48 protein-coding genes, 3 tRNA genes, 1 other RNA gene and 2 pseudogenes (2 of these 54 cut by a window edge) are annotated in these 57671 nt (G+C 55.2%); 27 read left to right on the forward strand and 27 right to left on the reverse strand.

The features are described from left to right. The 10 genes from C2U37_RS17335 to C2U37_RS17380 form a co-directional block, all read right to left on the reverse strand. A protein-coding gene (locus tag C2U37_RS17335) for a hypothetical protein (RefSeq protein ID WP_052814856.1) crosses the window boundary here: on the reverse strand, positions 1-148 show its 5' portion. It extends 413 nt beyond the left edge of the window; only the first 148 of its 561 coding nucleotides appear in the window; the start codon lies at positions 146-148; its stop codon lies off the left edge, out of view. A 47-nt stretch (positions 149-195) separates the two neighbouring features. Continuing rightward, the gene (locus C2U37_RS17340) at positions 196-1620 is read right to left on the reverse strand and encodes an FAD-dependent oxidoreductase (RefSeq protein ID WP_052814857.1); all 1425 of its coding nucleotides are present in this window, start codon (positions 1618-1620) and stop codon (positions 196-198) included. A gap of 75 nt (positions 1621-1695) precedes the next feature. Next, entirely contained in the window at positions 1696-2535 is an 840-nt protein-coding gene (locus tag C2U37_RS17345; RefSeq protein ID WP_052814858.1) for an FTR1 family iron permease, read from the reverse strand. Then, a complete protein-coding gene (locus tag C2U37_RS17350; RefSeq protein ID WP_174722080.1) occupies positions 2535-5516 on the reverse strand; it encodes a YncE family protein in 2982 nt (993 codons plus the stop codon). The genes C2U37_RS17345 and C2U37_RS17350 overlap by 1 nt, the downstream gene beginning before the upstream one ends. A gap of 4 nt (positions 5517-5520) precedes the next feature. After that, positions 5521-5970, reverse strand: coding sequence for a hypothetical protein (locus tag C2U37_RS17355; RefSeq protein WP_104452776.1), 450 nt, complete (start codon positions 5968-5970; stop codon positions 5521-5523). A 118-nt stretch (positions 5971-6088) separates the two neighbouring features. Further along, complete coding sequence (locus C2U37_RS17360; RefSeq protein ID WP_010674393.1) at positions 6089-6574, reverse strand: YqhA family protein; 486 nt, start codon at positions 6572-6574, stop codon at positions 6089-6091. An 82-nt stretch (positions 6575-6656) separates the two neighbouring features. Beyond that, on the reverse strand, positions 6657-7358 hold the full coding sequence (locus C2U37_RS17365) for a peptidase (protein WP_010674394.1): 702 nt from the start codon (positions 7356-7358) through the stop codon (positions 6657-6659). 31 nt (positions 7359-7389) lie between these two features. Then, the gene (locus tag C2U37_RS17370; protein WP_010674395.1) at positions 7390-8190 is read right to left on the reverse strand and encodes a transglutaminase family protein; all 801 of its coding nucleotides are present in this window, start codon (positions 8188-8190) and stop codon (positions 7390-7392) included. Continuing rightward, positions 8187-9113 (reverse strand): alpha-E domain-containing protein, encoded by a 927-nt coding sequence (locus tag C2U37_RS17375; RefSeq protein WP_010674396.1) that lies wholly within the window; start codon positions 9111-9113, stop codon positions 8187-8189. The genes C2U37_RS17370 and C2U37_RS17375 overlap by 4 nt, the downstream gene beginning before the upstream one ends. Beyond that, complete coding sequence (locus C2U37_RS17380) at positions 9107-10543, reverse strand: circularly permuted type 2 ATP-grasp protein (RefSeq protein ID WP_010674397.1); 1437 nt, start codon at positions 10541-10543, stop codon at positions 9107-9109. Before C2U37_RS17380 ends, C2U37_RS17375 begins: the two co-directional genes overlap by 7 nt. A 387-nt stretch (positions 10544-10930) precedes the next feature. Between C2U37_RS17380 and C2U37_RS17385 the strand changes: the two genes are divergently transcribed. Continuing rightward, positions 10931-11278: a hypothetical protein gene (locus C2U37_RS17385; RefSeq protein WP_103261863.1), complete on the forward strand. Its 348-nt coding sequence runs from the start codon at positions 10931-10933 to the stop codon at positions 11276-11278. Positions 11279-11282: 4 nt separating this feature from the next. Then, on the forward strand, positions 11283-12779 hold the full coding sequence (locus tag C2U37_RS17390; RefSeq protein ID WP_103261864.1) for a DUF4041 domain-containing protein: 1497 nt from the start codon (positions 11283-11285) through the stop codon (positions 12777-12779). A 278-nt stretch (positions 12780-13057) separates the two neighbouring features. Here the strand turns inward: C2U37_RS17390 and C2U37_RS24710 are convergent, their stop codons facing one another. From C2U37_RS24710 to C2U37_RS17405, 4 genes and pseudogenes are all read right to left on the reverse strand, one after another. Further along, entirely contained in the window at positions 13058-13207 is a 150-nt protein-coding gene (locus C2U37_RS24710; RefSeq protein WP_154670444.1) for a hypothetical protein, read from the reverse strand. 447 nt (positions 13208-13654) lie between these two features. After that, positions 13655-14695: pseudogene (locus C2U37_RS17395) on the reverse strand (IS481-like element ISAs19 family transposase). A 160-nt stretch (positions 14696-14855) separates the two neighbouring features. Next, positions 14856-14931, reverse strand: a tRNA-Asn gene (locus tag C2U37_RS17400). A 2-nt stretch (positions 14932-14933) separates the two neighbouring features. Beyond that, positions 14934-15009: transfer RNA gene (locus tag C2U37_RS17405), tRNA-Asn, on the reverse strand. A gap of 49 nt (positions 15010-15058) precedes the next feature. Here C2U37_RS17405 and C2U37_RS17410 point away from each other — a divergent pair. The 12 genes from C2U37_RS17410 to C2U37_RS24715 all read left to right on the forward strand — a co-directional run bounded on the left by C2U37_RS17410 (position 15059) and on the right by C2U37_RS24715 (position 28381). Continuing rightward, the gene (locus C2U37_RS17410) at positions 15059-15442 is read left to right on the forward strand and encodes a hypothetical protein (protein ID WP_103261865.1); all 384 of its coding nucleotides are present in this window, start codon (positions 15059-15061) and stop codon (positions 15440-15442) included. Between the two features lie 242 nt (positions 15443-15684). Further along, positions 15685-17421: a C4-dicarboxylic acid transporter DauA gene (dauA, locus tag C2U37_RS17415; protein WP_103261866.1), complete on the forward strand. Its 1737-nt coding sequence runs from the start codon at positions 15685-15687 to the stop codon at positions 17419-17421. 270 nt (positions 17422-17691) lie between these two features. Then, positions 17692-17779, forward strand: a tRNA-Ser gene (locus C2U37_RS17420). A gap of 83 nt (positions 17780-17862) precedes the next feature. Then, positions 17863-19170 (forward strand): tyrosine-type recombinase/integrase, encoded by a 1308-nt coding sequence (locus C2U37_RS17425; protein WP_223920732.1) that lies wholly within the window; start codon positions 17863-17865, stop codon positions 19168-19170. A gap of 712 nt (positions 19171-19882) precedes the next feature. Then, positions 19883-20410 carry a phage integrase SAM-like domain-containing protein gene (locus C2U37_RS17430; protein ID WP_233768416.1) on the forward strand — a complete coding sequence of 176 codons (528 nt, stop codon included), beginning with the start codon at positions 19883-19885 and terminating at the stop codon, positions 20408-20410. Between the two features lie 153 nt (positions 20411-20563). Continuing rightward, positions 20564-22105 carry an IS21 family transposase gene (istA, locus tag C2U37_RS17435; RefSeq protein ID WP_024944013.1) on the forward strand — a complete coding sequence of 514 codons (1542 nt, stop codon included), beginning with the start codon at positions 20564-20566 and terminating at the stop codon, positions 22103-22105. A 14-nt stretch (positions 22106-22119) separates the two neighbouring features. Then, positions 22120-22875 (forward strand): IS21-like element ISAs29 family helper ATPase IstB, encoded by a 756-nt coding sequence (gene istB / locus C2U37_RS17440; protein WP_059296348.1) that lies wholly within the window; start codon positions 22120-22122, stop codon positions 22873-22875. 84 nt (positions 22876-22959) lie between these two features. After that, entirely contained in the window at positions 22960-23697 is a 738-nt protein-coding gene (locus tag C2U37_RS17445; RefSeq protein WP_233768417.1) for a site-specific integrase, read from the forward strand. A gap of 137 nt (positions 23698-23834) precedes the next feature. Further along, on the forward strand, positions 23835-24797 hold the full coding sequence (locus tag C2U37_RS17450) for a site-specific integrase (RefSeq protein WP_052816466.1): 963 nt from the start codon (positions 23835-23837) through the stop codon (positions 24795-24797). A gap of 536 nt (positions 24798-25333) precedes the next feature. Then, on the forward strand, positions 25334-25591 hold the full coding sequence (locus C2U37_RS17455; RefSeq protein ID WP_016351021.1) for a hypothetical protein: 258 nt from the start codon (positions 25334-25336) through the stop codon (positions 25589-25591). A gap of 220 nt (positions 25592-25811) precedes the next feature. Then, positions 25812-26822, forward strand: coding sequence for an AAA family ATPase (locus tag C2U37_RS17460; RefSeq protein ID WP_233768418.1), 1011 nt, complete (start codon positions 25812-25814; stop codon positions 26820-26822). Between the two features lie 911 nt (positions 26823-27733). Further along, entirely contained in the window at positions 27734-28381 is a 648-nt protein-coding gene (locus C2U37_RS24715; RefSeq protein ID WP_158656269.1) for a hypothetical protein, read from the forward strand. A gap of 162 nt (positions 28382-28543) precedes the next feature. Here C2U37_RS24715 and C2U37_RS17470 read toward each other — a convergent pair. After that, positions 28544-28768, reverse strand: a pseudogene (locus C2U37_RS17470) (transposase); the annotation flags it as partial. Between the two features lie 56 nt (positions 28769-28824). Here C2U37_RS17470 and C2U37_RS17475 point away from each other — a divergent pair. The 4 genes from C2U37_RS17475 to C2U37_RS17485 all read left to right on the forward strand — a co-directional run bounded on the left by C2U37_RS17475 (position 28825) and on the right by C2U37_RS17485 (position 30396). Further along, on the forward strand, positions 28825-29139 hold the full coding sequence (locus C2U37_RS17475) for a transposase (protein ID WP_039026396.1): 315 nt from the start codon (positions 28825-28827) through the stop codon (positions 29137-29139). Positions 29140-29294: 155 nt separating this feature from the next. Further along, entirely contained in the window at positions 29295-29723 is a 429-nt protein-coding gene (locus C2U37_RS24910) for a DDE-type integrase/transposase/recombinase (RefSeq protein WP_199770463.1), read from the forward strand. An 11-nt stretch (positions 29724-29734) separates the two neighbouring features. Then, positions 29735-29956 (forward strand): integrase core domain-containing protein, encoded by a 222-nt coding sequence (locus C2U37_RS24915; protein WP_199770464.1) that lies wholly within the window; start codon positions 29735-29737, stop codon positions 29954-29956. A 2-nt stretch (positions 29957-29958) separates the two neighbouring features. Next, a complete protein-coding gene (locus C2U37_RS17485) occupies positions 29959-30396 on the forward strand; it encodes a GGDEF domain-containing protein (RefSeq protein ID WP_104452778.1) in 438 nt (145 codons plus the stop codon). Between the two features lie 93 nt (positions 30397-30489). Here the strand turns inward: C2U37_RS17485 and C2U37_RS17490 are convergent, their stop codons facing one another. From C2U37_RS17490 to C2U37_RS17540, 11 genes are all read right to left on the reverse strand, one after another. Continuing rightward, positions 30490-31719, reverse strand: a complete 1230-nt coding sequence (locus tag C2U37_RS17490; protein WP_104452779.1) for a sensor domain-containing diguanylate cyclase — start codon at positions 31717-31719, stop codon at positions 30490-30492. Between the two features lie 243 nt (positions 31720-31962). Next, positions 31963-32916, reverse strand: a complete 954-nt coding sequence (locus tag C2U37_RS17495) for an IS1595-like element ISKpn3 family transposase (protein ID WP_104452780.1) — start codon at positions 32914-32916, stop codon at positions 31963-31965. 235 nt (positions 32917-33151) lie between these two features. Further along, the gene (locus C2U37_RS17500) at positions 33152-33943 is read right to left on the reverse strand and encodes a M48 family metallopeptidase (protein WP_005344801.1); all 792 of its coding nucleotides are present in this window, start codon (positions 33941-33943) and stop codon (positions 33152-33154) included. Positions 33944-33947: 4 nt separating this feature from the next. Then, on the reverse strand, positions 33948-37238 hold the full coding sequence (locus C2U37_RS17505) for a type I restriction endonuclease subunit R (protein ID WP_233768419.1): 3291 nt from the start codon (positions 37236-37238) through the stop codon (positions 33948-33950). Next, positions 37235-38968: an ATP-binding protein gene (locus C2U37_RS17510; protein ID WP_104452781.1), complete on the reverse strand. Its 1734-nt coding sequence runs from the start codon at positions 38966-38968 to the stop codon at positions 37235-37237. Before C2U37_RS17510 ends, C2U37_RS17505 begins: the two co-directional genes overlap by 4 nt. Further along, positions 38965-40215, reverse strand: a complete 1251-nt coding sequence (locus C2U37_RS17515) for an SIR2 family protein (protein ID WP_104452782.1) — start codon at positions 40213-40215, stop codon at positions 38965-38967. Before C2U37_RS17515 ends, C2U37_RS17510 begins: the two co-directional genes overlap by 4 nt. Positions 40216-40228: 13 nt before the next feature. Then, positions 40229-40582 carry a restriction endonuclease subunit S gene (locus C2U37_RS17520; protein WP_199770465.1) on the reverse strand — a complete coding sequence of 118 codons (354 nt, stop codon included), beginning with the start codon at positions 40580-40582 and terminating at the stop codon, positions 40229-40231. A 12-nt stretch (positions 40583-40594) separates the two neighbouring features. Next, complete coding sequence (locus C2U37_RS17525) at positions 40595-42208, reverse strand: IS1634-like element ISAs25 family transposase (protein ID WP_049636888.1); 1614 nt, start codon at positions 42206-42208, stop codon at positions 40595-40597. 30 nt (positions 42209-42238) lie between these two features. Continuing rightward, positions 42239-43189: a restriction endonuclease subunit S gene (locus C2U37_RS17530; protein ID WP_199770466.1), complete on the reverse strand. Its 951-nt coding sequence runs from the start codon at positions 43187-43189 to the stop codon at positions 42239-42241. Next, positions 43179-44702, reverse strand: coding sequence for a type I restriction-modification system subunit M (locus C2U37_RS17535; protein WP_104452783.1), 1524 nt, complete (start codon positions 44700-44702; stop codon positions 43179-43181). The genes C2U37_RS17530 and C2U37_RS17535 overlap by 11 nt, the downstream gene beginning before the upstream one ends. Positions 44703-44752: 50 nt before the next feature. Continuing rightward, positions 44753-45343 carry a restriction endonuclease subunit S gene (locus C2U37_RS17540; RefSeq protein ID WP_233768420.1) on the reverse strand — a complete coding sequence of 197 codons (591 nt, stop codon included), beginning with the start codon at positions 45341-45343 and terminating at the stop codon, positions 44753-44755. A gap of 531 nt (positions 45344-45874) precedes the next feature. Between C2U37_RS17540 and C2U37_RS17545 the strand changes: the two genes are divergently transcribed. Continuing rightward, a non-coding RNA gene (locus tag C2U37_RS17545) (RtT sRNA) lies at positions 45875-46003 on the forward strand. Positions 46004-46094: 91 nt separating this feature from the next. On the opposite strand, the gene alr is transcribed toward C2U37_RS17545, so the two are convergent. Next, positions 46095-47207 (reverse strand): alanine racemase, encoded by a 1113-nt coding sequence (alr, locus tag C2U37_RS17550; protein WP_171865750.1) that lies wholly within the window; start codon positions 47205-47207, stop codon positions 46095-46097. 661 nt (positions 47208-47868) lie between these two features. Here alr and C2U37_RS17555 point away from each other — a divergent pair. The 8 genes from C2U37_RS17555 to C2U37_RS17595 form a co-directional block, all read left to right on the forward strand. Then, positions 47869-48849: an IS5-like element IS5 family transposase gene (locus tag C2U37_RS17555; RefSeq protein WP_233735834.1), complete on the forward strand. Its 981-nt coding sequence runs from the start codon at positions 47869-47871 to the stop codon at positions 48847-48849. A gap of 656 nt (positions 48850-49505) precedes the next feature. Continuing rightward, positions 49506-50108, forward strand: a complete 603-nt coding sequence (gene recR / locus C2U37_RS17560) for a recombination mediator RecR (RefSeq protein WP_039038914.1) — start codon at positions 49506-49508, stop codon at positions 50106-50108. 497 nt (positions 50109-50605) lie between these two features. Further along, entirely contained in the window at positions 50606-52519 is a 1914-nt protein-coding gene (gene htpG / locus C2U37_RS17570) for a molecular chaperone HtpG (RefSeq protein WP_042017279.1), read from the forward strand. Positions 52520-52757: 238 nt separating this feature from the next. After that, on the forward strand, positions 52758-53402 hold the full coding sequence (adk, locus tag C2U37_RS17575; protein WP_010674422.1) for an adenylate kinase: 645 nt from the start codon (positions 52758-52760) through the stop codon (positions 53400-53402). A 119-nt stretch (positions 53403-53521) separates the two neighbouring features. Then, positions 53522-54496, forward strand: coding sequence for a ferrochelatase (gene hemH, locus C2U37_RS17580; protein ID WP_042017278.1), 975 nt, complete (start codon positions 53522-53524; stop codon positions 54494-54496). Positions 54497-54560: 64 nt separating this feature from the next. After that, positions 54561-54953, forward strand: a complete 393-nt coding sequence (locus C2U37_RS17585) for an MAPEG family protein (protein WP_042017277.1) — start codon at positions 54561-54563, stop codon at positions 54951-54953. A 175-nt stretch (positions 54954-55128) separates the two neighbouring features. Next, on the forward strand, positions 55129-56433 hold the full coding sequence (locus C2U37_RS17590) for an inosine/guanosine kinase (RefSeq protein ID WP_010674425.1): 1305 nt from the start codon (positions 55129-55131) through the stop codon (positions 56431-56433). Between the two features lie 162 nt (positions 56434-56595). Further along, on the forward strand, positions 56596-57671 hold the 5' portion of the coding sequence (locus tag C2U37_RS17595; RefSeq protein WP_042017275.1) for a methyl-accepting chemotaxis protein. 553 nt of this gene lie beyond the right edge of the window; only the first 1076 of its 1629 coding nucleotides appear in the window; the start codon lies at positions 56596-56598; its stop codon lies off the right edge, out of view.

Genomic DNA, 57671 nt, shown 5'->3' on the forward strand with positions numbered 1-57671 from the left:
CATCCTTGCCGTCAGTGGCGGCGCCCAGCAGTGCCTCGCGGGCATCGATCAGCGGCTCCTTGCCGGCTGCGGCGTAGGAGTAAGCCTGCGCCTGCCCGCTCAGGGTCAGCAGCAGGGTGAGGGCAAGTAAACCCGGGCGGATGGTCATCGTGTTCTCCTTACTTATGCCAAGAGGTTATGCCCATGGCGCGGCACTCAGGCCACGCTCTGGGTTTCAATGACGGTATTTTCGTTGCGATGATTGAAGATGGCGTGACGTCTGTCCACCCCGTCGATCACCATGTCTGCGGCCATCATCCCCATCTCCATGGCGGTGTCGGTGAAGATGTAGCGGAATGTCCCCTGACGGCCGGTCATGATGAGGTTGCCTATCGGCATCAGCGCCTTGATGGCTTCGTTGCGGCGGGCCTGATAACCCAGATCCATCAGCGGATAGGCGTATTCACTGCGCGCTTCGAATGTCTCATCGCCGAGCTTCTGGGTATCGACGCCGAGGCTGTCGAGATCGGCGGTGACCCGGCCGCGCAGATCAGAGAGCGGTGCCTGCCAGGTGGCATCCCCCGGATTGCAGGGGATCTCCAGCATCACCGAGGTCTGGCCTTGGGGCGCCATAAAGGGGCTGCGCCGGCGCGGCTCCTGCAGACGGGTCGCCAGAATATGGGGGTCGGAGAGGTACTGCCAGGTGTTGTCCGACAGGTTCTCCTGTTTGAGGGGCATATTGACGAAGCGAAGCGACCGGTAGTGCAGATCACACGGCAAGCCCAGATGCTGGCAGGTGAGCGGCAGCGGCAGGGTGGAGATCACCTGATCAAAGCGCTCGCTCTGCTCCACGTCATCTTGTTTCCAATAAACCCGTTCGATGCGGCCATCAGCCTGCTCGAGACGGGTGATGGTGGCGCCGGTTTTCAGCTCAACCCCTTCGGCCACCAACCGCTCCCCCAAGGTGGTGAAGATCTGGCCGAAGCCGTACTTGGGATAGCGGTATTTGCGGGCATAGGTGCGCACCGACATGCTGCCGTTGCGCCTTGGCAGCAGGCGGCGTGCCACGTCTTTGAGATCGATCAGGCTGATGCGCTGGCCGGCCCAGTCGGCGGAGAGCTTGTCCGGGTTGATGCCCCACAGCTTGCCGGTGTAGCCCTCGAAGAACTGGCGGTAGAGGGTGCGACCGAAGTGGCTCTGGATCCACTCGGCAAAGCTCGCCTTGGCAAAATCGGTAGGCTTCTTGGCAAAGGGCAACAGCAGCAGATCCTTCACCGCACCGGCCATCAGGGCCAGCGGCGCCGTCTTGAGCAAATTGGGCAGGTTCAAAGGGTAGTCATAGGTGCACCCGCCAAAGCGGATGACGCTCTTTCGCTCGGCGTGGAGCAGGTCGTCCCCCATCAGCTCATCGATAAAGGCGAGCAGCTCGGGGTTCTTGGTGATGAAGCGGTGGCCGCCGTAGTCGAAGCGATACTCCCCGTCGCGCCCCTTGAAGGTCTGGGTGGCGCACATGCCGCCCACCACGCTCTCCTGCTCGAACAGGGTGACCGCAAAACCGGCCTGGCGCAGGCGCCAGGCGGCCATCAAACCGGCAGGGCCGGCACCCAGCACCGCAATATGCTTCTTGTTGTTGTCGTTCATGAGTGTTCCGAAACGGCGTGATAGCTGGGGGAGCCCGCCTGTGCGCGGCTCCCGAACAGAGTGTGATCCCCGGGCTCAGCCCTTGGTCGGGGCAGCGCTCCCCTGGGGGCGATAGCTGCGATGCCAGAGGGTGACAAAGATCATGAGGTAGCTGGCCCAGGTCAGCAACTGCAGGCCGGCCGGTGAGGCGTTGTAGCCAAACAGGGCGCGCAGGAAGGTGCCGAATACCCCCTGATCGTCGAGGATGTGGCTGATGTTGAAGACCGGCGTTGCCCAGAAGGTGATGACGTCCGCTGCCTGCAACATGTTGACGGCGGACGAGAGCAAGCCTGCGGCGATGATGATGATGAGCAGGCCGGTCCAGCGGAAGAAGGGGGCCAGCGCCACCTTGCGGGTGGAGCGCAGCAGCCCCCACACCAGCACCACAGAGACCAGCAGTCCGGCCAGCGCCCCCATCAGCCCCTGGTGCAGATCCACCCCTTGCCCGGAGTAGACCAGGGCCGAGAAGAAGAGCACGGTTTCAAAGCCTTCGCGCATCACAGCCAGGAAGGCGAGCAGCACCAGACCAAACAGGTTGCCACCGTCGATGGCGGCATCGATGCGCGCCGTCATGGCCCCCACCTGGGATTTGGCCTGTTTTTGCATCCAGATAGCCATATAGGTGAGCACCAGGGTGGCGAACATCAGGATCCCCGCCATCAGCAAATGGTTATAGCGCTCGCTCTCGAACTGGCTCACCACCACCTGGAACAGGAAGGCGACGACGAGGGAGGCGATAAGACCCAGCCCCACCCCCAGATAGATGAACTTGTTGTAGCGGCTTGCCCCCAGCTTGGCGAGGTAGGAGAGGCAGATGCCGACCAGCAGGAAGGCTTCCAGCCCCTCGCGCAGGGTAATGAGAAAACTTGCGAACATCAGGATTGAGGCTCCGTATCGGGCGTAACGGGGAGGGGCTGCAGGGTCAGTTGCAGCCGATTGAGTAGCACTATGGGGGGCTCCGGCAAGCTCGGCTCGGCGGCGCGCACCGCATCATTGACCCACTTGGGGTAGGTGCGGAAATTGAGTCTGATATCGGCCTTGAAGGGCCCCTGAGCGTCCGCCGGCAGCGGCCAGGTTTCATCGCGCGAGCCATCGGCCGGGATGCGGGTGTCTTCAAGGAGCTTGGCATAGCGCCAGAACTTGAGCCCCACCGGCTTGCCCTCGGCATCGCCGAACACTTTTCTGAACAGCCGCGCATCCTCAGGGACGGCGCCGTTCACCGGCTGGCCGCTTTCAAGCACCAGCTTGCCGCTGGCGTCGGTAACGGTCAGCTCCAGCCAGAGTTCACGGAAATCGGCGACCCCGGTGGGCAGGGCGTGGCCGGCGCCGGTGTTGGCGACTCTCACCACCAGTGCGGGTTGGCCGCTCTGGTTTTCAATGCGGGCCGAGAGGGTGGCGCTGGAGCGCAAGAGCGCCAGGCTCTCCTGCTCAAGGGTTGCACTCCTCAGCCCCACCAGCTGATGCTGGGCGCCGGTAAAGTTGTGGCGATAGAGCCGCTCTTTCACGGTGCCGTTTTCGGTGGACTGGCCCGCCACCGGCGCGCCGCCGTTGCCAGGTGTAGGGTTCATGTGGCAGTCGATGCAGGTGCGCCGTTTGGCAGGATCTTCGGCTTTGGCGAAGCTGGATTTTTCCCACTCATCCCAGGTGTTGACGATATTGGCGCCGGTGCCGGGGGCGAACTCGTTGTGGCACGACTTGCACAGGGCCGCGTCCCGGTAGAAATCCTTCTGGTAGGAGGCCTTGTGCATGGCGGGGCGGGCGTTGATCTGCCGCTCTGCCAGCCAGTGCTGGAGGCTGCCCCCCGGGGTATCCTCGAACACATAGCTCTCGCGGTCTTTCAAATTGACCGTAAAGGCGCTGTTGCCGCCGGCATCCTCGAGCTTGGTGATGCGATGACAGAGCACACAGCCAGTCCCTTCCTCCACCACGGGCTCGCCTTTCTGGTGGGCCGCAATGAGCGAAGCACCGCCCTGCTCGAACATGTGAGAGCCCTTGGGCAGATCAGTCTGGCCGTTCATCACCTGCTGGGGCATGTGACAGCCCTGGCACCACTGGCCGAAGGCCTCCCCTTCGGTTTCGCGGGCCAGCGCCTGCACCACCTTGTAGTAGGGGTGGGAGTTGCCCATCAGCCGGTGGTTGCTCTCGCTCCAGTCCTTGAACGCCTGTTGGTGGCAGTTCTGGCAGGAGGCGGAGTTGAGCCACTCCTTCGGATGAGTGGTCGGCGCCTTGGCAGGATCCCTGCGCGGGGCATCGAGCCTAAGCCAGTTGGCCAGATAGGGGAGGTTGCCATCACTGGTGACGAAAGCGTGCAGATCCTCCATCATCGCCTGCACCTCGGGCTGGGGCCTCGCGGGGTCGACCGCATCGGCCCCATCGCGGGTGTCATGGCCCATGCCGCCCTGGGTCTGCTGGGTCATGCGCAGGTATTCGCCGATAAAGTCCCCCGCCACCATGTTGGCGAGGTTGGCGTGGCCGTTGATGGCGTTGTCGCCGCTCTTCTGGCGATGGGCCGCCATCAGATAGCGGTTGGTGAAGTTGAACCCGTCCAGATGGCAGGAGTTGCAGCTCATCCAGTTGTCCCCCGCCATGGGGAAGCGGCTGTTGGCGGCAGTGTTGCCCAGGTTGAACAATCGTTCACCGCGCTGAAGCGGCTCGGGGCGGGGATCCGTCTCTACCAGTTTGGCGAAGTGGGGCACATCCACCGTGACCCGGGCAAACGGGCCGCTGCCGCCGGTGTTGAGACGGGTGAGATCCTGCCCCATGACGTTGTGCACCAGGATGTGGTCGCCATCGATCAGCAGATCGCGCGGATTCTGGCCCGGCAGGTGACGCAAGAGCTGGGTCGCCTTGGCGCCCCCCTGAAACTTCTTGCGGCGGTGGCGGTTGCTGTTCTGCTTGCCGCTGCGCGACAGGTCGAACACCAGCAAGTCTTCGGAACCCGCCAGGGTCAGGTAGACCCGCTTGCCATCGGCGGCGAAGCGCGCCGCGAACGGGTTGGAGACGATCTGGCTGCGGTTGCCGACGCTGGGCAGGTTGATCTGCAAGAAGAGCTGTTTTCTTTCATCGACCCGCTCCTTCTCTTCATCGAGATCGATGATGGAGACGGCCGGGAAGACGGTGCTCTGAAACTGGAAGGGGTGATCGAAACTCCAGAGCACGTGGGGCAGCCAGGCTTCGCTGCCATCGGGGGAGAGGGCGATGCCGTCCAGCAGGCGCGGCAAGCCCTGGGAGTCGCTCGCTTTTCCAGTAGGGGGCGCGCTGTGGGTTTCCGCCAGGGTGATGAGCTTGGGCTTGGGCAGAGTAGCCCCCTTAGCGTCTTTCTCAAGCTTGGCGAGATCATAGATGGCGAGCTGGCCGGTCATGGCGTGGGTGAGCAGCAGGCGATCATTGTCGGTCAGGGCCAGCCCACGGGGAGTCTCGGCGGTTTTTGCATCCAGTTGGAGGTTGCCCGCCCTGTCATAAGCCTGAAGGCGCCCTCCCTCGAACAGCGTGACCCAGAACCACTGCCGCTTGGGATCGAAGATGACGCCATAGGGCCTATGGCCGGTGGGGATCGCCTTTTCCAGCTCGAATTCATCATCCAAGAGCAGCAGGCGATCGCCGCTGTAATCGGTGACCAGCAGGGTGCCGTCATCGGCGCGGGCCAGCTGGCGCAGATCGCCACCTAGTTGTGCCTCCTTGAGTCGCTTGCCGCTATCGCGCTCAAGCAGGGTGATCGAGCCGGCACTCTGGTTGGCGGTGACGAGGCGCGGGGCGCTCCCCTCGTCATAGGCAATCATGGCGGCGCCCATCTCCCGGGCCGAGGCGGTCCCCAGCAACAGGGTGGCCAACATCAGGGATAACAACAGCTTCAACATAAGATCAGGTGCGCCATTTCAAGATGGTCCAGCGCCAAGCGTGGCGCAGCACCAGGGGCGTCAACGCGAGGGCGCTCAGCCAGTGGGCCCAGCAGGCAAGGTTGCCGAGGCTATCCCCCGGGGTGCCGTGCAGCACCAGCACCAGTCCGCTTGCCAGACAGACCAGCAGCAAGGCTTCGATGATGCGTCCCGTGGTACGCAGAAAAGGCTTGCGGCTCTTGCGCAGCAGGCTGCGATGGGAGAGCCAGAAGGCGCCAAACAGCAAGGGGAACAGGGTGAGCGAGAGGGCGACGTGCAAAAACAGGTTCCAGCGCGCCAGGGACCAGGTCGGCGTCAGGGGTTCCCACAGCAGCAGACCGGAGAAAAACATCAGATAAAGGGCACCCTCGGCCGCCTGATGGTGATAGGCCAGCCACTGCCAGCATTGTCGTGGTGAGAGGGAAAGACTCGTCATGGGTGCTCCAGCTCCCGGGCGGTTCAGCCCGGGGCGAGCAAGTTTACAATGCAGTAAGGGTAATGAAAAGAGTTATCAATTCGGCTCTTGATGAATAGACCCTGAATGGCATCGGGTCCTATTTGTGCTCCGCCAGCCGCTCGGTCACCGCATAGATAAGTGCCGCGGTGGAGAAGGCGAGGAAGACGATGACCGACCACTTCATCTCGATCTCGTTGCCGGTGCCGTCGTCGAGGAAGGCTTTGAGCACCTCGATGCCGGCGATGGTCACCAGGGAGTTGATGACGATGAGTTTGAGGGATGCGAAGTTGATCTTGCTGAGCCAGTTGTCGCCAAGGGCTGCTCGCTGCTCCGGGGTCTTGATGAACTGCACGTAGCCGCAGATGGCCACCAGGATCAGCATCTGGGCCACCAGCACGAAGTCCACCAGGGTGAGTACCCCCGTGATGAGATCCAGATAGTGGATGTCGATGATGTCGCGGCACAGCACATAGAGCTGCATGGCGAACTTCACCATCAGGAGGGCGACACAGATAAGGATGCAGACATAGAAGGGGAACATCATCAACCGGCTGCCGTTGAGCATGACGTTGAAGCGGCGCATGGGAAACTCCATCGAAAAGGAAGGCAGCCAGAATATCCGGAAAGAAAGGAGCGGGAAAGCGCCTTGGCGCCTCCCGCCCGGCCTAGAGGGGGAAGGTGGGAAGGCCCTGGAACAACTGCTGCAACCCCTCGCCCCAGGCCTTTCGCAGCGCCACGAAATGGGGATTCTGTTCGGTGATGCGGTGCTGGTTCGTCGCCGAGAAGCTGCCCTCGTGATAGACCAGGGCATCCAGAGGCAAGCCCACCGACAGATTGCTGCGCAGGGTCGAGTCGATGGAGATGAGGGCGCACTGCAGGGCGGTCTGAAGCGGCGTCTCATGGTGAATGATGCGATCGATGATGGGTTTGCCGTACTTGCTCTCACCAATCTGGAAGTAGGGGGTATCAGCGCTCGCCTCGATGAAGTTGCCCTCCGGATAGATGTGGAACAGGCGGTGGCGCTCCCCCCGGATCTGCCCCCCCAGCAGGATGTTGCAGCCGAAGTTGATATGGCCCTGCTGCTGACCCCCATCCCGGCTGATGACGGTGCGTATGGTCTGGCCGATGAGGGCGGCAGCCTCGTAGAGGCTGGGGAGGGCAAGGAGCTCCTGCCCCTCCGTCAGCAGGCTGATGACGCTCTGGGTGGTGGCCAGATTGCCCGCGCTTTGCAGCACTATCACCCTGTCCTCCCGGGTGAAGAGGTGCAATTTGCGGAAGGTGGCGATGTGATCCACCCCCGCATTGGTGCGCGAATCGGACGCAAACACCATGCCGTCTTGCAGGCACATGGCGACGCAATAGGTCATGACCGCACTCCCGCCAGGACTCTCCCGGTCTTCATTGCTGCTGTCCATCCAGGCGGGTCACCTGCGCCTGGCTCTGCAACTGTTCGCACCCGCCGCCATAGCGCACGCCGCGCACCGGACAGGCATCCAGATAATCCATGCCGACTGCGAGCTTGAGGTGCTCGCTGGTGGAGCTGGTGAGGTTGGTGACGTCGAACGTGTGCCAGCGCTCCTCGATCCACACCTCGGCCCAGGCGTGCATCGCCACGTGGCTGTTGTCCTGGCTGTAGAGGTAACCGCTCACGTACCGGGCCGGCAGGCCGGCGTGGCGGCAGCAGGTCAGGAAGACATGGGTGTGGTCCTGACAGACGCCGCTGCCCGAAGCAAGTGCCTCGTCGGCGCTGAAGGTGGCATCCGTGCTGCCTGGCTGATAGGGCATCAGCACCAGGATGCGTGCCATCAGGCTCTGCAAGTCGGCCAGGGTTGGCTCCTCTGGCAGGCAGGCCTTCGCGAGATCCTGCAGGGCCGGGGTCGGGCGGGTGAGGGGGGTGGGCCTCAGGTAGCTCAGGGGAGAGATGAGGGAGGACTCCTCATCTTCCGGGGCGTCGTCGCAGATCTCCACCTCCCCGTGGGCGCGGATCAGGATCCCCTCGTGGGGGGACTCCAGGCTCAGCACGTGCAGTATGTTGCCGTAACCGTCCGTGGTGCAGGTGGCCTCCCCCGGCAGCTCCAGCTCCCAGGAGAGGATCTGCTGGCGGGCAGTGCTGTGGGGGGTCAGGCGCAGGTACTGGGTACTGCGGCGCACCACGTCGGCATAGTGGTAGCGGGTCTGGTGATCGATGATGAGTCTCATAATACCTCCAGGTAGGCGGCGTGGATGCTCTGGCCGATGGCGCCGATGTCGCTGAGGAAATCACTCAGGTACTCCTGCATGCCGAGGGCAAAGACATCGTCGATGGCGCCATAGGTCAGATGGGCGTTGAGTATGGTGGTCAGGCGCCGGGGCGTCTGACCGGCGTTGCCCTCGATCTGGGCCAGGATCAGCTCCATCTCGTCGAGGCAGGCCCGCAGGGAGCGCGGCACTTCATTGCGCAGGATCAGCAGCTCGGCGATGGAGGCATGGGAGAGCGTCTTGTAAAGGGTCTGGTGGGCCTCGTAAGCGCCCACTGACCGCAACAGGGCGTTCCAGCGGTAGAACTCGCGCACGCTGTCCTCGTCCTCCCGGATCACCTGATACTTCACGGTCAGGATGCGCGCCGTGTTGTCGGCCCGCTCGATGAAGGTGCCAAGGCGCAGGAACCAGAGCACGTCACCGCGCATGATGGTGCCATAGGTGGCGCCGCGAAACTGGTGGGAGCGCTCCTTGATCCAGTCGAAGAACTCCTGGGCCTGGCCGCTGGAGAGGCCCGCCTGGCGGCGCCGGCGGATCTCTATCCAGGCGGCGTTGATGCTCTCCCACACCTCACCGGGGATCTTGCCCCGCACGGCGTGGGCGTTGTCCCTGGCCATGCGCAGACAACTGAAGATGCTGCTCGGGTTCTCCTCGTCGAAGCAGAAAAATTGCAGCAGGTTCTCCATGTTCACCTGGCCGTAGCGGGCCAGGAAGGGCTCGTGAGTGCCGCTGATGGTGAGGGGCGCCACCAGCTCGCTGTGATCGGCGTCGATGGAGGGCATCAGCGACATGGTCTGGGTGACGTCCAGCATGCGCGCCGTGTTCTCCGCCCGCTCCAGGTGGCGGGACATCCAGTAAAGTTCGCTTGCGGTGCGGCTCAGCATGGGCTGCCCTCCATGACCCAGGTGTCCTTGGTGCCACCGCCCTGGGAGGAGTTGACCACCAGGGAGCCTTCGGTGAGGGCGACCCGGGTCAGGCCGCCCGGTACCAGGCGCAGCTCCTGCCCCGTGAGAACGAAGGGGCGCAGATCGATGTGGCGGGGGGCGATGCCGGCGTCGACGAAGGTCGGGCAGGTGGAGAGGGAGAGGGTCGGCTGGGCGATGTAGTTGTCCGGCCGCGCCTTGAGCAGCTCGCGAAAACGGGCCAGCTCCTCGCGACTGGCGCAGGGGCCGATAAGCATGCCGTAGCCGCCGGCGCCATGGACCTCCTTGACCACCAGCTCCTCCAGATTGGCCAGCACGTGGGAGAGGGCAGCCGGCTCGCGGCACTGCCAGGTGGGCACGTTGTTGAGAATGGGATCTTCCCCCAGATAGAAGCGGATCATCTCCGGCACATAGGGGTAGATGGACTTGTCATCCGCCACCCCGGTGCCGATGGCATTGGCCAGCACCACGCCGCCGGCGCGGTAGACCGAGAGCAGCCCGGGCACGCCGATGAGGGAGTCCGGGTTGAAGGCGAGGGGATCGAGGAAGTCGTCGTCGATGCGGCGATAGATGACATCCACCCGTTTCAGCCCCGTGGTGGTGCGCATCAGCACCTGACCATCCTTGACCACCAGATCCGCGCTCTCCACCAGCTCCACCCCCATCTGCTGGGCGAGGAAGCTGTGCTCGAAGTAGGCGCTGTTGAAGCGCCCCGGGGTCATCACCACCACGCAGGGGTTGTCCACCGGGCTGCTCTCGCGCAGGGTCTGCAGCAACAGGGCCGGGTAGCGCTCCACCGGGGCGATGGGCTGGTTGTGAAACAGCTCCGGGAAGAGGCGCATCATCATCTTGCGGTTCTCCAGCATGTAGGAGACCCCGGAGGGGGTGCGCAGGTTGTCCTCCAGCACATAGTACTCACCGTCGTGGTTGCGGATGATGTCGACCCCAGTGATGTGGACATAGGTGTCCCGGTGCAGATCGACCCCCTGCATGCAGGGCTGGTACTGGGCATTGGTGAGGATCTGGGCGGCCGGGATCACCCCCGCCTTCAGGATGCGCTGATCGTGATAGATGTCGTGCAGAAAGGCATTGAGGGCGGTGACGCGCTGGCGGATCCCCTTGTCCAGATGTTGCCACTCCCGGGCGGGAATGATGCGGGGAATGCTGTCGAACGGGATGAGGCGCTCGGCGCCGTCCCCATCCCCGTAGACGTTGAAGGTGATGCCGACCCGGCGAAACAGCAGGTCGGCCTCTTCACGCTTGCGCTCTATGCTCTTCTCGTCGGTCTGGTGCAGCCACGAGAGGTAGGCGTGGTAATGATCGCGAAACTGGTTGTCGGTGAGCAGCATCTCGTCGTAACAACCGGGTCCGGGGGGCTTGATGGGCAGCATAGGCAACTCCTTGTGACGTCCCTGCGTACATCACAAAGTGCAAGGGCTGTGCCAGCCAATTGAGTCGCTATCGAGGCCAGTGTCAGTAATTTTTCATTGAAAAATCATATGGATGACTTTTATGTCATCACGGGGCAAGGCAGGGCGCACCAGAGTGGTACCCCAGAGAGGGTATGGCTGCGCCATCTTGTGGCAACAGGCCATGAGGGCAAGGGACGGGCGCAGCGGGATGCGGGGGCGGGAGGCGCGCCCCCTTGCCCCGAGCTGGGGCAGGGGAAACGAAAAAGCCCAGTCCCGAGACTGTTATATCGATCATGGATTTCAAATAGGCTTCTATGTTTTCATATGACTAAGGCTATATAAACAAAATGTTGTAAGGAGGATGGTTTGGCAAGGCGGGGTAGTCTTTTAGGTTTATCTATCAAAGTTGTTAAAGCTATTGACAGGGCTGGTAAACAGGCTGCTAGGGATTCAGCGCGTAGACAGAAAGCAGCTGAACGCGAAAATGCTAGAGCAGAAAGAGAATATCAAAAATTTTTAAGAGAACAGGAGCGAGATGCAATTCGTGCAGAAAAAGAAAGATCTGCACTGGCAAAACAAGCTGAAAAGCTGAGTATTGTTCAGGCAAAGGAAAGATTAAAAGATGAGCTTGCTGATGCCCAAGAAGAATATGAAGACAGATGTTTGGAGAGAGCGACTCTACGCCAGCAATTTATCAGTTTACAACTAAGGTAGAAAAATGGAATACATGCTTTTAGCCGTCATCATTGGTGCAATTGCAACAATATTGATAGGCTATTTTATTATCAAGGGAAAAAGTAATAAGGAACTGGCTAAGTATAAGGCCAACATTGATGCTAAACTTGGCGAGCATACAAGCCTTGAGCAGGAGTTGTCTCAGTTAAAAGATAGCCTTTCATCGCTTAAAAGTGATTTATATAACGATGCGCAAGAATTAGAGCGGGTCAGAATTGAGACGAAAGATCTACAGGCACTTAAGGCAGATGAAGCTCGGCTTTTAGAACGAATCTGCGAAGCAACTGAAACAAATAACAAGCAAAATGAAGAAAAAGACAGGCTGGCATTAGAAATAACAAAGCTCAATGTTGACGTTAAAAATTTGATGGGAATGCTTGATCTATACTCTCGGTTGGACGAGTTCACATCTGTTGGGCATTTTGAAACTCCAGAGTATCTCTATGAAACATCAGCCAGATTCTCAGAAGAAATAAAATATGTCCGAAGCCAACAAAAAGACTTAATTAGAGATAAAAATGCGATAACGTATCCTATCGCTCTGACTATAGCAAATGACAAGTCATTAAATAAAAAGATTCTTGATGGTCAAGTAAAGTTAATGCTAACAGCATTTAATATTGAATGTGATCTCTTGATCGGTAAAGTGAGCCCTAGTAACTTTGCTCGAACCTTGGAGAGAATAGAGAACCTGGCTAATACACTTGAAAAATCAGCGGCAACATTGAAATGTGGTTTTAATATCAGCTATGTAGAATTGAAGTTCGAAGAGTGCAAACTTCAGTATCAATATGCCTTGAAAAAGCAAGAAGAGGCGGATGAGCAAAGAATCATAAAAGAACAAATCCGCGAAGAACAGCGAGCTATTAAAGAGTATGAGCGGGCTATTGCTGAGGCTGAAAAGGAAGAACGTATATATAGGGAGCTATTGAACAAGGCGCGAGAAGAGTTGTTGAAAGCATCTGAGAGCGAAAGGGCATTTGCAGAGCAGAGAATAGCTGAGCTTGAACAGCAACTACTTGAGGCTGAGATGAAAGAGGCTCGGGCAAAGAGCATGGCTGAACAAACACGCAAAGGCCATGTATACGTTATCAGTAATATTGGTTCATTTGGTGAGGATGTCTATAAAATTGGTTTAACAAGGCGACTAGACCCTATGGATCGAGTTAAAGAGCTCGGTGATGCTAGTGTGCCATTTTCTTTTGATGTTCATGCTATGATTTATTCCGATGATGCTCCGGCGTTGGAGGCTACTTTGCATCGGGAGTTTCGAGAGCATCGGGTCAATGCAGTTAACTTGAGAAAAGAGTTCTTCCAAGTGGACTTGTTATCGATAAAGGATGCAGTGGATACAATTGTTGATATTGACGCTGACTTTAAAATGACTGCGCTGGCAGAGGAATACTATGAGAGTTTGCGTCTTCAAGCTGTTGAACCGGAGTTTGATAAAAGAGCTTTGACTTCCACTGAAGTAGCGTAGATTTTCTCAAAACCCAAGTGATGATGTCACTTGGGTTTTTGAGGTCGGTAGTGAATAACCACTCTACACAGAAACAGAAAAATAGATACCTCGTCAGCATCGACGAAACTTCCCGCTACCTCTGGCAATACTGCCCCAAGCTAAAAAGATCGGATATGCCCTTAGTGGCTCAGGTCTGGACATCTTCATTGTAAGGATGGAGCTATATTTAGTTTTTGAAAATATAACTATTTATATTAAGCGTTATCCTTCTAGACCACCTTAATACTGATGCTTTGTCAAATATGGTCTTTAGCTGCCGTCATCATTAAATGACGAATTCCTGTTACATCAAGTACGCAACCTGGTTTAACAATATCCTTATTTGTATAACTACCCTCATGACCATTAGGCCAAGCATAGGGGGCAATCTCATCACCTTTTTGCATTGCAACAAATGGTGTCGAAGACCAGAAAGCTGCAATGGGTTCGTTTCTGTAAGAGTCGGGGTAAAACTCAAAGTATCGGCTGAGCTTAACTCCAGTGAAGGTTGCCGACGATCGCGTCGGCGTGACGACCCGTCACCGCGTCGGCATCGATGCGGCTTTGCACAACTCTTGGCAAACTCAGCTACATCCACAAAGACCGGATATGCCCCAGAACGACCCCGGTCTGTTTCACTAACCATTCCTTTTCCTTGCTCTTCGTGATCGCCTCCATCTTTCAATCTGCATTATCTCCACGCCAGTGCAACAAGTTCCGGTCTGAACATCCCCATGGTTTCCTAGCAGAAAGACCGGAAGCTGTGACCGGAGAGTTTTTCAGGGGAAATCTACGTCAGGAGAGGTGTACAGATCTAGTTATCACCTGACACCGGCCTCAAACCGGTGTCTTGTTTACGCTACTTTAGTGCGCACTTCCTTCGGTATCAATTTCAGACCCTTCTTGAACATGCTGTAGGGGGTCTGACCCTCCATCATCCTGCCCTGATGTGGCCGCTCGGTGTTGTAGTGTTCCAGGTAGCTATCCAGGTCTGTCTGCATCTGTTCTACCGACTCATACCAGGTCGTCCTCCCCTTGATACGGAAGTGCTCATCCAGCAGTGTGCGGTGCAACCGCTCGATAAAGCCATTGCTCTGCGGCCTGCGTACCTTGGTGGTCCGGTGCTCAATCCCCTCCAGTTGCAGGAACAGCTCGTAGGGATGATGGTCAGGGCGCCCACAGAACTCGCGCCCGTTGTCCGACAAGATGGTATAGACCCGAGCCTCATGGGCTTCGAAGAACGGAGGACCGTTTCGTTGAGCACATGAACCGAGGTCACCGGCAGCTTGCTGGTGTAGAGCCGTCCCCAGGCGTGGCGGCTGTAGCAGTCCAGCACGGTTTGCAGATACACCTTGCCTACCCCCTTGAGTGCGCCGATGAAGAAGGTGTCGACCGCCACCAGTTCCCCGGTGTAGTGAACCTCAATTTGGCGTTCGCGAAACTCGGGGCTGAAGCGCTCGAGCAGGCGGATCTGCTCGTCATTGAGCTCAATCGTCTGTTCCCTATGGGTTTTCTCGAGGCGCAACAAGCGGTCATGCTTGGAGAGCAAGTCGTGACGTTGCCACACGCCACGCACACCGCCCGCACTGACGTTGATGCCTTGCAGAGCCAGTTCTTGCGCGACCCGCAGCGGGCCATGGGTTGGTCTGGTGAGAGAGTAATCGAGGATGGCTTGCTCAATCTCGGGAGCGACCCGGTTGGGATGAGCCCCTTTACAGCCGGGGGAGTTTGTCGAGCAAGCCCTCGGCGCCATAGGTCTGGTAGTTACGGCGAATCTCGTAGAACTGCTGACGGCTGTAGCCGATGAGCTTGCAGGCTTTGCTGACGTTATTGAACTCTTTGGCGAGCTCTAGCAAGCTGAGTTTACGACGTGCTACTTTCTCGTTGGTGGTCATACGATGACTCCAGATAACACGGTAGGGGTACCGTTTTGTTATCCGGTTTGAAGCCGTATGACCACTCCCTTTTGTGGGCAACTGTCAGGTGAATACCATCTCCATACAAATGAAGAGACAGATACGAAAAAGCCCAGTCCTGAGACTGGGCTTTAGAAGATGGCTCCCTCGACTGGACTTGAACCAGTGACATACGGATTAACAGTCCGCCGTTCTACCGACTGAACTACGAGGGAATTGGCTCCTCCTACTGGACTTGAACCAGTGACATACGGATTAACAGTCCGCCGTTCTACCGACTGAACTAAGGAGGAATTGCCTGTCTCGTCGAGACGCAGCGGATATTAATGATCCCCCGAACGGGTGTCAACCCGCCACTCCACGGAAAAAGGGCTTTTCGGCCCGTTTGCCCAAAACTTGGGCGCTGTGGACTATTTTCAGCACAATCAGCAGCTTGAGATGCTTCCGCCAGCGGCCACGGTCGAGCTGGCCGTGAAGGCGCGCCCCGGCCTGGAGGGTGCGGGGCAATGGATGAGCCGATCATGGTGGGAACCGATGAATATCGGCGATGTCGCCCCTGTCGATGGGCTTGCCTCCGAGGTGGTGGGGGATGCGAGGGAGATGCCGGTTCGCGATGACCAGGGATCGATTAAGGGAATGGCAGGGGAAATCGGCGATATACCGGTTGTCGATGGGCTTGCCTCCGAGGTGATGGGCGAGGGAGGCGGGGAAGATGCTGGCTCGTGATGAGCCGAAAGATGAGCATAGAAATGAAGGGATGGCTGGGAAAATCGGCGATATGCGAGCTATCGATGACAATAATGCGGGGTAATGGCCATTTCTTGATCCTGCCCATCGAATTATCGGGCCGGCTCGGGTATGGTTGCTCTGGATACCATCGCCGCGTCGACAGCTCTGCCGGCCCTTGATGATGATCGGGTGCCGGTTCACCCCGGCCTTTGTCTCCCTCTTCTGGTATTACCCTAGACATGCACAATCAAGCTTCCTTACAAGGCGTGAAGCTGGCCATCGCATTGCGCCAATCCTGCATTGACGAACCCTACAGCGTGGCGCGCTTTGGCCGCGACCTCATCGCCGGCATCACGGTCGGCATCATCGCCATTCCCCTTGCCATGGCACTGGCCATCGCCAGTGGGGTGCCGCCCCAGCACGGGCTCTATACCGCCATCATCGCCGGCATCGTCATCGCCGTGACCGGGGGATCCCGCTTCTCCATTTCGGGCCCAACCGCCGCCTTCGTGGTGATCCTCTACCCGGTGGCCCAGCAATTTGGCGTGGGGGGTCTCTTGATGGCGACCCTCATCTCGGGCTGTTTCCTGGTGGCCATGGGCATGGCGCGTCTCGGGCGCCTCATCGAGTACATTCCCCCCTCGGTGACCCTGGGGTTCACCGGTGGTATCGCCATCGTCATCGCCACCCTGCAGATCAAGGATTTCTTCGGCCTGCAGGTCCTGGATATGCCGGAAACCTATCTGGGCAAGGTACAGGCGCTGGCCCATGCCCTGCCAAGCTGGCAGTGGGGGGACACCCTCGTCGGGGTGGCGACGCTGGCGGTGCTGCTGCTCTGGCCGAGATTGCGCCTGCCGGTCCCCGGCCATCTGCCCGCCGTGCTGGTGGGGGTGGGGCTCGGGTTTGGTCTGCACCAGTTCGGGGTGGACGTCGCCACCATCGGCAGCAAGTTCAGCTATACCTTGGCCGACGGCAGTCAGGGCATGGGTATTCCCCCCATCGCGCCGACGCTGGTGATGCCCTGGGCGCTGCCGGGGCCGGACGGGGCGCCGGTGGAGTGGAATCTCGCCGCCATCGAGCGGCTGCTGCCCGCCGCCTTCTCCATGGCCATGCTGGGGGCCATCGAATCCCTGCTCTGCGCCGTGGTGCTCGATGGTATGACGGGTCGCAAGCACAGCTCCAACGGCGAGCTGGTGGGGCAGGGCCTTGGCAACATCCTGGCTCCCTTCTTCGGTGGCATCACGGCGACGGCCGCCATCGCGCGCTCCGCCGCCAACGTGCGGGCCGGTGCCACCTCGCCCATTTCCGGTATTGTCCATGCGCTGGTGGTGCTGGCTGCCATCCTGGTGCTGGCTCCCTGGCTCTCCTGGTTGCCGCTCTCTGCCATGGCCGCCCTGTTGCTGCTGGTGGCCTGGAACATGAGCGAGGCCCACAAGGTGGTGGATCTGGTGCGCCGGGCGCCTAAATCCGATGTACTGGTGCTGCTGGTCTGCCTGTCGCTGACCGTCATCTTCGACATGGTCATCGCCATCACCTTCGGGGTGATCCTGGCCTCTTTGCTGTTCATGCGCGAGATAGCCAAGATGACCAGGCTGCACAACCTGGCGGATCACAAACGCTATGCCAGCGAGGTGTCCCCCTCGACCCTTGTCTACAAGATCAACGGGCCACTGTTCTTTGCCGCCGCCGAGCGGGTCTTTGACGAGTTACTTGCCCAGGTGAAGGACCACAAGGAGTTGATCCTGCAAATGGAGGCGGTCTCCATCCTGGATGCTGGCGGTCTCACCGCCTTCCAGCAGTTCGCAAAACGCATGGCCAAGGCGGGGATCCGTCTCAAGGTGGCTGAATTGCAATTCCAGCCCCTCAAGACCCTGGCGCGGGCCAAGGTGCGTCCGGTGCCGGGAGAGCTGGAGTTCTACGGTTCGCTGGAAGAGGCAATTCGAGGAGAACATTTGCACGAAGCGGTTGAAAATTGATGGAAAGGGATAGGAAATGGCATATTTTTAGTCACTTGGTTCGCTTATTGAGCAAACAGTGGCAAAAGATAAAAAATTGCATTGACCGCCTCGCGCCTATCCCTTACATTACGCCCCGTTCCAGCGCAACGGCGCAGCGAATTCGTGTTGGCTGAACACGTTAAAGCACAGACCAAAATTGGGTGCGGTGTCCGAGTGGCTGCCCACCGACGAAGTCGGCAAGATGCACGCGCAGCGTGCTCCGAAAGCCACTTCAAGCAGTGAAAATTTGGTGAGGTGTCCGAGTGGCTGAAGGAGCACGCCTGGAAAGTGTGTATACGGCAACGTATCGAGGGTTCGAATCCCTCCCTCACCGCCAAATATAACCCGTTGAATTTCAACGGGTTTTTTCATTTCTAGACTTACGTGATTTTTTTCCTGGATCAACTGGGTGGAACAATCATGTATCTGAGTAAAAATGCCTCCGGCACCTACTACACTCGTCTCCCGCTGCCTAAGTCATTACGTGACCGTGGCTTGCCCTTCGCTATCCGTACTTCCCTTTGCACCAAAGATAGGCAGCTCGCCGTAGACCGCAACCTAGCAGTGGCAGCTCGTACTCGTGCACTAATCGCGGCTACCCCTGCCGATACTACACCCCGCAGTTTCTATCGCTGGATCCGCGCCGATCTAGACGCTTTCAAAGCTGCGGGATTTGCTGCATCTCTTACGCCCTCCCAATCCATTGCTTCCCCCATCGAGTCCTCGACTTGCCCCGCCAAGGGGATTGCCCTTACCCAGGCGTTGACACAGTTTCTCGACGCCAAATCGAGTGAGGGGATCCAACATAAATCCGTGGGCCAGCTCCAACTTCGGATCAACGCCTTCGTCACCTGGGCCAAAGGGGTCAAAGCCGATCAGGTGACCCCAACCTTGGCGCAGGAGTACCGCAACATCTTGCTGCGCAAGAGCGACATCAGTTTCAAAACTAAGACCGATTATCTGGCAGCCCTGAAACAGTTCTTCCGTTGGTGCGTGGCACTGGACTATTGCAGTCGTAACCCTTTCGATGGGCTGACGGCAGGTAAAAGACCGAGCAAACGGGCGGATGAAGAGCGAGTGCGCTGGCATCGCCCTCAACTGGCCCAACTGTTTGCCAGCCTGCGCAGCAAACAATCCCAGAAAGGCAGAAAGTTGAAAATTCAGGACTGGTGGGTGCCCCTGCTGTGCCTATACGCAGGGTTGCGGCCTTCCGAGGCCTGCCAGCTCAAAACTCAGAACATCAAACAGGTTGAGGGGATTTGGTGTTTGATGGTCGATGCGGGAGAGGCGGATCAGCAGCTCAAAACCGTCAATGCGTACCGTACCGTGCCACTGCACAGTGCGTTGATCGGACATCAATTCCTGGACTATGTGGAGAGTCGTCGCAGTCAAGGGAAGGTATTTTTGTTCGATGACCAACCATCAGGCAAAGACGACGACTGGGCGCATAACATCACCTGTCGCTTCCAACGCCACCTCAATGAGGCTGGCATCGTAGGTCAGGGCCGTCCCACGCTTTACGGGCTGCGGCATACCTTCATCGATGAGTTACAGCAGGCGGATGTCGCTGAGCATGTTGTAGCCGAACTTGCGGGACACAGTAAAAACGGCCTGACGTTTGGCCGCTATGGCAAACGTGTGAACATTAGGCTGCTGAATGAGAAAATCCAATCCCTTCCTACCGACCTGATACCCCACCACCTGCTGTCAGGGGGAAAATCACCGTAAAGATGACGCATATTTTTTGGGTAACAGGGCTGTCTCCCCCCCATGAAAAAACCAATATGAGAGCATTTCTCGGCGGTTTAATGGGGCGGGTATGGCCCTATCTTCATGATTTATAATGATTTTAAGCACATTGGAAAATATTTAAAAAACCTAATAAAAATATGTTGACATTTCTTTTTCTTTGTGGGTTATTTTCATTGACGAGTGGTCCTCAATCGTTGTAGTATGCTGATAAAGCTGCTAACAAGGACATAACAACGACAGTAAACACGAAGGATCGAAACGAAATGAATATGGCGTAGAACACACCGACACGTTTATCTCGTTCAAACAAGGGTTATCACCCCTTCAGATTTAAAAAATACCGCCAATATCACAGCTATCTTCGATACGCTGAACGGGTTGTTATTACCCAAATTCGGGTGAAGTGAATAACACATGGTATTTGCTTGATGCAATGTTGAGTAAAAATCTGACGGGAACATTTGATTATATCGATTAAATGACATCAGCTATCGCTAATGTATACTTGGCATTTGACAAATTAACAGGATTTTGAGGTGAAACTTATCTGTTTATAGCGTCACAGAGTAATTTATATCGCTGTTTTTAGGTGCACTATTACCCTCTCGGTATCGATGCGTGAGCATCACGTTTTGCTATTGCTGTTTTTGTAATTGAAGGAGTATTTATAACTGTAATGAGGGTAATTATGAACAAACAAACCAATAAAAGGACCGTTCAAAAACAAAAAACTAAACACAACACTGTGCGTTCAGTCATTGTTGATGAGCATTCACTGGCGTCAGCCATTCGTCAGCACCTGGAAATCAAAAAATACCAGTATGCGCAGACAACCTATGACATTTCGAAGCGTAAAGCAGAACAGTTGATAAAATGGATTGGTGATAAACCGCTGACGTCATATCGTGCGAGTGACATTGAACTGCTCGTAGTGAAATTTTGCAACAAAAAATATAAAGGAAATACCATTAACAAATATTTGGATATATTGAGACAAGTGTTTGCCCGAGCTGTCAGCGATGGTGTTATTCATACCAGTCCAATGGATGGCATTAAAAAATGCAAATTTGAGGTGGACGAACCCGATCCATTTTATCAATACGAAATTAAGGCATTTCTTGCCCTGAAAAGCACCCATTTGCTGGAGGTGCATATTCCGGCCGATCATGAACACCGATTCCGGTTCAACGTGAACACCATTTCCGGACCAATGTGAACGCTCATTCCGGCTCAACCTGAACACTTTGCTCCTCCTTTCCGGAAACAGTGTTCAACATCCCGGAATCACTGTTCACATTCACCGGAATCATCCTTAACGCATTGATTTAACAACCTTTGATACGCTCTCCCTTTTGCCAGGGAAGAGCCTATGTCTGCCAAGAGGATTGCAATGCGTAAAATTCGTGAAGTGCTGCGACTGCGGCTGGAAGCTGACCTCTCTGTTCGCCAGATAAGTTGCTGCACCAAGGTCAGCGTTGGCTCCATCCAGAAACTCCTCAAAAGTGCCCAGACGCTCGGCCTGACCTGGCCCTTACCTAGCCAGCTTGATGATGGCCAACTGGCGGCCCTGTTCTATCCGCAGGCCGATACCACCATCTCGGCCCGCCATGTTGTACCGGATTGGCCCTCTGTCCATCAGGAGCTCAAGCGTAAGGGGGTCTCCAAACAACTGCTCTGGGAGGAGTACACCCAGCGCTATCCCAACAGCTGTTACAGCTACTCCCAGTTCTGCGACCGTTACAAATCCTGGTGTCAGTTGCAAAAGCGCTCCATGCGCCAGATCCACAAGGCGGGGGAAAAGCTCTTTATCGACTACTGCGGGCCCACGGTGCCCATCGCCTCGCCCTCCACGGGGGAGGTCCGTCAGGCCCAGATCTTTGTCGCCGTGCTTGGTGCGTCCAACTACACCTTTGCCGAGGCTACCTGGTCACAGTCACTGCCGGACTGGTTGCAAAGCCATGTCCGTGCCTTTGAGTTTTTCGGCGGTACACCGGCACTGCTGATCCCCGACAACCTCAAAAGCGGTGTCAGCAAGGCTTGCCGATACGATCCCGAGCTCAACCCCAGCTACCAGCAGTTGGCCGAGCACTATCAGGTGGCAGTGATGCCAGCTCGCCCTTACAAGCCCAAGGATAAAGCCAAGGCTGAGGTGGGTGTGCAGATCGTCGAGCGCTGGATCCTCGCCCGCTTGCGCCACCAGACCTTTTTCTCGCTGGCCGAGCTCAACCAGTGCATCCGGGCCTTGCTGGACGAACTCAACGAGCGCCCGTTCAAGCAACTGCCCGGTAACCGGCGCGAGGCGTTTGAGCAGTTGGACCGCCCGGCGCTGGGACCACTGCCGGTGCATCCCTATCGCTATGTCGCCATCAAAACGGTCAAGGTCAACATCGACTATCACGTCAGCTATGAGCAGCACCACTACTCGGTGCCACACCAGTATGTGGGCCAGCAACTGGAGCTCCATGCTGGCGACACTTTGCTTCAGGTCTATCACCAGCAACATCTGGTCGCGAGCCATCCGCGTAAAACCATCCCGGGGATGAGCACGCTCCCGGAACATATGCCGGAACGCCACAGCAAACAGCAACGCTGGACGCCAGGCCGTCTCAAGCAATGGGCTGCTGACATCGGACCGGGCACCTTGTGCTGGGTTAGCGAACGGCTGGAAGAGAAAGCCCATGCCGAGCAGGCATACCGACTCTGCCTGGGGCTACTGAGTCTTAGCCGGGAGTATCCGCCATCACGGGTCGAGGCCTGCTGCCAGTTGGCTAATCGGGAAGGACTGGTGCGACTCAAACAGCTCAAGTCGGTGCTGAGCAGTGGCCGCGACAAACTGCCCGCAAGCCCGCTGAGCTACCCAGAGTTATCGCAAGAGCACGAGAACATCCGTGGCCCCCAGAGCTTCCACTAAAGAGGATACGCCCCATGACCCAACAAACCCTGACCCGCCTGAGAAACCTGAAACTGACCGGCATGGCGGATGCAGTGCAACAACAACTGGAACAGGCCAGTACCTACGAAGGGCTGCCCTTCATCGAGCGTCTAAGCCTGCTGGTCGAACACGAACAACTGAGCCGGGAGCAACGTAAACAAGCTCGGCTAGTCAAGCAGGCGCGGCTCAAACTCCAAGCCACGGTGCAAGAGGTGGACTACCAGTCTGCACGCAACCTGGAGCGGTCACAGGTTGCAAACCTGGCCCAAGGAGAGTGGCTGCGCCGAGGCCAGAACCTGCTCATTACCGGCCCCTGTGGCTGTGGAAAAACCTACCTGGCTTGTGCGCTGGGCTACCAAGCCTGTCAGCAAGGGCATAGCACTCGTTACTACCGGCTGCCACGTCTGCTGCTTGAACTGAGCCAGGCCAAGGTAGATGGCAGTTACGCCAGACTGCTGGGTCAACTGGCAAGGATAGAGCTACTGGTCCTCGATGACTGGGGACTGGAAGCGGTGAATGCCGAGCAACGCAACGCACTGCTGGAGATCATGGATGATCGGTATGGGAAATACTCGACGGTCGTGGTCAGTCAGTTGCCAACGGAAGAGTGGTACGCGAGCTTGGGGGACAACACCCTGGCAGATGCGATCCTGGACCGGCTGATGCACAACGCTCACCGGCTGTCACTGAAGGGAGAATCGATGAGAAAGAGGAGAAGTGAGTTGACCCAATCTGAACAGTCGAGTTAGAAACGGGATGACGTGAGCGCGTTAAGGATCAGGGTGTTCACGTTGGCCGGAATGGCTGTTCAACTTCGCCGGAATACGCAGGAGGTGTCACTCATCCAACTCGGTATCTCTACGGGTCTGCGCATCAGTGAGTTAATGGCGGTCAGTGCGGAGGCGGTCAATCTCGACAAGATGACCTTATTGGTTGACCTTGCGTTGGTTGATGGGCAGTACAAAACGCCCAAAACCAGGGGATCTATTCGCACGATAGAGCTGTCAGAACAGGCTGTTGGATCTCTCAAAACCTTGATGAGGCTAGCGGAGCATCGTAAGGCTAAGAAGATTACGGTCACGAGGTCGGACAATCGCACTCAGATGAGTGAACAACGCACCCTGCTGGCTTACTACAACGCCAAAAGGCGCAGTTATGCCTCGGTTGATGAGTTCCGTGAGCGGTTTTTCAGGCCGTTCTGTCAGGCTGCTGGGGTGCGTTATCGGGGGCCATCTCAATTTCGGCACACCTATGCAAGCCAACTGCTCTCGGCGGGGATCAGCATCGAGTGGATAGCCCGTCAGATGGGGCACACCGGTACAGAAATGGTGGTACGCCATTATGGCAAGTGGTTGATGGAGGACGCCCCTGATTATAGGGGTAGGGCTGACACGGTATTTAATGCCTGTATGGCTGGTCAGCAGGCTCAAGTTACTGTGCCGAGCTGTAATCAAAAAACTGAAGATAAAAACACAGAAAGCGAATTCGATGTCGACGCATTACTGGCAACTCCTGCTGTCATGCAGAGATTGATGAGTGTTTTAATGCAGCGAATTTCTGTGGCGCAGTAAATCACTGTCTACATCACGCATTCAGCATTAATTTAAAACTAAATCGCACCTTTAATAAAGGGATCCACGTCGTGGGTGGGGAAATCCTGCCCACTATCTAAAGAAGGCGTTATTCAAGCGCTCTGGGAGATGACCGAATGGCTACACAGGCAACGGAAAAGGAATATGAAAGACTGGCAAAAAATCATTATGAAATCCTAAAGGAAAAGGGCCTTAATATCACAGCAAAAAACATTGCGGATGAATTGTTGGCTCGCGCTTCAAAATGCAGTCCTGGCTATTGGCGAAAACTGCGCTGTGCACTGGTATATCATCAACAATTGTTGAATTTTCCCGACGCGGCCGAGCGAATTCAGGCCCTGAGTAGGCCAGATATACCGGTTAAGGCAAAACAAAAAAGAGTTAAAAAGGTCGATAATGATGATCTCGTTGCACTGATTCAGTATTTTAAGGCGCGTAATGACAGCGCTATGTTGGCGGCCATATTGTTGTTTATGCGCGCGGGGATAAGACCTGCTGAACTAGCCACCATAACTGCGCAGGGTAATCGGCTCACCGTTATCGGAGCCAAAAAAAGTCATGATGGCAAACGTGGTGCAGATAGGGTCTTACAGTTTGACACGATTTCGCCAGAGAAATTGCAACTCATGGTGACCGAGGCAAAGAAAGCAAAAATTGGCTCATTGCAGGACAAGCTGCGTGCGGCGGGCAAAAACCTCTGGCCGGCGCGAAAATCGCTGCCGACCTTTTACAGCTGGCGCCATCAGATGGGCTCTGAGCTCAAAGCGTCTGGGCTCGACCGGCAGCGCATTGCCTACATCATGGGTCATCAGGCAACGTCTTCTGTGGACAAATACGGCAATCGTAAATCCGCTAATGGTAACGTGTTACCCACTTGCCCAGCGGATGCTGACCTGAGCCATATCAGGACAACGCACGCCGAGCTTTCTGTGGATAACAAAACTCATCGCCAGGTAGCTACACCCACAACAGTGGCTGAGCCTTCGCCGAGCGCAGATTCAACTGCCCCAACAACGCCGAGAGGCATGGCGGCATTCATCAATCGGCATCGCGATGCCGATGACGACTTATCCCGATAAGGGAGCGGCTACAGGGGGACAGCCTTGCTGCTATCACTGCATGGCAAATCCCCCTGGGGCGCAACCGTAAGAACGCCTTCGTCGCAACCGTAAGAACGCAGAGCCAACACAGCGTAAGAACGCGGGGTAAAACATTCTTACGAACGTAAGAATGTGGGTGTGTCGAGGTTACGAGACCGGAACCCCCGTAGGTTGCGCAGCGACCGGAGTGGGGTGGAGAACCCATTTTTATGGAGGGTATGAAGCGATTAATATGGCATGACAAAGGAGCCGAATATAGGGGTCAAGGTGGAGTCTGACGAGGCACGAGGAGGAACTACCTTGATGCCTATATATCGGTGACGGTCATCCATATTGATGGCGAAATACCAGACATAAAAAATGTTTAGATGATTATTTGTTATTACACAAAACGCAGCCATAACATCGCTTGGTGCTGATCAATCGAGGGCGTTTACATCACAACCAGTATCTAACCAGCAGAATTTATGACAGCCGAAAAGGCACCATATTGTTTAACAACATAGAGGAAATAGATGAAAATTCTAAACGAAATTTTGGCAATCATTTCAGAACACCCGCGCACCGGATCTAGCAGGGTGCTGGCTGCTGCGTTGGCATCGGCATGTAACACTCAATACACAGTGTCATTGCTCGATGTGTCTGTGAGGCTCGATGAAAGTGGCAGGCGGCTGGTTGAGCGCCTTGCTCGGATCACTCTGGAAGCCGATTATTCGAACGATGCACAGGATCGGGCGCTCCAACGCCTTCGGGCGCTCGGGCTCATTTGCTGATCGAGGACAGACGACCAATGCCACCATTGTTGGTGGCATTTTTATACCTGATTATCCATGCCCTTCATACTGATAGCGCAATATCAGACATAAAAACACTGTATCTGCAACAACACGGGGTAGTTAATTATACATATACGCATGATTAGCTTATGCATATATGTAAACGATGAGACATATCAACATAGTACTAAGTCACCACAATAATATAGGTATGTTTATGAATAATGAAAAACATTATAATTTCAGTCCTGCTGCTGGATTAATTTCCAGCCAGCAACGCCCTAATTGGGTGGTGGATAATCTGATTGAAAAAGGCGAACAGTGGATTATTAATGGCTCGCCCAAAACGGGTAAATCGATGCTTGCAACGCAGTTGGGCTTGGCTGTAGCCAGCGGTAGTGTATTTTTAAATTGGGAAATTAAAAGGCCAGCGCTCGTATTGTATATGGATTTTGAGGTCAATGACAGATTGTTTTGGCAGCGGTACTACACCATGTCGGAACAGACCAACTTGGGAGATGCAAAAAACATTAAAACATTCTTGCGGTGCGGCGATTATAAATCGACTGATGTATTAGATCCTATGGCATCACAGGCAATAATAGATATTGTCAACGACATTCAACCGGATTTGATCATCTGGGATGTCCTCGCTCGGATGCATAATGCAGAGGAAAACAACAATGGCGAAATGGGTCAGGTGATGCGAGCCATTCGAAAAATCAGCGGCGCCGCTGCACACATCATCGTTCATCACGCCAGAAAGGCTTCGCCTAATGCAGGTGGGGTTAACGCTGGCGTAATGAGCATGCGGGGAGCTTCTTCGATTCATGGTGAGGCCGATGGTGTCATCTCACTGGGGACGCGAGAGGGTCAGGGCGCTCGCTACAACCTGACGTTCAGTGCGAGGGCGGTTGAAACACCTGACGAAATACTCCTTAATCGTATTGGGCTGACATTAGTCAGTGCCATCGGGGAGGAGCGCGACAGGCTGATGGATGGGCTGCTGGAGGCACTGGAAGGCCTGGAGGCGATTTCTGCCACCACATTGACCGAGAGGTTTTGCCAGTATTTCTCTGTAAAAGAACGGCAGGCAAAAAATTACATAAAAAAATGTGTCGATAATGGTTGGGTGACAAGGGTGGCGACATCTGAACGGACTGAATATGTATTAACAGATGGCATTGCTATCAAACATTTAGCAGATTCATCCACATCCGCCAATTAATTGGATGCAATGGTGCAATGAACTACATATATATAAGTATTGCATGTGATATATTGCACCCCCTTAACAATCCCCCGGCTCGATGAGGATAAATCTACTCTTATCCTCATCGGTTGACATCTCGAAAATAAGTAGGTATGAAAGCATCAAGTATTAATTTTAAAAAAATCTAACCCCCCCGTTTGTTTTCAAATAAAAAAGGAATTTTTTCATGAAAACAAAAAAACGGTTTTATTATTTTACTGGCTGGGATTGAACTTCACGCTGCCTCTTTTTCAGTGCACTCTCCTCCTTATCGCCATTTGTAAAAATGCGTCTCATCGGAAGCCGTCTTTACTTTCATAAATTCCACATAGAACTGCGTTCTATGTGAATATATGATCCAGAGTTTAGCAATGCAGGCCGGTCAATAAGAACTCATCTCAGTGTATTAACGGTCAACTCTGATCTCGTTAGGATAGACCCGTCGGCCAAGTTACTGGTGCGTTCAAGATACGAGATAATTGTTCTTATGAGCACCCCAGTTTTTCGGGGGGGGATTGCCGGTCAATAACTGTGCAACAAACACCCAGAATGAGCAAAAAAAAACCAAGAGCAAAATTTGTACAATTATTTTTTCAATAAATAATTCCTTTAAAATCAATGGCATGATCCAGTTTTCTGGCTTGACAGATCGCGATCTCTCGGTTTACCGTGGTGACATTCTTAGAAAACCAATGGCGACTCATGATGGATCAACTATGCGATAGGAGTTTGAAATGGCGGGAGACATTTAAAAATTTCAATATCTCTATTTATACTAATTTTTCGTGGGGCTCGTGATCGGGTTCTGCTCCAAGAGTATTCAAATAAGATGATTGTTATATCATCACCACAGCAACCGTTTGCCAATTTCCCCCACTGGACTAATCATGATAATTTTAACTAAAAAGCCTTTCATCGGCCCATTCATCTACCACCTAAACGGCTATGTCACCGAGCCCGGATCTGTGCTCCCATTTATCGATGAAAGATCCTATAACCAACCCATTTTGCTGGCTAAACATTTCAACCAACTGCGACGTGACAGCGTCAAAGCTGGTTTTAATGCTGGCAGTGGCAGCGCCGACGTTCGACACTGCCTGATCACCCAATTTATCCTGCTGGGTCATCCCGATCTGCCGCATCTCGAGTTTATCCCGCAGCCACCCCGGGAGCAGTGCTATACGCAACCAGAGGATGGGCATAGATGCCAGAGGCGACTAAGGGATCGAACATACACCTATCAGGTCAGCGGCTATATCATCGACTCTAGCTATCCACAGCCATTCACTGAGCTGATTCGATTGGATACCCCCCTGTTATCGGGCGAGAATTTTTTCCAGATGACCCAGCATCTGCGTAACCACCTGCTGGGTGCAATCCCAAGCCATCCTCATATGAACCCCAGCCTGTTAGTGACCGAGTTCAATTTGCTCCACGATCCGGTTTACGACCTCAGCGATGCGTTTCACTCCACTGTCGCACGGTGTTCGGATGGAATGCTGCGGGATAACGGGATTTGTGTCGCGAGCAGTTAGTCTAGGGAAGGTGCGAACAAGTGGATCGCACTTTCACCACGAGCTCTTTGTCCGCATTTGAAATGCCCATCACTCCAAAAACCTAACTTTTTGCCGCAAGTATTCGGCTATTAAGCGCCATTTAGCCTCATTTTCGAGGCTTATCTCGATTTTTGGGCACAGCTATCCCCCCCATGCCCGTATCATCTGGTCCACGCGAAACAGATTCACCAGCGTAAACAACATCGCCAGTTGGTTGTCGTTCTTGCGCAGCCCCGGCCACTTGAACCGCGCCTTCACAAAGCCAAACTGACGTTTGATGATCCGAAACGGGTGCTCCACTTTGGCGCGGATGCTGGATTTGAGCCTCTCAAAGGCAATCACAGCCTTGTTTTTTCGCGGATGCTTGTTTGTAATGACCCACTGAAATCCTGCTCAGGTCATAATGAGTGGAGATCACAGACATGAGCATCACGATGGACGAAGAAATCAAACGTTGGACGGCCAAGCGCAAGTCCGCCTTGGTCATGGAAATCATTCAGGGCAAGACCACCGTCGCCGAAGCGGCTCGAGCCTTTGATTTGCCGCCCTCCGAGATTGAAGAATGGGTAGATGACGCCAAACGGGGCATGGAAAACGCCTTACGGGCCAAGCCACTGGATATTCGCGAGCAGTACGAGAAGCAGCTCAAGGAACTCCAGGAAGCTTATGGCGAGGCCATGCTGGAGTTACGCGCCAGAAAAAAGCTGGCCTCCCTGCTGGGCGAGGACGACAGATAGTCGCCGATGTTCAGCAGGGATTACGCGCAGAAGGTATTGATGTCTCCGTCAGCAAGCTCTGCCGCTGGTTTGGCCTGCCGCGTCGTAGTTGGTACTACCGCAGCGTCAAGGCCGCGCCCAAGCTTCAGGAGCATCTGGTCACCCCGATCAAAAACATGATTGAGGAGAACCCATCGTTCGGTTACCGGACGGTTGCAGCCCTGTTGGGGTTCAACAAGAACACGGTACAGCGCATCTTCCAGCTCAAGGGCTGGCAAGTTCGCAAGCGTCCGGTTGGGTTTCGCCCCCGGATCCAGGCCCTGCCTTCGGTGGCCTCAGCGCCCAACCAACGCTGGGCGACGGACCTATGCCGGATCTGGGCTGGTCGCGATGGCTGGTGTTCCTTGGCGCTGGTGATTGATTGCCATACCCGTGAACTACTGGGATGGCATCTCTCGCGCAGTGGTAAATCGAAAACGGCCGAGGCAGCGCTGGAGCAAGCCTTAATTGCTCGCTTCGGGGCTTGGGACGAGTTGCATCGCCGTTTTTGTTACGTAGCGACAATGGGTTGGTGTTTACCAGCCGCAACTACACAGCACTGGTGAAGAGCTATGGGTTGCAGCAGGAGTTCATCACGCCGTACACGCCGGAACAAAACGGCATGGTCGAGCGGGTGATCAGAACGCTCAAGGAGCAGTGTGCCCATCGGCAGAGGTTCGAGACCTTGCAGCATGCCAGTCGGGTGATTGGCGACTGGATCCAGTTTTATAACCAGAAGCGTCCTCACCAGGCGCTAAAGATGAAAACACCGGCGCAGGCCTATGCCGAAGCCGCTTAGTTGTGCAGGAACGGCTGGGTCATTACACTCGGGCGTCTCTGGCACTACTTTTCATCGATCTGGATGGATTCAAACAAATTAACGATACACATGGCCATGAAGCCGGTGATGCCGTCTTGCGTGAGGTAGCCGCTCGTTTACAAGCTAGTATTCGGCAGACAGATACTGCCGCTCGCCTTGGCGGGGATGAATTCACTGTAATATTGGAAAACATTAAGCACGGTATTCCCGATGCCAATATGTTGGCACAAAAAATACTGGAGACCCTTCAGCACCCGATACAACTCGATTCAGTAACCGCCACCATCAGCGCGAGTATCGGAATTTCGATGCATCACCCTTATGATGAAAGATCTGCCGACCAACTGGTAAATACCGCTGATTCGGCGATGTATACCGCCAAGCATGCGGGTAAAAATCAGGTTTGTGTCCATAAGTAACTAGATGATCACAGATCAATCCTCCACGGACCAACGGCACCTCGCTCCCCAGTGAGATGCCGATTCTCACTATTCAAGCCAAATTAAATCTTTTTATGCGATACATACACGATTTCTACCTTCGTTTTTTGCATGATATAAAGCACTATCCGCTTCTAGTAGTAATGTTTCTTCAGTCTTTATATGTGAGGTATTATCTGAACAGGCAATACCAAAGCTCATGGTGACAGAAAAATTGCCTTCATTCCTTTCAAACTTTAGATCAGAAATTGCTTGACGGATACGCTCTATAATTAACAGAGCATCTGTGGCATTGGTTTCACCCAGTATAATTAAAAACTCCTCACCACCATAACGCCCAACACAATCATGACTCCTTAAGTGGTTAGTTAAACTTTTACTGACCTCCTTCAGCGCTGTATCACCAGCAACATGACCATATGTGTCGTTGACATGTTTGAAATGATCTATATCAGCAAGTATTACAGTAGTAGGCTGTTTTTTTCTTGTGTCTTTTTCGATGGTGTTTTTTAGGAATTCCATTATAGCGCCCCGATGAAAAACACCAGTAAGTGCATCCCGAGAAGACTGCTCTTTGAGTTGCGCCAATGCATTTACCAACTGATTGTTTATGTCATAGATGCGTTGATAAAGACGGCTTTTTTCGACTAAAAATGATATTTGCCTTGCAAGGTTAATAAATATTTTTTGGTGGGCATCAATGTATGTGTTTTTTTCTTTGCTAGAGAAGAAAATGAAACCGATAGGCTTACCATCTGCAATGAGCGGGCAGGTTAAACTTGATTGAATGCCTTCAGCAACTATTAATTTAGTTGATAATGAGTTAGGGTTTTCAGCTAAATATAGTTGCAGGTCGTTAAGAATGCGGGGTTGTTGCGTGGTTAGTATCCCCTCTAAACTACTACCACTTAAAAAAGCAGTATATCCATTTTTGATCATTACTTTTTCTGGGTAATTTCTTTTTGTCCAATGAGCGAAAACCCGCTCATAATCATCAGATATTAATGCGCAGCCGATCCTATCGTAAGGTATTATTTCATGAAATGTGTCATATATGCGATTTAAAACCTCATCAAGAACACTGCCTTTACTGATTTCAGTGGATATTTCTTGAATTTTATTAAACCCATCAAGTCGGGCATCAAGCCAGGCAGCCAACTGAACAAGATCAGATTCAAAATCGAGAATGGATTCTATGTTGGTATCCTTCGGGAAAGATAAGGAACATTTGCCTTGTTTAATTTTTTTTATGGCTTCTCTGTATGAAGCTAACCGTTGAACTGATAGTGTTACATCGTTCATATCTTGTCCTTATCGGTACTGCGTTGACTTTTTGTAGCATAACGTCTGTTTAATCGATGATGCGAATAATACCTTGAGATCGTGATCTCCATCTAGATCTCTATCGCAGCGTGACATAATGGGTCATCAAATCATCTTCGCCGACAGTAAATTCAGCAGCAAGCGCCATCAGACCCGTAAAGCGATTTTTGCCCCTTCATGATCCCAGAAAAAGATCGTGAATTTAATCAATTAGCTACCTGATTACCCATGACCCTCAGCCAGCTTCAAGAGCCGATATGGCATCGGAGGGCTTGCCACGACTGCATGCCCCAATTCAACCAACATGCTCTTGAGGTCAAAACGATGATTAAACCGGAAGCAGTATTCCGCAAGATGCCTTGGTAAATGCTTCGCTCCGAGCGTATGGCAACTGCCCCGCAGCGAGTTTTTCACATTTCCTATCATCGTGTTTACCCAGTTGAATGCCGGATGATCCAGCCAGTCCAGGTTGCCCCCGGTGACAACACCCAGGTGCTCACAATTGGCCTCCTTGACCGCTTTGAAACAGGCCAATCCATCGGATATCACCGCGCTACCACTGGCAATATGCCGTTTTGCCCAATCAGCAACGGACTTGGTTTTGAAACCATCGACCACCGTCATCCGCATCTTGATTGGATGTCCTTCCTTGTTCAGGGCCACTGCTGCCACAAACGGCGTCTTGCCTGCCGCGCCCCGACCCCGTTTGCCACCACGGCGCTCGCCACCCCAGTAGACATCATCGAGCTGAATGATGCCGCTGATGGGCTGCTTGTCATCGGATTCTTTCGTGGCTTGCAGCAGCAGCTTGTGCTTGAGCATCCAGGCGGTGTCATATTTGACGCCCAACTGGCGCTTTAGCTCCATCGCTGACAAGCCTGTTTTGGTTTGTGACAACAGGTGCATTGCCAGAAACCACTTGGTCAGTGGGAGCTTGGTGTTTGCGAAAATCGTGTTTCCAGTCAATGACATCTGGTGACGGCAGTGATTGCATTGCCACACACGTGGCCGCCTTCTCAGGCGACAACAGGTCTTGTTGGCACATTCAGGGCAGACAAAGCCGTTAGGAAAACGCCAAGTGAACAGCGCGTTTTCGCACTGAGCCTCAGTGCCATAGTCCTTGAGAAACTCAAACAGGCTGTAGCCTTTCTGGAATTGGATTTTGCTTTTGGCCATGATCTCGCACCTCGATAACTGTACGTAAGATCAGTATAGTTCGTGGTAACTGACTGCTAATCATGGGTAATCAGGTAGAACATTATTCTGAAGCGATTGATGATTCCGCTCAGAAAAAATGTCCGTTTTTGGCTACAAAAGGCTCCATGCGAAGAGTAATCAATGCATCCATACCAAAAAATTCAGCCCGGCAAGGGTGGTCTGCCGGGCTGTGGGTGACTGACGAGCGGATAACTCACGTCAACAAGCGATTAGCCATCCCATCCAGCCGCGCTTTGGTCTTTTCCCAACCGGGCATCACCTGACCCATCAGCCGGTAAAAGTGCTCGCTGTGGTTGTGCTCGGCAATATGGCAGAGCTCGTGCAGGATGACGTAATCGATACACTCGCGGGGCGCTTTGACAAGATGCGGGTTAAGCGTGATCCGGCCATTGGGGGAACAACTGCCCCACTGGGTCTGCATGGTCAGGATGCGCAGTGGCGGACGCTCGGTGACCCAGATGGCCTGATCGAGCATGGCATTGAGGCGTCTGGCAAACACCTCTTTGGCACGGGCCTTGTACCAGTCAGCGAGCAGTGCATGGACTTTCTCGGCTCTCTTTGCGCTATCAGTGACTAGGCTCCTGACCGACACCTCCAGCTTGCCACGCAGCATTTTGACCCCCGGCACCGAATTAGGGGCTTCGATCACCTTGAGCAGGTACTGCTTGCCGAGGTAATAGTGACTTTCCCCACTGATGTACTGGCGTGGGGTGACGTGCTCCAACTGCTGGCGAAAGTCGCGTAACTGTTCGTAGATCCAGCGTCCGCGCTGCTTGACCGCTGCGAGAACCGCTTCATCAGCCGCCTCACGCGGGGCCGAGACCACGACGCGGCAATCGGGATGCACCTTGATAAGCACCTTGCCGCTAGCCTGTCTCCGTTGCACCCGCTCGAAGGCGATCCGCTCATCGCCGTAGCGAAAGCTAAAGGATGGAGCTGGAGCCTGGGCCTGAGCATCGCCCTTGGCCCGAATAGGCACATTCATCTGATCAGACTCCGCTCAAGCCGACTCGGGTGATCTGCACCACCATCTCGACGATCTTCTTGGCCTGCTCCATACCACTGCCGATTGCTTTGCACTCCTGGAACATGCGCGGCAACAGTTTCTTGCGAATACCCGCCTCGATGTTCTGCGGGTTGATGGAGTGCTCGGCCACAGACGCATCCACGACCGTATCGATCTCGAAGGCCAGCTTTATCCACTTATCCTGTACTTGGCTGTCGGTAATGGCGAACACCTCCGGCAGTACCTTTTTGAACACCCCAAAGTAGGCCTGAGCGTGGCGATGCCCAGCAAAGGCGTCAGGTATGTCACTCAGGCGGCGCTCCTGCACCTGCTCTTCGAACTCCCGAAACAGCATGTACTGCTTGAGCGGGTGCTCGAACAGCTTCTCTGCCTCCTCGATAGCTTGTCGCAGCAGCTTGGAGAAGGCTTCCTGGGCGTAAGGGTCATCTCGTAGCTCCTGCTCAATCATGCGGCTGACCCGCGTTTTGATGATGTCGGTCTCGTTGCGGGTCTTGTTCTCGTTCCACTCTTCTGGCTGCTGCTGGCCCATCTTGCCGACCTCGTAGACGCCACCCGGCTCTTTGACCTCTACACCGACCACATGCTTATCCAGCAGCTTCTTCACCTGCTCGGCATATTCGTCGTAGTCAACCTTCTCACCGGCATCCTGCTGCACCAGTTGGCGCAGGCTGGAGAGCTGTTTCACCGTCTCCTTGTAGTGACGGCGATCCGCCTCGCTAAAGGCACTGTCCTCGAAGAAAGAGGCCGACTGCAACGCCACTTTCAGGCAACTGGCAAACGCCGTGAGCGCCTCGTAGAAGTCTTCTCGCACCTTGAGGTTCACATCCACCAGTTCGCCGTCCAGTTCCTCCATCTTGGGCACCAGCACTTGACGCAGTTGCTCGATATCCTGCTTGTTCTTCACCCCGGCGAAAATGTTCCACAGGGTCTGGTAGAGCTGAGGCAGCCGCTTATATTCGGTGCCCATCTGGTTGTAGAGGCCTTTGAGGTCGTCAACGTCATAGCCGCCCTGGGTGCGGGAAGCGAGATCCTGATACTTGCCGATAGTGGTATCCAGCTCGGATAAGATGCCGCGATAGTCGATAAGCAGACCGAACTGCTTCTTCGGGTGCAGCCGGTTGACCCGCGCAATCGCCTGGATCAGGTTGTGCTCTTTGAGTGGCTTGTCGATATAGAGCACTGTGTTCTTTGGCTCATCGAAGCCGGTCAGCAACTTGTCCACCACGATCAGCAACTTGAGGTCGTCATCCTGATCGAAACGATTCACGACATGTCTGGTGTACGCCTGCTCATCCCCAGAACCAAAGAGAGCACCGACATTCTCCTTCCACCACTGAGTGACCAGCGGTGTGGTCGATTCATCGACCTCGGTGTTGCCTTCCCGGCTGTCGGGCGGACTCATCACCACCGCCGACTCGAACAGCCCCGCCTCGTCGAGGTACTTTTTATAGAGCACCGCCGAGGCTTTGCTATCGCAGGCCAGCTGGCCCTTGAGCCCCTCGACAATGTGGTTTGAAAAGTGACTGGCGATATCGAACGCAATCAGCTTGATGCGATCTTCCGCGCTGTAGATCTCGCCCTTGCGGGCAAATTTGCGTTTCAGATCGGTCTGCTGCTGCTCGTTTAACCCCTGGGTTATGCGCTCAAACCAGCTGTCGATAGCCCGCTCGTTGACCTCCAGATCGGGAATGCGCTCCTCGTAGAGCAACGGCGTCACCGTCTTGTCCTCGACCGCCCGCTGCATGGTGTAGGCATGGACGATGGGGCCAAACTTATTGGTGGTCTTGTCATCCTTGAGAAGCGGCGTGCCGGTAAAAGCCACAAACGCGGCGTTGGGCAATGCCAGCTTCATGCGGACATGGTTCTCGCCCCCCTGGCTGCGGTGGCCCTCATCGATCAGCACGATGAGATCCGGGCTCTTGTTGATGCACTCCGGCAACTTGGTCGCTGAGTTGAACTTCTGAATAAGCGAGAAGATGATCCGCTCGCTGCCCTTACCGATCTGCTCGGCCAGCCGCTTGCCCGAGGTAGCCATGGCCGCTTCTTTATCTTTCTTGCCCGCAAGTTCGCCGCTGGAGGCGAAGGTCTTGCTGAGCTGGCTCTCCAGATCCACCCGGTCGGTCACCACCAACAGGCGACACTGTTTCAAACTATCGTGCAGGATCAGCGCCTTGCTGAGGAACACCATGGTGAACGACTTGCCCGAACCAGTTGTGTGCCAGATCACCCCACCTTCTCTCCCGCCATCTGGACGTTTCTGGTTGATACGCTCGATTAACCGCTTGATGCCAAACACCTGCTGGTAGCGGGCGACTATCTTGCCCGCCTTCTTGTCAAACAGGGTGAACAGCCGGGTCATCTCCAGCAGCCGCTCCGGCGAGAGCAGGCTGATGAGCAGCCGATCCTGATCACTGACGGCCAGCTCGCCAGCCGCAACTAGGGACTGATACCAGCCCAGATCGGCGGCGGGCCGGTGGCTAAACAGGGCAGAGCGTTGTTCGGATGAGAGCGGCTGATTTTTGATGGCTGTCATCTCGCCATCACCGATGTCCTCCTCACGCCAGGCGGCCCAGAACTTCTCCGGCGTACCGCAGGTGCCATATCGCCCCTCGATGCCATTGATGGAGAGCAACAACTGGCTGTAGGCAAACAGCAGCGGGATCTCGTCGGGGCGCTGGTTGCGCAGGCTTTGAGAGACCCCCTCCTTGATGGTCGGCCCTTTTTTGGCGTTGCCATCCGGGCGCTTGGCCTCAATCACCACCAAGGGCAAGCCATTGACGAAGCAGACGATATCCGGGCGACGCGACTCGATGCCGCCTGCGCGAGTAACCCGAAACTCTTCGGTGAAGGTGAAGCGGTTATTCTGCGGGTTGTGCCAGTCAATAAGGGGGATGGTTGGGCTCACCTTCTTGCCATCAACAAACTCGGTGACCGACATGCCATAGAGCAAGTGGTTATAGAGCCGCTCGTTGGCCGCCTGCAATCCTTCATTCAGGGCCGGGCTACACAGCTCGCTCACAAGATTGTCCACTGACTTAGGGGAAAGCGGATAGGTCTTGCCCGCAAACACAAAGGTGCGCTCGGCCAGTACGCTGCGTAGCTGTTGACGCAGCACTACCTGATCGGCCTTGTTATCCCTTGCGATAAGCGCCTGTTCGGGGGAGAGGAAAGTCCAGCCCAGCTGGGTCAACAGGGTCAGGGCCGGGATCTTGGCGCTGTACTCTTCTTGAAATTTCGGTGCTAGTTGCATCATCGTCGATCCTTTTTCCATGCAGATGAAAAATTTGCACTTCTGGATTGAGGTTTCGATTTTGGTGACTTAATTTTCACTGTCATTGGAAAAGGGAAATCAACCCCAAGCAAAAGAGCTTCACCTTGCCCAAGAACAGGTAAAAATGATGCAGAACGCTGATCAATCGACCCTACAGCTCTTTTCACAATCTCTTGATCTTTTTCATTGGTCAAACGATGAACAATCAGAGTACCTATCTGGCTTAATACATCCTCAGGAATGTCACGCGGGCGTTGTGTGGCAATGATTACATTTAGGCCATATTTCCTACCTTCTTTTGCAATATCCCCAAAAGCATCCAGGTCTAATTTCGATGCTTCATCTCCAACCCGTTTATTTAGAAACTGGTGAGATTCATCAATAAATATGAGCAGTGGACTTTCATGACTAACTTTAGTGTTACGAGCGCATAATAAAAGCCTTCTACCAATTGCGTTGACAAGAATTTCTCTGGCATTAGCCTCAAATGGTATAGCAGACAAATCTAGACGAAGAATTTTCGCATCGGGAAACTCGCAAAATTCATCAAGTAAAGCAGGTATATTTTTCAGCGAACTATCACTATCAATCATCCACCTAAAATTAGGGTTTGCTGACATAGCTTGAATTCGAGAGATCAGGTTCAAACAATGACCGACATCATTATCAGCACGCCCTCCCCATATTTCAGGCCTAGGTGTTTGTGCTGTTCCACCGTTTGGCCAGATGCACTCTTCAATAATTTGTTTAGCAAGACATGAGAAAGACCACGGTATTTTACTCTCAAACGTGCTAATAGCTTGAACTGCATTTTCAAAGTTTGCTTTAGTTCTACCTGCTTTTTCCATGGTATAACTTGTGCTGATTGGCAAACCATGATTAGCAGTTTGGTAGTACTGAGTTACAACTCTGAGACTTTGAATCGCAGCCTCCAATTTCGGAGCCTGACTTTGAGCAGATGGTCGTAATAAAGCACGCAAATCAGTATCGGTGAACATCCAATGAGGGTATGTCACCTTTTGACCATCTTTTGCGTTCGTGTTCTCGCCTACGTAATAGCTTTCACATGGCAAATTTTCATATTCACCGGTGGCATCGATGAGCAAGATCTTCCCACCATGCTCATACACATTTTCCATTAGATTTGCCATGGTGTAGCTTTTACCACCACCGGTAGATCCTAGAATGGCGCAATGTCTGGAGAATAATTTTTCTGGAGTAATGCCGATATTGACAGAGGAATCATGCGGCATTTCTGCAATAGGCAACTGTAAATCATTTGCGCTTGTGTTTAGTACACCTTCGGCCAACATCGAAACCAACTTAGGGTGAGCCGCGTAGACTTGAGCACCCAAGCGAGGGTATTGCTTGACCCCGCGATGGTTAAAGCCAGTTTCAACATCAACACTTACCAGCAGTTGCACAATCCCAATCGGATTATTATTGGGATGGCTATCATCTAAACCCTCAACACTCAGACGCTCGCCATTCTCTAGCCAAACTTTAACGACCCGAGCGAGGATAGAAAGCTGTCCACAGTCGATGAAAACAAATTCATTAACTTCACCAACCGGAATACGAGTACCTAGAATCCAAGTCTGTTCACCAGAACCAGCCTTGGTTAAATTAATTTTGGCCTCGGTTGCAGACATATCGACTAGGCTACCGATTCGGCGATTACTATCATGCGGAGAAAACCAACTTTCGCTCATACCGCGCCCCCACGCTGAACAACCAGTTCAAAGGCTTTGAGCAAGCTTTCCTCAGGGGTTGGTTTATGTCGATTTGGCAAAAGGCTAGCAAACACATCAAAAGTGCAATCAGCAATAGCAACTCTTGAATCACCAGCCTTAATGACGTTCATTAATTGAGATCGTATCGCTGAATTAAATGAACCATTTACGCTGAATGGATCTTTGGTTGCAGCCATAACCATCAATTCAGGGTTGGTGCGTAGCGCCATCGTGATTGCGCTATTGATATGCTTATCATTGAAGCCAAACCCAATGCAGAGCAGTGCCGTTTTTGGCTTTTGCAGTGCATCTAAAAACGCAGCCATCATATCCAGATAGGGAGAGTCATAGGAGCTTTGATATTTGGAGCTACTAGGATAAATGAACACTGGCTCACCTTCGGTGGTGTTTAATGCGCTGCGTTTTTGAACCCCTTGGCTAGTCCTGACCCAATCTACAGACCCGTGAATTTTGTACAGATGCACTATATTCGGCAGGTAAGCCCCACCTTTTTCTGTGGCTTGACTTCTGTTCACTATGTCATAGTGAAACCATGCGGGATTGAATCGAGATGGATTTGAAAACTCAAAGCCATCAATAACAATCATCCCTGTGTTCGAGGCTGCCATTTCAAATGCTAGATCATAGTTGGTCGTAAATAGCTTTAGCCGTTTCTGCTTTGGTGACCTGCGCCCTAATACACCGACAAAGGTATTGTGAGCAGTCCACCCATCAGTTGCAACACGATCAACAAAGTTGGTGTGCTCCAAAATAGCAACTTTCGCCGCTTTCAAAAAAGCCTCGACACATTCCTGATCGGCCGATGATAAACACTTCAGAGTAAGGTAGGAGTCGCACAATGAGAGCAGCAATTCAATATCATTTTTTTGCTCTCCATCGTCCCATTTCTCTGCCACATCTGAATATTTGACAGCCTTCAAGACTTTATCAAATCGGCTAGCATCTAAGTCACTACAGATACGCCATAGATCGCCCATGCTGGGCGCAATATTATCCTGCTCTTTTTGATTGAAAGTTAGCGAAGTACCTGACCCTGCCAGAACGATTAAATTCTCAGCATCAACTAACTGATTGATGAACTTGTGAAATGGCGCCAATCTAGCTTTTTCGTCATCCTTCCCTACTTCAATCGCCAGCGGAATCTCTTGTTCATCAACCAGTTTGGAATCCGCAGAGAAAAAAGACAGGGTGCACGGTTTCGTCATATTTCAAATCTCCTTATAGCTGTACGCGGCGCTTACCCGTCAACAACTGCTGCATCAGGGCTTTTTTCTCTTGCTTTAAGGCGTCAAGCTTCAGTTGCAGCTTATTGATGGTTTCGCTTGATGCATGAAGAACATCGGCAATCTGCTCCTGCTCATCGAAACATGGTACTGGAACTTTGGTATTCATAAACTCAGAAGGTTTAATATTCAGCAGCCCGTTGTTTCTGACCCCCGTATTTACCAAGGCACCAAGCTGAGGTTTAAGGTAGTCTGCTTCAAAAAGGTACTTGAAATAGCGGTGGCTAAGCCCTTGATGAAGTTTGAAACACACATACACGTGGGGTACCAACCCAGATTTATCCGACATTCCGCACCTGATTTAGGAATAAATTTGCCGATAGCGCTCACCCAATACCTCCAAAATGATCTGCTGGTCTCCTGTTAGCTCCGTTACTTGTGGCGGAGCTTCTCCCAGTCGATATTCATGGATGCCACCAAAGCGCAAAAAGATCCAACGGGCCGTCGGCTGCTGGGTCGGTTTCTTTTTCATATCCGCCACACTGCGATTCTGCTCCACTAATCCCTGCCGGATCCGGTGCTCCAACGCTGCGTAAATCATCAGGCTACAGGTCATCACCATGAGCAACGCTTCAATCCGCTCCGGCTTTTTCAGGTACAGTGAGGAGGTTAAAAACTCCGGGCTCTTGAGAAAACGAAAGCCCCGTTCGACATTCTGCTGCGCTTTATAGGTGGCCAAAAGTTCGGCCATGGTCAGCGTATCGCTGTGGTCATTGGTCGCCAGGATGAACACCCCGGTCTGGTTGTGGGCCTCTTCAACGCAAGCCAGGCTAGTTGCCGCCAACCCAGTGATTTGAAACTGATGGCCAATTGGCTCTTCGCCACGCTTGGGTCTGCCACGTCCTGTATAAACGGGTTCACCTACCACTTCGGCATCCAGTTGCAGCAGCATCAAGCTGGCGGTAAAACAGCTCAACTCAGCTTGGGCATCCGCCTCACAAGCAAAGCGTCGGGCACACAATTTGGCGAAGGCTTTGAGCTCGCGGGTACTGTCTTTGAGCAGGTTTTTGGCCAATGTCTGCTGCTCGCGGTGGCTGGCTTGTTCGCTGCGCACCAGCAACCAACGTTGCGCGACCCCGGCATAATTCGCGTGTTGCCAACGGCCATGATAGCCATTGCCCAGAGCGGTCAGCGGTTGTGCACCTATGGTTGCCACGGCCTGCTTTGCCTCATTGAGAGTGACGGGCACCCGGGTCACAAATAGTTGCTGCTGTTGCGCCAGTAATTGCAAGGTATCGGCGCAGTACAGTGCGGCATCGCCGACCAGATAACGGCACTCCTGCGCGGCCTTGAGACTGCTCAAATGGCGACGAACGGTCTGGGCAAAGGCTTTGGTGTCATTACTATTGCCGCTCAGGGCCTGCATATAGACAGGTAGGCCGGCCTGATTTTCACAGATGAGCTCAAGGATCACTTGATTCAGCTCTGGCCGGTGATCACGACTATAACCACGCACCAGTTGCAGCTTACCGACCAGATCCCCATCGGCACAGTCATAGGCGCCATCGACGTGGAAGCTGGTAATATCGAGGTGCACTGCGGTGCTTTTGAGCCCCAGCCGCTCGACAACTTGCGCCGCCATCACCTGATACAAGGCGCTGACATCGGCCTCAAAGAGGGCATCGAGACAGCGACCGAGCACATCATCATTGAGGTCATCAGCACAGATCCCGGGGCCAATCAGGCGCTCAACCGGCTTGTTAGCGAAGAATTGCGGGAACATGTGCAGGGTGCTGCTGTGAAAGCCGAGGCCGTTCACTATCATGGCGACCAAGGCTTCACCATGTGAGACCTTGAAAGGCGGGGTTTTGGGGAGCAAGGCATCGATCATGCGGGCAATGCCCAGTTCCTGGCAGAGTGCGGCGACCAAACCAAGGTGATCGAGGTTACGGATCGAGATAGCGGGTGCGGCCATGATGATCTACCTGCAAAAGAGAGTAATAGATCAGAACGGCCGATCGCCGTCAAGCACTGAAAATAGCAAAATCAGGTGCGGAATGACGGATTTATAACTATCAAGATCAAAAATGCAGCCAAACTCGTAGGTTTTTGAGTTTCCTTTATTATATGCAAATTCACCTTTTTTCAAAAGAATGTAGTTTTTAACACTCTCACCAGCCATATATCTACTGTAGCGTTCATCCTGCCTAACAAACCCAGATAAAGATGAAATAGTGAGAATAGGATGACCTTCACCATCAGATTTACGCTGGATTCTTTTGGAAATTTGACTAATGCTTTGGAATTTCCACTCCCCACTAAACCTCACACCATTGTTATCCAGCAGGCGTTTTTTGCCGGTGAGCAGTTGCTGCATCAGCGCCTTTTTCTGCTGCTGGCTATTGGCCAGCAGTTGCTCGGTGGTGCTGATAGCCTTATCCCAAGTGGATAGGATATTGGCAATTTTTCTTTGTTCGGGTAGAGGAGGTATTGGCGCTACAAGTTCTTGCACCTGCTTTGCAGACAAATTAGCTTGTTTTGTGCCCCCAGGGAATGAATATAATCGTGAAAGAATCACTTCACTTCGCAGTAAATTTAGTAAATAACCAGCACTTGTTTTTTTCTTAGGAACAAATTTCATTACTCGCTGATTCAATAGTGAATCGGGCGCATGAGATGGTATTTCTACTGTAAATCCATAGTCGCGTTTACCCATAGTCCCCGTCATAGACATGACCAGATCACCAGGTCTCACCAGAAATCTAGCATACTCATCCTTGAATGACTCAGGTAGATATTCTGGATTTCGTTCAAAATCTAAATTGTTTTGATATAAATTACCCATTCTGAGCAAAGGAATACCCGTAGGAGTAAAGTCGCTACTTTTAAATGCGAACCCCATAACGGTATCTGCTAATTCACTTAATGTACCAACCGTCCACCCCTTAGGCACCATAGCCCAGCTCCTCCAGATACTTAGCCATCTCGATTTCCAGCTCGGCCAGTTGGGTTTTCAGTTGTTCGCGCTCGGCCCGCACCGCCAGCAGATCGATCTCGGCTTCCTCCTCGAAGGTATCCACATAGCGTGGGATATTGAGGTTGTAGTCGTTCTCCTTGATCTCTTTAAGCGAGGCGAGATAGGCGTATTTATCGACATTGCCGCCGTTGCGGTAGGTGGCGACGATCTTGGCGATATTGTCCGCACTCAACAGGTTCTGGTTTTTACCCGCCTTGAACTCACGGCTGGCATCGATAAACAGCACATTGTCATCCACCTTCTGCTTTTTAAAGATCAGGATGGCGGCCGGGATGCCGGTGCCATAGAAGAGCTTCTCTGGCAGGCCGATCACCGCATCGAGCAGGTTCTCGTCGATCAGCTGCTGACGGATCTTGCCCTCGCTGGAACCCCGGAACAGCACGCCGTGAGGCACCACGACCCCCATGCGACCACTCTTGGGTTTGAGGGTCTCAATCATATGGAGGATAAAGGCGTAATCCCCCTTGGTCTTGGGTGGCAGCCCGCGCTTGAAGCGACCGAACTTATCGTTCCCCGCTTCCTCATAACCCCATTTATCCAGCGAAAACGGCGGGTTGGCGGTCACGATATCAAAGCGCATCAGATCGCCGTTTTTATCGAGCAACTTGGGGTTGCGGATGGTGTCGCCCCACTCGATTTTGTGGTTGTCTTCCCCGTGCAGGAACATGTTCATCTTGGCCAGCGACCAGGTAGAGCCGATGGCCTCCTGCCCATAGAGGGCGTAGTGCTTCTCGCCATGGTTTGCCACCACCTTGCGGCCGCACTTCATCAACAGTGACCCCGAGCCACAGGCCGGATCGCAGATGGTGTCGCCCGGCATCGGCTCCAGCAACTCGGCGATAAGATCGGAAACTTCGGGCGGGGTATAGAACTCCCCCGCCTTCTGGCCGCCGCTGGCGGCGAAGTTCTTGATGAGATACTCATAGGCGTTGCCGATCACATCCAGGGTGCCGACCCGACTCGGTTTGAGGTTGAGCTCATCCTTGGCAAAGTCTTCCATCAGATGACGCAGTATAGTGTTTTTCTGCTTCTCTTCGCCGAGGCGGTCGGTGTTGAAGCTGATGTCCTGAAACACGCTCTTGCCCGCGTCTTTGAGCTTGGTGCCATTGGCCTCTTCGATGGCGTGCAGCGCCTGATCGATCCGCTCGCCGTTGCCCGGCTCGTGACGACGCTCGAACAGGCTGTAGAAGCTGGCCTGTTTGGGCAGCACGAAGCGCTCGTTTTTGAGCATCTCTTCAATGAGCTCCGGCTCATCGCCATATTCGGCCTTGTAGCCATCGTAGTGATCCTGCCAGACATCGGAGATGTATTTCAGGAACAGCATGGTGAGCACGAAATCTTTATAGGTATCGGCACTGATGGTGCCCCGGAAGGTATCACAGGCAGACCAGAGGGCCTTGTTGATATCGTCCTGGTTTATCGAGGTAGTCATAAGTCACAATTCCTTGGGTATTTCTTGGAAAAATGGGCTGCTCAGCGAAACTATTTCGCTAGCTGATCGGATTGTTCGAGCAGGCTGGCAGCGATGGCCTGCATCATCTGCTCGCCGTTACGTTGCAGTTGTTGCATCAGATTTCGTTCTTCACGCAGGCTGTGGGCCAGCTTCATGATGGCGGCCTGTCTCGCAAGAGACGGGATGCCGATAGGGGCCTCCTCCAACACCTGACGGCGAATACTTTTTGCCGCGCTGCCTTCGGCGTGAAGCTCGAAGTAGCGCTGGCAAGGGGACTGATTGAGCTGCCAGGCCAGAAATTCGGGACTGAGCGCCTCGCTATGCAACCGCACCACATAGAAGTGAGGGGCGGCTACGGCGGGCAATGATGCAAGCCCGGTATCGACCAGCACGGCATAGTTAGTACTGCCACGGGCCGCCACCAGGATATCGCCGGTTTGCAGCCAGTCAGGCTCCTTCTTGCTGGTAGGCTCAGAACGAAGGCAGGCAGACCAGTCAACCCCCCCTTCTGGCGAGGCATCTCTCATCTGCACCACGGCCATGCTGCCGGAATCGATCTCCGGGATCTTGCCGCGATAGGGGTGCCCAGCACTGATGGTGGCAATTTGGTTCAGCTTCACAAAAATCTCTTCATCGTTAATGATGCAGTTACAGTGTGTCGCATCTGACGCTACTGAGTCAATATCAATGCCCATTATTTTTGCATCAATGGGAATGATGCTTTTATGTGTGCCATTGACAAGAGGTAGACCCTGACCTGCCTGAAAGATCCAACCGAGATCATTTTGTAATTTAATTACAGTTAATCACCGCAAAAAATAAAAAGGCCCTGCTGTTGCAGGGCCGTTGAGTTTCCAACTCAATTGTCGGTTTCCAACTTAATTGTCCGTGATCAACAACGCAGTGAATTGCCACAACCTATGTGGTTGACATTTAATTAATTTTCTATATAAAAGTACAATAAGTCTCATAGCAATTACCTGAGACAATTACATAGCTTTTATAGCTACCGATAATTGCGTAAGTTATTGAAATTGAAGGTTATATTTGTGCTGCAACATGTGAGAATGAGGGTTCGAATCCCTCCCTCACCGCCAAATTGCAAAAAACCGACCTTATGGTCGGTTTTTTGCTTTGGGGAAGTGTCATCAGCTCATCTCGAAGAGGGGGGGTGAGAACCCTCGCCGGGTTCGAGCAGAGCAGCTTGCTGCGATGAACGGCCGCAGGCCGCCCCGAAGGGGTGAGCCACGCAGTGGCGAATCATCCCTCCCTCACCGCCAAATAAAACAAAAGGCCCCGTCGAAAGACGGGGCCTTTTGTTTATCAAGGGCTGGTTTGACACTTCTCTGTGGCCGGTCTCAGACCGCTTGCTCAGGCCAGCTTCAACATCGGCATCTGTTCGCGTTTGTCACAGTGCGTCAGATGGACCCGGCTGGTCAGGCGGGTCAGCAGCTCGTAGGGGATGGTGCCTATCTTTTCGGCCACCTGTTCCACCGGCAACCCTTCCCCCCACAGCGTCACCTCGTCTCCCACCTTGTCGCTGGCCGCCGGCCCCAGATCGACGGTGATCATGTCCATGGAAACCCGACCCACGATGGGCACCCGGCGGCCATTGATCAGCATGGGGGTACCTTCGGGCGCCATGCGGGGGTAACCATCGCCATATCCCGCGGCCACCACGCCGAGGGTAGTATTTCGATCCGCCACCCAGTGTCCTCCATAGCCGACCGCCTCGCCCTGCTGGCAGGCGCGGGTGGCGATGAGCTGGCTCTTGAGATTCATGACCGGGCGCAGGTCATGGTCGGCGGCAAGCTGACCGGTAAACGGGGAGGCGCCGTAGAGCATGAGGCCGGGTCGGATCCAGTCGCTGCGCGATGCCGGCCAGGCGAGGATGCCGGCGGAGTTGGCCATGGCCCGCTCGCCCGGCAGATGAGCAGAGAGGCGGTTGAATTCCTCGATCTGCAGCCGGGTGGCCTGGGTATCCTGCTCATCGGACTGGCTGAAGTGCGTCATCAGATGGAACGGCTGCACCACGTTGCGACAATGGCTCAGCCGCTCGATGAAGGCGGGCAGCTCCAGGGTGCGCAGCCCGAGCCGGTTCATTCCGGTATCGAGCTTGAGCCACACCTTGATGGGGGCGGGCAGACTGGCCTGCTCGAGCAGTGCCAGCTGCTCCCAGGTATGCAAGGTGGTTTGCAGTTCGTGTTTCGCCAGCAGCGGCAGCGCCTCGGCACTGAAGAAGCCTCCCAGCACCAGAATGGGCTTGGTGATGGCGTTGGCACGCAGCACCAGCGCCTCCTCGACCCTTGCCACCGCATAGGCATCGGCCTGGGCGAGGGCGTGGGCCACCTGCAGCAGCCCATGGCCATAGGCATTTGCCTTGAGTACCGCGATGATCTTGCTGTGGGGGGCATGGCGGCGCACCACGGTGAAATTGTGCTGGAGTGCATCGATATCGATGCTGGCCGTAACTGTGTTCATCATGGGTCGGGTGTCTGCTCGATGAGTAGTTGGCTGATGGTTTCAATCCCGATCCGGTGATCCTGGCTGCCGGGACGAGCAAACGGGGGTCACTGAATCATGTTTTTTATATGCTTTAAAATGTAAAAAGATGTTATCAGTTGTTTTTTTGTTGGTAAATTATGTGGCGAATAGGAATGCGTAAATGCGCAAAATACGGAATATTCCTCGGTATAAATTTCCCTGCCAACGCTTTCTCTGGCTCCCTATCGGGCAATATTTATCACTGGTTTTTCCCCTTAAAACGGGAGGGGGATCGAGCCGTTTTCGCACATTGTTGGCGGCTTTTCGCACCGGCTGCGTGCAGGTGGGGTTGCCGACCCCTGGCCAAGGTGTGGGGAGGGGCAGGTGCATGGCAGAGGAGAAAAGCAGGCTACCAGCTCCATGGGGGGTGAAGGTGGAACTGCCGGATTAAAGAGGGCATCTCGTCGAACCGGCGAGTGGTGTACGCCACTAAGAAAGCTTGTGGCCGGCTTGGTGGCGCACGCGGCCGGAGAGACAGGTCATCCGTGGCCAGGGATGGTGAAGCATGGATGTGGGCCGGTTAATTAATCAAGGGAAGGTGCGAACAAGTCCCTGATATGAGATCATGTTTGTCATCTGGAGCCATGGAACAGGGTTCATCATGAGTCATCAACTTACCTTCGCCGACAGTGAATTCAGCAGTAAGCGCCGTCAGACCAGAAAAGAGATTTTCTTGTCCCGCATGGAGCAGATTCTGCCATGGCAAAACATGGTGGAAGTCATCGAGCCGTTTTACCCCAAGGCTGGTAGTGGCCGGCGACCTTATCCGCTGGAAACCATGCTACGCATTCACTGCATGCAGCATTGGTACAACCTGAGCGATGGCGCGATGGAAGATGCTCTGTACGAAATCGCCTCCATCCGTCTGTTTGCCCGGTTATCCCTGGATAGCGCCTTGCCGGACCGCACCACCATCATGAATTTCCGCCACCTGCTGGAGCAGCATCAACTGGCCCGCCAATTGTTCAAGACCATCAATCGCTGGCTGGCCGAAGCAGGCGTCATGATGACTCAAGGCACCTTGGTCGATGCCACCATCATTGAGGCTCCCAGCTCGACCAAGAACAAAGAGCAGCAACGCGATCCGGAGATGCATCAGACCAAGAAAGGCAATCAGTGGCACTTTGGCATGAAGGCCCACATTGGTGTCGATGCCAAGAGTGGCCTGACCCACAGCCTAGTCACCACCGCGGCCAACGAGCATGACCTCAATCAGCTGGGTAATCTGCTGCATGGAGAGGAGCAATTTGTCTCAGCCGATGCCGGCTACCAAGGGGCGCCACAGCGCGAGGAGCTGGCCGAGGTGGATGTGGACTGGCTGATCGCCGAGCGCCCCGGCAAGGTAAGAACCTTGAAACAGCATCCACGCAAGAACAAAACGACCATCAACATCGAATACATGAAAGCCAGCATCCGGGCCAAGGTGGAGCACCCGTTTCGCATCATCAAGCGGCAGTTCGGCTTCGTGAAAGCCAGATACAAGGGGTTGCTGAAAAACGATAACCAACTGGCGATGTTATTCACCCTGGTCAACCTGTTTCGGGTGGACCAGATGATACGTCAGTGGGAGAGATCTCACTAAAAACTGGGGATAACGCCTTAAATGGCGAAGAAACGGTCTAAATAGGCTGATTCAAGGCATTTACGGGAGAAAAAATCGGCTCAAACATGAAGAAATGACTGAGTCAGCCGAGAAGAATTTCCCCGCTTATTCGCACCTTCCCTAGTAACGGCCTCAACGGAGCTGGTTGTCGCGTGAGTCATACTAATCGGCTAGTGAAAAAACAGAAGGGGGAGCCGTTGAAAACCGGCGCAACGTCATAAATCGGGACCTCAAGAGGGCATTCATTGTTTGGTTTTGTTAAACGATAACTGGTTATCGAATAGAAAAACCAAACAATGTGGGCCTGGTTTCTGGCCGTGCTGGCTTGTCTGGAGGCTGGTGGGGAGTGAGTTGGGGCAATCTGGGAGGGTTTCCCGGTTTCCCCGGAATTGGTTTGGCAATCATGGTGTGATCTGGGTTGTGGGAAGAGGGGAAAGGGAGGTTGCCGCTCAATGCTGCGCCCCGACCGGGGTGATGTTGGGCCGTCAGGCACTGTGGCGGGATCGGCCATTGGCGCTCGGGGCCGGCTCGGGTATAGTCCTGCGCCAACAAGATAGGTTCGGATGGAGGAGTCGGCGCCGCTTCAGGCAAGCGGGTCGAATCACTCCTTCGGCGCGGCTTTAAAGGATATCCCCATGAAATTCAGTCCCCTGCTCGATGAGATGATGAAGGCGCTGCAGGTCTTGCCGGGCGTGGGCCCCAAGTCCGCCCAGCGCATGGCGTTCACCCTGCTGGAGCGCGAGCGCAGCGGTGGTCTGCGTCTGGCCTCCCTGCTCAACCGGGCGCTCACCGAAATAGGTCATTGCAGCCACTGCCGCACCTTTACCGAGAACGATCGCTGCGAGATCTGCGCCAATCCCAAGCGTGAGGAGAACGGCCTGCTCTGCGTGGTGGAGAGCCCGGCGGACGTGGCGGCCATCGAGCAGACCGGCCAGTTCTCCGGCCGTTACTTCGTGCTGATGGGCCACCTGTCGCCCCTTGACGGCATCGGCCCCGAGGAGCTGGGGCTCGATATCCTGGAGCGCCGCCTCAAGGAGGAGCAGATCAAGGAGCTGATCCTCGCCACCAACCCCACCATCGAGGGGGATGCCACCGCCTGGTACATCGCCGACATGGCACGCACCGCCGGGGTGGAGGTGAGCCGCATCGCCCACGGCGTGCCGGTGGGCGGGGAGCTGGAGCTGGTGGATGGCACCACGCTCTCCCACTCCCTGATGGGGCGCCAGCGCCTGAGCTAAAGACACCACGGACCCCACCCCGGCCCTCCCCTTGGCAGGGGAGGGAGCAATGGATCTTGCCCCACTCCTCCCCTTGGCAGGGGAGGGAGCAATGGATCTTGCCCCACTCCTCCCTTTGGCAGGGAAGAAAGCAACGAACCCAACCCGGCCCTCCCCTTGATAGGGGAGGGAGCAATGGATCTTGCTCCACTCCTCCCTTTGGCAGGGGAGAAAGCAACGAACCCCACCTCAGTCCTCCCCTTGGCAGGGGAGAGCAAGGCTGACCCCGCCATTGGCTCCACGCTCGATCCCAATCTGACCCTCCTCGCCAGACAGGGGATGGCAGTGCACCTCCCCCTTGTGAAGGGGGAGGCCGGGAGGGGGTTGCCTGTGTGGGCCAAGCGAGGGGCTTGTGTGCAAATTTGCTCTCAAGTTTGCACGCAAGCCCCTTGATATTTGAAAGGCCAACCCCATCTAGCTTGGGAATCTGTTCAACCCGACGTTTTGAGGACTGGTCGATGACCCAAAGTGTTCACGCCGAAACCCACGGCTTTCAGACTGAAGTCAAACAACTGCTGAGCCTGATGGCTCACAGCCTCTACTCCAACAAAGAAGTATTCCTGCGCGAGCTGATTTCCAACGCCTCCGATGCGGCGGACAAGCTGCGCTTCAAGGCGCTTTCCGATGCCTCTTTGTTCGAAAACGACGGCCAGTTGCGCGTGCGCCTGGTGGTGGACAAAGAGAACAAGACCCTGACCATTTCGGACAACGGCATCGGCATGACCCGTGACCAGGTGATCGAGCACCTGGGCACCATCGCCAAGTCCGGCACCGCCGAGTTCTTCAAGCACCTCTCCGGTGACCAGGGCAAGGATTCCCAGCTGATCGGCCAGTTCGGGGTGGGCTTCTACTCCGCCTTCATCGTGGCCGACAAGGTGACCGTGGTCTCCCGCGCCGCCGGCACCGCGCCGGAGCAGGGCGTGCAGTGGGAATCACAAGGGGAAGGCTCCTTCACCGTGGCTGACGTGACCAAAGCTGGTCGCGGCACCGACGTCATCCTGCACCTGCGCAGCGATGAAGAGGAGTTCCTGGACGACTGGCGTCTGCGTTCCGTGGTCAGCAAATATTCCGACCACATCAGCGTGCCGGTGGAAATGTACAAAGAGGGCACGCCGGATCGCGAAGAGGATGGTGAAACCATCGTCGGCACCCCGGGGGAGTGGGAGCAGGTCAACCGCGCCACTGCACTGTGGACCCGTAACCCGAAAGATATCAAGGACGAGGAGTATCAGGAGTTCTACAAGCACGTCGCCCACGACTTCGAAGACCCGCTCCTGTGGGGTCACAACCGGGTGGAAGGGGCCCAGGAGTACACCAGCCTGCTCTACATCCCGGCCCGCGCGCCGTTCGATCTCTACAACCGCGAGCAGAAGCACGGCCTGAAACTCTATGTGCAGCGCGTCTTCATCATGGACGACGCCGAGCAGTTCATGCCGACCTACCTGCGCTTCGTGAAAGGGGTGCTGGATTCCAACGATCTGCCGCTCAACGTCAGCCGTGAAATCCTGCAGGACAACAAGGTGACCGCCTCCCTGCGCAAGGCCTGCTCCAAGCGCGTGCTCACCATGCTCAACAAGCTGGCGAAAGAGGATGGCGAGAAGTACGCCAAGTTCTGGAGCGAGTTCGGCAATGTGCTCAAAGAGGGCCCGGCCGAGGATTACGCCAACCGGGAAGAGATCGCGAAGCTCTTGCGCTTTGCCAGCACCGCCGGCGAGGGCGAAGCCCAGACCGTGTCGCTCGAGGATTACGTTGGCCGCATGAAGGAAGGTCAGCAGAAGATTTACTACATCACCGCCGACTCTTATGCCGCTGCCAAGAACAGCCCGCACCTCGAGATCTTCCGCAAGAAGGGCGTCGAAGTGCTGCTGATGTGGGAGCGGGTGGACGAGTGGCTGATGAGCCACCTGACCGAGTTCGACGGCAAGCAGCTGGTCTCCGTCACCCGTGGCGAACTGGATCTCGGGGATCTGGAAGACGACGCCTCCAAGCAGGCGCAGGAAGAGGCCGAAAAAGCCAACGCCGGTCTGGTGGAGCGGGTCAAGAAGAGCCTCGGGGAGGCGGTGAAAGAGGTGCGCGTCACCCACCGTCTGACCGACTCGCCGTCCTGCATCGTCACCGACGCCCACGGCATGAGCACCCAGATGATCAAGCTGATGCGCGCCGCCGGTCAACCGGTGCCGGAGCAGAAGTACATCCTGGAGCTCAACCCGGACCATGCCCTGGTGAAGAAGCTCGGCACCATCGAGGATGAGAGCCTGTTTGGCGAGTGGGTCTCCCTCCTGCACGAGCAGGCCCAGCTGGCGGAGCAGGGCGGCCTCAATGATCCGGCGAGCTTCGTCTCCCGTATCAACCGTCTGCTACTCCAGGCGTGATGTGATTGTGATTGGCCCACTGCATGACAGTGGGCTTTTTTTTGGCCGTTCCCCTCTGGTGCGCTGCTGCATTTTCAATCATTTTTCGTGGTCGTCGTCTGCGTCTTTGGTCGCAGAGACGGGGCGGGAGTGTGGTGATAATCTGGCCACTCACACGGGGCGAGCTTGTTAATACGGGCGAAAACGTGTAGTTTTTTGCCTTCTCAAGAATTGAATAACCAATCAACTAGGAGCGTGTATGCGCATTGTTCTGTTGGGAGCTCCGGGCGCCGGCAAGGGTACCCAAGCTCAGTTCATCATGGAAAAACACGGTATTCCGCAGATCTCCACCGGCGACATGCTGCGTGCGGCGATCAAGGCGGGTACCGAGCTGGGCCTCAAGGCCAAAGCCGTGATGGACGCAGGTCAGCTCGTCTCCGACGACATCATCATCGGCCTGGTCAAAGAACGCATCGCGCAACCGGATTGCGCCAACGGCTTCCTGCTGGACGGCTTCCCCCGCACCATTCCCCAGGCGCAAGCCATGAAGGATGCCGGTGTGACCGTGGACTTCGTGCTGGAGTTCGACGTGCCGGACGAAGAGATCGTCAAGCGCATGAGCGGCCGCCGCGTGCACTCCGGCTCCGGCCGTACCTACCACGTGGTGTTCAACCCGCCGAAAGTGGAAGGCAAGGATGACGTGACCGGCGAGGATCTGGTGATCCGTGCCGACGACGAAGAGACCACAGTGCGCAAGCGTCTGGATGTCTACCATCAGCAGACCGCGCCGCTCATCGGTTTCTACGGCAAGGAAGCGGAAGCGGGCAACACCCGTTACGTCAAGATCGACGGCACCCAGCCGGTGGATCTGGTCAGCCAGCAACTGGCCGCCATTCTCGGTTAAGCCATTCAGGGCCGGCAGGACGCAGCCGTTCGCCGGCTGGCGACGAGAGTGAGAAAAGGGTCCATACCGGGCCCTTTCTTGCATTCCATTCCCACGACACAGAACGACAGGATGCTAACGTGACCACGAAAACCGGGATCTTGCTGGTCAATCTGGGTACCCCGGCCGCGCCGACCACGGCGGCGGTCAAGGCGTTTCTCAGCCAGTTTCTGCACGATCAGCGGGTCGTCGACCTGCCGCGCTACCTCTGGTGCCCCCTGCTTCACTTCATCATCCTGCCGACCCGCTCCCCCAAGGTGGCAAAGCTCTATCAGCAGGTGTGGACCGAGCAGGGCTCCCCTCTGATGGTCATCAGCCAGCAGCAGCGCGCGGCCCTGGAGCACGAGCTCAAGCGGGAAGGGGTCGAGGTGCCGGTGGCGCTCGCCATGACCTATGGCGCCCCGTCGCTGGCCGATGGCTGGCAGGCCCTCAAGGCCCAGGGGGTCAACCGGGTGATCCTGCTGCCGCTCTATCCCCAGTATTCGGTCAGTACCACCGCCTCGGTGTTCGACGCCTGGGCCAGGGCGATGAAAACCGAGCGCAATCTGCCGGTGGTGCGGCTCATCCGCGATTACCATGCCCACCCGGAGTACATCCAGGCGCTGGCCATGAGCGTGCGTCGCCACTGGGAGCAGCACGGCCAGGGGGAGCATCTGCTGATGTCCTTCCACGGCATTCCCGAGCGCTACGAGCGGGAAGGGGATCCTTATGGTCATCAGTGCAGACGCACCGCCGCCCTGCTGGCGGAGGCGCTGGGGCTGGCCCCGGAGCAGTGGACCGCGAGCTTCCAGTCCCGCTTTGGCAAGGAGGAGTGGCTCAAGCCCTACACGGACCTGACCGTGGGCGAATTGCCCTCTCGCGGCGTCAAGCGGCTCGATGTCATCTGCCCGGCCTTCTCGGCGGATTGCCTCGAGACCCTGGAGGAGATCCAGGTGCAGAACCGGGAGATCTTCATGGCCGCCGGTGGCGAGCAGTTTGAATACATCCCGGCCCTCAACAGCGATCAGGCCCATATCCGCATGATGGTTTCCCTCATCTGTCGCGAGCTGGCATGATGGCCGTTCTCATCCGGTGCCCGACGTGGCGGACGTTCGGATTCAACGATAAAGGAGTGTCCTGATGATGCATATCACGCTGATTTACGCCGGCCTGCTCGGGCTCTTGTTCCTGCTGCTCTCCTTCTGGGTGGTCAAGCGCCGCGCCCAGTTCAGGGTGATGATAGGGGAGGGGGAAGCCCCCGAGATGCTGGCCGCGATCCGCGCCCACGGCAACTTTGCCGAGTACGTGCCCCTCACTCTGCTGCTGATGGCCCTGTGCGAACTGGCGGGGGTCGGGTCGCTCTGGCTGCACCTGGGCGGTGTGCTGCTGCTGGTGGGTCGCATCCTGCATGCCATCGGCATCCAGATCCCCAGGGCTCCCAACATGCCGCGCCTCTTCGGCACCCTCTTCTTCTGGCTGTCGCTGGGGATGTTCTCGGTGCTGGCCCTGGTGCAGGGGCTCTCGGCAAGCTGAATGTCATCCCGCAACACCACCCCGCCACGGGGTGGTTTTTTGTGGCAGCCAAGTCAAACGTTTTCCTCGCAAGCCCTTGTCTATACTGACCTCAAAATTCAATCGTGCGACTTTTCGGCGTGGTGGATTGTGTTAAAATCCCGCCCCTCTTTTCCCCAGAGCACAGAAGATTGCCATGAAATTTCCCGGTCAGCGCAAGTCCAAACACTACTTCCCGGTCGACAGACGTGATCCCCTGATCCCGCAGAACTCCCAGCTCACCGAACTGGGCAAGGCCTATGTAGTGGGCATCGATCAGACTCTGGTGGATATCGAAGCCCATGTGGACGAAGACTTCCTGAACCGGTACGGCCTGAGCAAGGGCCACTCCATGCTCATCTCCGACGAGGTGGCGGAGCTGGTCTACGACGAGCTCAAGGCCAACAACATGGTGGTGAGCGAATTTGCCGGTGGCACCATCGGCAACACCATGCACAACTACTCCGTGCTGGCGGACTCTCACTCCATCCTGCTTGGCGTCATGAGCCAGGACATCCGCATCGGCAGCTATGCCTACCGCTATCTGTGCAACACCTCCTCCCGGGTCAACCTCGACTACCTGCAGCCGGTGGACGGCCCGGTCGGACGCTGCTTCACCTTCATCACCGAAGGGGGAGAGCGCAGCTTTGGCATCAACGCCGGCAAGATGGATCACCTGGATGTGGACCACATCCCCGAGACCATCATCAAGGAGGCCTCGGCCCTGGTGATCACCGCCTACCTGGTGCGCGGCGCCGACGGCACCCCCATGAAGGAGGCCGCCATGGCCGCGGTGCGCTATGCCCGCGAGGCCGGGGTGCCCGTGGTGCTGACCCTGGGCACCCGCTTCGTCATCGACGAGAATCCCCAGTGGTGGCGCGATTTCATCAGCGAGAACGTGACCGTGCTCGCCATGAACGAGGACGAGGCGGAGGCCCTGACCGGGATAAAGGATCCCCTCGGCGCGGCCGACAAGGCGCTGGACTGGGCGGACATGGTGCTCTGCACCGCCGGCCCCATCGGCCTCTACATGGCGAGCTACACCGACGAGGACTACAAGCGCGAGACCACCCACACCCTGCTGCCCGGCGTCATCCCCGAGTTCAACATGTACGAGTTCAGCCGCCCCATGGCCCGGGACAAGTGCCGCAAGCCTGCGCGTATCTACTCCCACATCTCCCCCTACATGGGCGGCCCGGAGAAGATCAAGAACACCAACGGGGCAGGGGACGGGGCGCTGTCCGCCGTGCTGCACGACATGGTGGCGAACGCCTACCACCGCATGAACGTGCCGAACTCCGCCAAGCATCTCTCGGAATTCCTGACCTACTCCTCTCTGGCCCAGGTGTGCAAGTACGCCAACCGGGTGAGCTACGAGGTGCTGGCCCAGAGCAGCCCGCGCCTCTCCCGCGGGTTGCCGGAGAAGGAAGACAGCCTGGAAGAGGTGTACTGGGAGCGGTGATACCTCTTCCTGTCGACCACGAGAAAGGGTGCCACTGGGCACCCTTTCTTGTTTTTGGGGCTGGATCATGTTTTTGGCATCGCTTTTGCTGACATCGTGGACAGCCCGCGTCGCGGCGGCATACCTTGTGTTAAGGATATGTAGCTGCTGCGGGGCGAGGGTATGTTGAGACAATGGAGTATCGGTCGGCGTCTGTCGCTGGTGACCCTGATGGTGCTGGCGCTGCTGGGACTGCTGCTGTTCTTCTGCCTGCAGATCTATCAGCAGGGGCTGATGGGTGAGAAGAGCCGCCAGACCCAGGCCCAGGTGGAGACCGCCTACAGCCTGGTGGCAGGGCTGGAAGCCAGGGTACGCAAGGGGGAGCTGGACGAGGCGAGCGCCAAGGCCGAGGCGCTGGCGCTGATCAAGGGGTTGCGTTACGGCAACGATGACTACTTCTGGATCAACGACAGCCACCCCACCATGGTGATGCACCCCATGAAACCCGAGCTGGACGGCAAGGATCTCTCCGGGGTGGAGGACAAGCAGGGGCTCAGGCTGTTCGTCGCCTTCGCCGATCTGGCCCGGGCCCAGGGCGCGGGGGAGGTGGCCTACTACTGGCCCAAGCCGGGGGTGGACGAACCGGTACGCAAGATCTCCTACATCAAGCGCTTCGCCCCCTGGGACTGGATCATCGGCACCGGCGTCTATGTGGACGACGTCGAGGCCCAGTACCGGGAGGTGCTGCACACCCTGCTGGGGATTGGGCTGGTGCTGGCCCTCCTGCTGTTTGCCGTGGTTGGCCTCATTGTGCGCAGCATCGTCGTGCCCCTCTCCCGCTCGGTCTCGGCCCTTGGCAACATCGCCAGGGGGGAGGGGGATCTGCGGGTACGTCTGCCGGAGTCGGGGCGTGACGAGCTGAGCCAGCTCAGCATCAACTTCAACCTCTTCGCCAGCCAGATGGCGCAGCTGGTGGCCCGCAGCCAGCATATAGCGGATCAGAACCGGGTGCATGCCCACCAGCTGGCCGAGGTGGTGGAGCGTACCGGCGCCATCGTCACCGGCCAGGAGCAGGATACCCTGCGGGTGGCCAGCGCCATGGAGCAGATGACGGTGAGTAGCCGCGAAGTGGGCCAGCACGCGGCCCAGGCCGCCGACGCGGCGGACTCGGCTCTCAATCTGGCCCAGCATGGCCGCGAGGTGGTGGTCCAGACCCGGGAGTCCATCAGCCAGTTGGCGGACGAGATGGTGGAGACGGT

Origin of the sequence: Aeromonas sp. ASNIH1 (genome assembly GCF_002934285.1) — a bacterium.
GTDB lineage: Bacteria > Pseudomonadota > Gammaproteobacteria > Enterobacterales > Aeromonadaceae > Aeromonas > Aeromonas caviae.

Excerpts from the sequence above, each read along its gene's own strand:
- C2U37_RS17360 (WP_010674393.1), bottom strand. The coding sequence starts at position 6,574 with ATGCGCCGCTTCAACGTCATGCTCAACGGCAGCCGGTTGATGATGTTC.
- C2U37_RS17345 (WP_052814858.1), bottom strand. The coding sequence starts at position 2,535 with ATGTTCGCAAGTTTTCTCATTACCCTGCGCGAGGGGCTGGAAGCCTTC.
- dauA (WP_103261866.1), top strand. The coding sequence starts at position 15,685 with ATGCACAATCAAGCTTCCTTACAAGGCGTGAAGCTGGCCATCGCATTG.
- istA (WP_024944013.1), top strand. The coding sequence starts at position 20,564 with ATGTCTGCCAAGAGGATTGCAATGCGTAAAATTCGTGAAGTGCTGCGA.
- C2U37_RS17500 (WP_005344801.1), bottom strand. The coding sequence starts at position 33,943 with ATGAATGTGCCTATTCGGGCCAAGGGCGATGCTCAGGCCCAGGCTCCA.
- recR (WP_039038914.1), top strand. The coding sequence starts at position 49,506 with ATGAAATTCAGTCCCCTGCTCGATGAGATGATGAAGGCGCTGCAGGTC.
- C2U37_RS17530 (WP_199770466.1), bottom strand. The coding sequence starts at position 43,189 with ATGGTGCCTAAGGGGTGGACGGTTGGTACATTAAGTGAATTAGCAGAT.
- C2U37_RS24715 (WP_158656269.1), top strand. The coding sequence starts at position 27,734 with ATGATAATTTTAACTAAAAAGCCTTTCATCGGCCCATTCATCTACCAC.
- C2U37_RS17450 (WP_052816466.1), top strand. The coding sequence starts at position 23,835 with ATGGCTACACAGGCAACGGAAAAGGAATATGAAAGACTGGCAAAAAAT.
- C2U37_RS17475 (WP_039026396.1), top strand. The coding sequence starts at position 28,825 with ATGAGCATCACGATGGACGAAGAAATCAAACGTTGGACGGCCAAGCGC.
- C2U37_RS17555 (WP_233735834.1), top strand. The coding sequence starts at position 47,869 with ATGAGTCATCAACTTACCTTCGCCGACAGTGAATTCAGCAGTAAGCGC.
- C2U37_RS17520 (WP_199770465.1), bottom strand. The coding sequence starts at position 40,582 with ATGTCGGATAAATCTGGGTTGGTACCCCACGTGTATGTGTGTTTCAAA.
- C2U37_RS17350 (WP_174722080.1), bottom strand. The coding sequence starts at position 5,516 with ATGTTGAAGCTGTTGTTATCCCTGATGTTGGCCACCCTGTTGCTGGGG.
- C2U37_RS24710 (WP_154670444.1), bottom strand. The coding sequence starts at position 13,207 with ATGCAAAAAGGTGATGAGATTGCCCCCTATGCTTGGCCTAATGGTCAT.
- C2U37_RS17375 (WP_010674396.1), bottom strand. The coding sequence starts at position 9,113 with ATGCTGAGCCGCACCGCAAGCGAACTTTACTGGATGTCCCGCCACCTG.
- C2U37_RS17535 (WP_104452783.1), bottom strand. The coding sequence starts at position 44,702 with ATGACTACCTCGATAAACCAGGACGATATCAACAAGGCCCTCTGGTCT.
- C2U37_RS17505 (WP_233768419.1), bottom strand. The coding sequence starts at position 37,238 with ATGATGCAACTAGCACCGAAATTTCAAGAAGAGTACAGCGCCAAGATC.
- C2U37_RS17355 (WP_104452776.1), bottom strand. The coding sequence starts at position 5,970 with ATGACGAGTCTTTCCCTCTCACCACGACAATGCTGGCAGTGGCTGGCC.
- htpG (WP_042017279.1), top strand. The coding sequence starts at position 50,606 with ATGACCCAAAGTGTTCACGCCGAAACCCACGGCTTTCAGACTGAAGTC.
- alr (WP_171865750.1), bottom strand. The coding sequence starts at position 47,207 with ATGATGAACACAGTTACGGCCAGCATCGATATCGATGCACTCCAGCAC.
- C2U37_RS24910 (WP_199770463.1), top strand. The coding sequence starts at position 29,295 with ATGATTGAGGAGAACCCATCGTTCGGTTACCGGACGGTTGCAGCCCTG.
- C2U37_RS17590 (WP_010674425.1), top strand. The coding sequence starts at position 55,129 with ATGAAATTTCCCGGTCAGCGCAAGTCCAAACACTACTTCCCGGTCGAC.
- istB (WP_059296348.1), top strand. The coding sequence starts at position 22,120 with ATGACCCAACAAACCCTGACCCGCCTGAGAAACCTGAAACTGACCGGC.
- C2U37_RS17365 (WP_010674394.1), bottom strand. The coding sequence starts at position 7,358 with ATGACCTATTGCGTCGCCATGTGCCTGCAAGACGGCATGGTGTTTGCG.
- C2U37_RS17495 (WP_104452780.1), bottom strand. The coding sequence starts at position 32,916 with ATGGCCAAAAGCAAAATCCAATTCCAGAAAGGCTACAGCCTGTTTGAG.
- C2U37_RS17525 (WP_049636888.1), bottom strand. The coding sequence starts at position 42,208 with ATGGCCGCACCCGCTATCTCGATCCGTAACCTCGATCACCTTGGTTTG.
- C2U37_RS17455 (WP_016351021.1), top strand. The coding sequence starts at position 25,334 with ATGAAAATTCTAAACGAAATTTTGGCAATCATTTCAGAACACCCGCGC.
- C2U37_RS17430 (WP_233768416.1), top strand. The coding sequence starts at position 19,883 with ATGAACAAACAAACCAATAAAAGGACCGTTCAAAAACAAAAAACTAAA.
- C2U37_RS17370 (WP_010674395.1), bottom strand. The coding sequence starts at position 8,190 with ATGAGACTCATCATCGATCACCAGACCCGCTACCACTATGCCGACGTG.
- C2U37_RS17515 (WP_104452782.1), bottom strand. The coding sequence starts at position 40,215 with ATGACGAAACCGTGCACCCTGTCTTTTTTCTCTGCGGATTCCAAACTG.
- C2U37_RS17380 (WP_010674397.1), bottom strand. The coding sequence starts at position 10,543 with ATGCTGCCCATCAAGCCCCCCGGACCCGGTTGTTACGACGAGATGCTG.
- adk (WP_010674422.1), top strand. The coding sequence starts at position 52,758 with ATGCGCATTGTTCTGTTGGGAGCTCCGGGCGCCGGCAAGGGTACCCAA.
- C2U37_RS17460 (WP_233768418.1), top strand. The coding sequence starts at position 25,812 with ATGAATAATGAAAAACATTATAATTTCAGTCCTGCTGCTGGATTAATT.
- C2U37_RS17585 (WP_042017277.1), top strand. The coding sequence starts at position 54,561 with ATGATGCATATCACGCTGATTTACGCCGGCCTGCTCGGGCTCTTGTTC.
- C2U37_RS17425 (WP_223920732.1), top strand. The coding sequence starts at position 17,863 with ATGTATCTGAGTAAAAATGCCTCCGGCACCTACTACACTCGTCTCCCG.
- C2U37_RS17510 (WP_104452781.1), bottom strand. The coding sequence starts at position 38,968 with ATGAGCGAAAGTTGGTTTTCTCCGCATGATAGTAATCGCCGAATCGGT.
- C2U37_RS17490 (WP_104452779.1), bottom strand. The coding sequence starts at position 31,719 with ATGAACGATGTAACACTATCAGTTCAACGGTTAGCTTCATACAGAGAA.
- C2U37_RS17390 (WP_103261864.1), top strand. The coding sequence starts at position 11,283 with ATGGAATACATGCTTTTAGCCGTCATCATTGGTGCAATTGCAACAATA.
- C2U37_RS17340 (WP_052814857.1), bottom strand. The coding sequence starts at position 1,620 with ATGAACGACAACAACAAGAAGCATATTGCGGTGCTGGGTGCCGGCCCT.